Genomic DNA, 57,671 nt, shown 5'->3' with positions numbered 1-57,671 from the left:
GACAGAGCCGGAGGTCGGCAAATTAATCGGAGTGGAAGCGCTCACCATTGTCCCAGCGCCATTCACTAGCGCTGCTGTGGCAAACTGCGACGGTACGCCAAAACCTATTGCTATACCTGCACCATCCACATAGCTACTATCCATCCAAAAACTCGCATCACCCGGTCGAGAAACAACATCCACGGAGCTAGATGCAATATCGGTGTAAAAGCCAGAGAGAAAGTTAGGGTAGAAGCTGACACAGTTACCTGAAACATCAATGCTATTCGGCACAGCATGACGCAGCTCCTGTGCCATTCGCGCAATCACAAAACGCGCTTTGGTTTGTAAGCGCTCACGCTGCACAGTGCTCACATACCCATCCGCGCCCATCGAGATAAACCCGCTTATCGCTAGCGTCAGAATAGCCAAAACCAGCAGGGTGACCACCAGCTCGATCAGGGTAAAACCACGCCCACGCATTAATAGTTACTCCGATAGGCAATAAAGTCATATTGACCATATTCACTGGTCAACACAGACACCGTCACCCGCTTGTGTTCTGTCACCGTCGCTGATTCGATCCCAGAAAAACCACTCCCTGCGGTGTAGGCTTCATAGTAAACATCGATGAGTACGGCAAAATTCGAATATTCTGACTCAGAAGCGCCAGGCAACAGCGCCGTAATGTCTCCACGAGACGTATTCGGGCTGCAAAGTTCAGTATCCCCCCAGCACCCCAGTTCAACACCCGCCCCGTCATTGAGTAGATAGCTATCTACACTTGTAAAATTGGTCGCGCTAACGGACGAAGAGGTGCCAAAGTTGCTGGGAGAATAACAAACAAAGGTTGATTCACCGCATCGATACACTGAGGTGGGGTCTGAGCCTTTATCAAACATCCGCGCCATGACTTCGCCCATCACCGCGCTGCCGAGCGCTGAGGCTCTCGCTTGATAATAGGGAATCGCAGATTTCTCGACTTGAGGAAACAGTAATTGGCTCAACACCAACATCGCAAAAGACAACGTGACGATAGCAACAACGCTTTCTATCAAAGTGAAGCCCGATTGCTTCATATCAGAAGTTTTCACAGACATCGATGAACCCCTCCTGATTGATACAGATAGAAAGTGTGCTTTCGCCACTGAATTGATAGCGACAAATTTGACTGTTATTCGTTAACAGTGCGTCACCGCCACAAACACGGTGCTGTATGCGCTCCGCGCCCGACAATTCAACCTGTATCGGCCGCCCCAAAAGATCAAAGTACAGTGCTGCACTGCTGTCAGATAACCCTTGCGTAACGGAAAAGGTAATGCCTGTCTCTTCAGTGCTGAGAAAAACACTATTATCGTAGCAATCGAGAGAAGAAGCGCCAATCATCACCGACTCTGGTGAACCAAACCGATCACCCGTGGCAAAAACGCCACGACACTCGACAGCACGTTGCTGCTCAGTTGAAAGGGAGGAAAATTCGCGAAAGGCATCGAACTGCATAGAAGCGACTTGCAGTTGACGAAGAAAGGTAATGCCCTGATCACGGGCGACATGTGTTTCGAAGGCACCCGTTCCCGAATATCGGGAACGGGCCGTCACAGCGACAATACTGATCAGGAGAATTACCACGACGAGCTCCACGAGCGTAAAGCCGAGCTGGGTTCTCCTCATATCTTTTTATTTAGTTATTTACAGGCACTGTCTGCTACAGTCACTGAAGGAGACTCACCTTCAGCGCTTGGTGTTGTATAAGTCAAGTAACAGTCGCCTACTGAAGTTGTATCAAAGTCATTGAACGTAATACTTACAGCACCGCTTGTACCTGTACTAGTTCCGCCTGAAATTATCTGCCAATCATCAGAGAAACCTTGAATCGTTGCTGCAATACCGGCACTAGTCGCTTCTGGATATCCGTATACAACCAAAATATTTTCATTACCTACACCAGAAGAAACAGCCCCAGAGAGACCTGATTCAACGCCAGCAATCGCTGACTTCCCATAGACAATTGATGCACCGCCGTTAATGGCACCTGCCAACCCTTGTAGCGCAGAATTACGCGCGTCGCCTTGCAAATTTAGGAAACGTGGTGCTGCTGTTACTGCCAGGATCCCTAGGATTACAATCACCACCACCAATTCAATCAGTGTAAAACCGCCTTGACGTTTCATATCAAACTCCATCTAGTCTGCTAAGTTTACTACAACACGGCCAAGGGCCGGCTCATAGGTAAAATTATGTGCCCCATTCAAATTCGTCGGGGTGTTGTTGGCTGATGCCATTTGGTAGAAGGTGCAGATATTGCTGTCTTCTACCGTTGTTGCTAAGTACTTGTGTTGCGTTGCATCAAAGTCTGTTGTTGTTGCTGTCTGTGGGGGGTTTTGCATGAGCTCCGTCATGAGATCCACACAATCCGTGTCGGCAATCGCTAAAGCGGAGCCAAGCCCGTCGCTGTCTGCAAGCCCGAAGGGATAACCTGAACGAATGGTTAAATCTTCTGTCGATTCACTCTCTGCCGTCAGCTTCATGTCAGTGCCATCATAGGCCACCACATAAAAACCATTGGTATCTTGTGTTCTGCCGTTTGCTTCCCACTGTGCTCTCACAGAAAGCACCGCAGTAGCAAACCCGCCAGCCACACCTTCGATACTGGATTTTTTCGCTTCTTCCGTTACATCCAAAAAACGAGGTAGTGCAGCAACCGCCAGCAAGCCGATCACAACAATCACTATCACCAGCTCAACCAAGGAAAAACCTCTTTGCGCCTGCTTGCTACCTACTTTCATTTTAACCCCGTCTACAGTGTCAATTTCATGAATCGCTCTCAATTTCTTACGTTGCACAACTAGCAAAACAATAGATACAAGAGACGATTTAAATGATACTACTGCAACAAATTTAGTGACATTGTGTCATTAAAAACTGCATATTCCAACGCTTTTTCGTTCTTAAAACGATAAATACATCGCAACTCATTAACCCTAAGTATAGCGCTATCGACCTCGGGGTGTTCCGAAAAAACTGTCTCGACTCCGCGACTTAACAACAACCAGGTCGAAAAACAATCAATCTTACCCTTTTCATCGACGCGATAAGGCCACCCCCCTTGGCTAAACCATACCCAATCTTCTTCAATGGTGAGTTTTTCCGGTCGACCACTGACAAGCCATTGAGCTTTATAAGCATTCGCGGTATCTAGCATGGTACGCTGCGACAATTCGTATGCTGCAGAGACTGTTTTTTCTCGAATATCAATCCAACGCCACAACACCATGGCAATGACGCTGATAATAGAAAACCACCAAATAGAAAACTTTATCAGTCCCTTGGTCGGATAATAAGCCATCTATGCACCTCTAGCGATATCGAGCATATCCCACATTGGTAGGAAAATACCCAAGGCCAGCAGCAATACCATGCCTGCAACAATGGCGAGCAAAATGGGTTCGATCCTAGCTGTCAGCGTCTTCAAATCATAATCCACTTCACGATCATAAAAGTCCGCCACTTCCAACAGCAATTCATCAATCTGTCCTGTCTCTTCGCCAACAGCAATCATCTGTTGCACTAACGGTGTAAAGACACCACTATTGCTGGCCGTCACCGTCATGCTTGAACCTGCTTCTATTGCAGTTTTCATACCAATAAGGCGATTCTCGAGAAAGCGATTTCCCAACGCCTCTGCAGAAAGTTGGATAGATTGATTCAGTGGCACGCCCGCTTTAAGCATCAATGAGAAGCTACGAGAGAAACGTGACAACTGAGCGCGATTGACAATGTCACCAACAATAGGCACTTTCAGTCGCCATAGATCCCATCGCTCCCGTCCTGTGGTTGTACCTATCCACATTCGCATTCCCAACGCAAACGCAATCATGCTGGCGATCATCCAATACCAATAATTGACAAAAAAGTTGGACATGCCAATGAGGATCTTGGTCGGTAAGGGAAGATCCATACCGAACTTTGAAAACATCGAAGAAAACTGTGGGATAACTTTTAAGTTGAGCACGACAAGTGCGATAAAGATCGCACTCAACACAAAAATAGGGTACCGCATGGCAGACTTTATCCGCCGGCGGGTCTCCATTTCCTGTTCAAAATAGTTCGCAAGTTGCAAAAGTGCCTCTTCCAAACGACCTGTACTTTCTCCTACTGCAATCATTGAAACAAAAAGCTCTGAGAACACACGAGGATGAGAGCGTAGTGCAGAAGAGAAATTGCGGCCATTGGTCAGGTCGTAGTGCACCTTGTCTAAGGTCTGCGCCAATAACTTATGCGTTGTACTTTGTGATAACCCCCGAATTGCGCGCAACAAAGGTACGCCTGCCTTCGTTAAGCTATACATTTGACGACAGAAAATGACCAGTGGCTCAAGCGCGATGGGTCGGTTGAGCAAACTGCTGACATCAACATTTAATCCAGAAGCTTGCTTTTTGGCACTGACTTTCAGTGGAATCACACCTTGGCGCATTAAAGCTTCAACCGCCAAATCGAGGTTGTTAGCTTCAATCTCTCCCTTCACTTCTTTCCCAGCTGCGGAGCGCCCTCGGTATGAAAAGTGTGCCATCAATTACTCCCAGTCATACCTTGGTTGCGGCTGACTTACATCTGTCTCTTCAAGCTGAATTCCCGATGAGTGGGTCGCTAACTCATTAACGGACTGTGTTTTTTTCTCTGCTGCTTGAGTCGGCACGCTGGGCGTGACATTAGGCTGCGAATCGAGCTGATTCGTCAACACTTCACCCTCTCCCAATTGCATCACCTCTTCAAGCGTGGTTTTTCCCTGCTGTGCCAGTTCCATCGCACAATCTAACAGCGGCTTATAACCTTCACTTACGCGCGCTTTCTGGGCAAACTGCACCGCGTCATTTCCACGCAATGCATCCATCATATCGACATCCATTTCCAGAAGTTCAAAGACACCAATCCGCCCTTTATACCCCGTCAAATTACAGTTTTGGCAACCACTACCACGTTTAAATATATGATGCTTAAGGTCGGGAAAACGGCTGGCTATCCAGCTTGATTGCAACTTGTCTGGCTGCTCCTCACGAATACAATCCGGACAAATTCGACGAACAAGACGCTGAGCCAATACAGCTCTTACCGAACTCGCTACCAGATAACCAGGTGCATTCATATCTATCATACGCAGCGCACTATCAACGGCATCATTGGTGTGAAGGGTCGAAAGGACGAGGTGCCCCGTCAATGCGGCACGTAGGCCAATCTCCACCGTCTCTTCGTCACGCATCTCCCCCACTAAGATGATATCGGGGTCTTGACGTAAAAATGTTCTCAACGCTTTAGAGAAGGTAAGACCGACCTTAGGATTAACCTGCACCTGACTCACCCTTGGCAGGCGGTACTCGACAGGGTCTTCTGCCGTAATAATCTTTTTCTGCGGTTTGTTTAACTCACTGAGAGCACCGTATAGCGTGGTCGTCTTACCCGATCCGGTTGGCCCTGTGACCAAAATCATCCCATGAGGTCGACGTAACTGACGACGAAAGCGATCTAGAATGTGCGGGGGCATCCCCACTTCATCCAAACTCAAAATGCCCGCCGATTGATCAAGTAAACGCATCACCACAGCCTCACCGTACTCCGTAGGCAGTGTCGATATACGTACATCGACAGAGTGGCCTCGGGCAGTCACATTAAAACGGCCATCTTGAGGCAGCCGTTTCTCTGAAATGTCTAAGCCGCTCATCAATTTCAGACGCAACACCAAGGCTGCCGCCGCATTGACTTCATTCAACAACGTCTCATGCAAGACGCCGTCTACACGCTGACGAATGCGGAGTGTGGTTTTATCGGGTTCGATATGAATGTCAGATGCGCCAACTTGTACGGCATCTTCGAATAGAGAGTTGATGAGCTTTACAACGGTAACATCGTCATCATCAGTATCGGTCAAGGCCCCAAAACTGAGGTCAGTACTCTCATTTTGGTGCTCCGCCTGCAGTTGCTCAGCGAAAGATAAAATCTCTTTCGTACGGCGATAATAGCGGTCAAACGCTTGAATCAGGTCGCCTTCTGCTGCAATAACGAGATCGACATCATATTGACTCAACTGTGCGAGCAAGTCTTCTTGGGCTCCAAGGTCGGCAGGGTCACTCATCGCTACCCGCAGTGCATCACCATTGTAACCAACAACCAACGCCCTCAAACGACGAGCATGCACTTCAGGCAGCAGCTGCACAGCATCGACATCAACGCCAAAACGGCTAAGGTCAATTAAAGGTACCCCGAGCTGCTCGGACAAAAAGGCCAGCATCTGCTCTTCGTCAATAAAACCAAGCTGAATTAAGGTATCACCCAGTTTACGGCCTGAGCCTTTTTGGGCGCTCAGCGCGTGCTGCAGTTGCTGCTCATTGATGACGCCTTCTTCTACCAGCAGATCACCGAGACGTTTACGGAGTTTAATTGCCATGATGTTATTCCTTCGTTGTCCGCAACTGCTGCAACGCGTAAAGCCGCTGACGAACAAAGGCTTGCGTCGCATCAGAAACACCGCCCAAACGTTGCGCTTCTAAATACGCTTGTTCCGCAATTTCCGCTTTACCTTTTCTATCGGAAGCAATTGCTAACCCCAACCACCAGCGCCCATCTTCGGGGTACTGGCGTGTCAAAAAGTGATAACTTTGTAAGGCGATATCATTGTCGTTGAGCTGTTGTGCCAATGCGCCACGCATCGCTGCATACTCAGTTGATGGTGCTTTCGGCCATACCGTTAATACTGCAAGTGCTGCTTGCGTCTGGGCCTCTTTAGATAACAACTTCGCCATAGTTAAACGTAACGACTCGCTCTGTGGATTTCGTACAATCCCGACTTGCAGAACATCCAAGGCTTGTCGCGTCTCACGGCGGCCATAGTGTAACGCGGCAACCTGCGATCGAAGATCTTCACGATGCGGCGTAAAACGCAGCGCATTTTGGTACTCTTCCAGTGCTTTCTGCGTATCTCCGCGCCCGAGCGCCGTTTGGCCGCGGCTTATTGCCAGTTCAGCGAGTTGGGCTGGCGACATGTTCTCTACGGTTATATTGATGGATGCGGGCTCAACTGGCGCGGTTGTCACTGCTGGCTCTGCAGGTAACGTGATGGGCTCTGCTATCAGCTCAGCAGGCAGCGTAGCTAACGTCGCAGGAACAAGCGCGGTAGACGACGTCACCGCTGGTGTCGAAGCTGTCGACAACTGCGGCTGTAAATCACGTTCTGCTATCGGTGCTTGATCACTGGGTGTCGTCAATGCCATCGCTTTACTATCGGTTGGTAAACGTAACAATGGCGCTTTCTCTAATGAACGCCTTATCGCGTTAATACTCGGAGGTTGACGAACAACAATGGGTTCTCCTTCGTCACTGCCGGCTTTACCAACGACTTTCACCCCGACAAGAGACACAGGATCGCTATCTGGCACAGGCACAAGCTTTTCAACTTCCTCGATCTCTGCACCAATGATCACCTCTTCTGTGTCAGCTATTGCTGCAGCAGCCGACACTATATCCACTGGCTCATCAAGTAGGCTTTGTTGCAAAAGTGTCTGGTGATCATCACTAACCAGCACGGCATCGTCAGTCGCTGGTATATTAATCTCAGCAGTCACATCGACCAACGCTTGCTGCGGCGGATTATTGGCAGGCTCGACAATCGCTACTGGCGGTTGTGACGCTGGCAACACTTCAGCTTGAATAGATTTACCTCGCGCCCCTAGCCACCACGCCCCTCCAGCTACCGATGCAAGTACCACAATACTGACCACGCGTTTTGGCCAACGAGAAGGTACTGGTGTGATGTAAGCGGGCTGTAAGGCTGGCTTTTCTACACCAGGGTTATCTCGCTCAGACAATTGTTGCAGCATTTTGTTTATCGAACTCATCACTACCTCCAAGCCCAAGCGAGCATGTTGTCGACAACAGATAGCTGAGCATCTTCAGTATCTTTCACCGCGGCTACGATGGCATTACGTTCTATGTAGCGAGTTTGATTGGCAAACGCGTGGAGCATTGCCTTATGGCAGAGAATATTGATAAGGCGGGGAATGCCTCGACTTGCCTTCCAGAGCAGCCGATATCCCGCTAGCTGAAAAAGTGGTACAGCCTGACCGCTGCATTCGAGACGATGCTCTATATACGCGCGCGTTTCAGCTAAACTCAGTGGGCGCAGTTTCGCGCTAAAACCAATTCGTTGACGTAACTGGCGCAAATCGTGCTGTCCGAGACGCTGGTCGAGTTCAGGCTGCCCAATCAGGATCACCTGAATAAGCTTCTCTTGTTCTGTCTCTAAGTTAGCAAGCAAACGAATCGCTTCTAATGCTTCAGAAGACAACGCTTGAGCTTCATCAATGATCACAACGGCACGCTGCTCAGATTGGCGAAACGCAATCAATTGACGATGCAGTACATCGATAAGGTCTTCAGAATCGGCATCTAACTCATACTCACGCGCGACCGCGCGACGTAACGCTTCACCACTTTGGCTCGGCGTAGGAATGTAGGCTAAGGCATAGTGCTCAGGTAACTGTTTGATCAACATACGGCAAAGCAAAGTTTTTCCCGTTCCTACTTCACCGCTAATCTTGATAATACCCTCACCCATGTTCAACGCTGCAAGCGCAGTATTGATCGCTTCTACATGAGGAGGTAACGCATAAAACAGCGCAGTATTGGGCGTTATGGCAAACGGTAGTTGATTCAAACCAAAATGCGCTTCGTACATGATTTAACCCTCAGGGAACCAGCTATCGAGCAAGTTACGGGAACGCTCAATTTCATTTTGCCAAGTGTCCGCACCAACAACCGTCGGCTTAATCAAGATCACCAACTCAGTCTTCGTCGTTAACTTCGAAACATTGCGGAACAGATGACCCAGTGCGGGAATATCACCCAGTAACGGCACTTTCGACACTTGGTCAGTATTACTGGTTCGCATTAAACCACCGATCACGACAACATCACCGCTACGTGCATGGATGATAGAATCTGACTCGCGAATTGAACTACTGGCTAACGGCAACGTGATTGATCCTTGGCTTGCTCCCAGATCAATCTGTTTAACATCTTCTGTGACTTCAATGACAGCAGGGTGAACATGCAAAAGCACCCCGCCTTCATCATCAATCTGCGGGGTCACATCCAAGGAGATCCCAGAGAAGAAAGGCGTTAGCTCCAAATCAGAGGCAACATTGTTATTTTCTGTACTGGCGTTACTCGACACATTGGTAACGTAATACTCATCGTTACCCACTTTGATAACCGCTTTCTGATTATTCGCGGCAGTGACTCGCGGGCTAGAAAGCACATTGACATCCCCTTGCGTCTCCATAAAGCTCAGAACAGCTTCAAAGTTACCATCACCGATGGTGATGTTGGTTTGCCCTCCCAGCAAGCTACCGATGTTGTCTTGCCCTGGTAAAGATTCGCCGGATGTCGGTCGGTTAATACCAATCACAGTGCCGCCAATCGTCTTGGTGATATTGCTCCAGTTGATCCCCTGCTGGTAGCCATCACTCAACGTAACTTCTAGGATTTTTGCTTCCAGAATGACTTGGCGACGCAAACGCTCTTGCGATAAACCTAAGAACTGACGCACCTCACGCAACTGGTCTGCATGTGCGCGCACGGTAACCAAACTTGACTGTGGCGCCACCACCACCGTCTGGCCTTCACCAGCACCAATAATGGCATTGATCGATTGCTGAAGTTGAACCCAAAACGCACTTTCAGATTGTGTACTAATCAAAGTACCACCAGATTGCGTGCTCGTGCCGCTACCTGAGCCAGTGTCACTGTTCGATAACGATCCCGTGCTGACTGACGTTGTTGACGACCCCTGACGCGTTAGCTGCAAGTAGTCAACTTTGAAGGTTTCTGTCCGCAAGCCAGAAGGGTAAACTTGAATGATCTTGTTCTTGCGTTGAATATCGTAACCGTAGATATCCGCTATCACCTCCAACACCTCGTCCAGTGATACAGACTGCAAGCTCAAGCTCACGTACCCAGTGACACCGGGGTGAACAACCACACTGTATGGCGTATCTTGAACCAAGCTTCCAAAGAAAGCATGCACATCAACACCTTGCGCATTGACACTAAACCGCAGTTCCTCAGGGGTGCGCTGCGTTGACGTCACACCTTCAAATCCCAATACACTCGGCATCAGGTCAGCACTCACCTCATCAGGTAAAGTGGCCAGCGTTTGGGTATCTGTTTCAACCAATGCTTGGTTGAGCTCTTGTTGAATGTCATGCGGCGGTTGATGGCCCATTTGGCACCCCACCAAAAGCACCAATAAACTCGCTATAATCCCTACTCGCATTACGTTCCTACTGTTTAATGTCATTTGGAAACAACTCCAAATTAAAAGTCTGTTGCTCTCGACGCAAGATCACCTCACTCGGTTTAATCGCTGTCACGCGATAACCATTGACGGATCCGCCCGCTTTCACTGCTTGCCCCGCAATAACCGCTCTGCAGGTTGACATACAAATAATGCTCTCAAGTTGCGGTACAGGCACCACTACCGCAACCTCACTCTCTTGTTTAAACTCCGGCTCAGCGCTACCGCCAAGAGGCGAGGTTGGATCAGTGATTGCCGCCACTGGTAGCGCACACCAAAAGATCACCACCGCCAATCCATGCAGATAGGTTTTCAACGACTGCGGTTTCCCACTGAAAATATTGCTGGTACTAGCCACTGATAAAGACCTCTCTTGGCCCTAGTGTGTACAACACCAAACGTAATTGCGCGTTTGGATGTGCATCCACTTCATAATGAAAACTTTCCCAATAGAAGACGACTGGCATCGCTTCTAACGCAGTCAGGTATCGATAGATGTCGCTGTATCCTCCCTGCAACACCAGCTCAACAGGGTGAATATAATAGCCTGAGCCCTGGTTCGCTCTGAGCTTACGAGAAGGTAACGAGCGCATCGCTTGAAGCTTCACGTCCCCTGTTTTCTCTAGAGCTTGTTCGACCACGATGGCCATATGGCTAGGGGTAACTAACTCACTGACACGATCTTCAAGCTGTGCTCTTAAGGCCTGCTCCTGCGACACTAAACGAACAATTTTTTCGTTGAGTTCTTTATCGGGATCTTGCTGTAAACGGAACTGCGCCAGCTCCACTTGCTGCTGGCGAGTGCGAATACTTTGCTCGGTGACACGTAAATCTGTGTGAGTTTGCTGGGTAGACAGATATTGAGGTTCAAGTAACTGCAAACCACCACCGAGCAAAATGGCGGCCCAACCAAGCAAGGCGATCAGGAACTTCTCCCGGCTCGACATCGCGATAAATTTTTCAGACCACTGTTGCCACATCGATTGTCCCCTCACTCAGCGCGATTAACGGTATTGGTCTGGAGCGTGAAAACCAAACGCTCACTAGCATCTCTTTCTATGGCGAGATGACGAAACCCTCTTTCAATCAAATTAGGCTGTGTCTTAAATGCTTGTACCCAAGCTGGCACGGATTGAGGCTTAGCCGCAATGCCTTGAATATCCATCAGCGGGCCTGCTATGTGAATCGTTTGCAAAGAGACATCCCGACGATGAATCGCGGCCAAGTCAGCCATAATGCCAGCATAGCCCACAGTTAAACTGTCATCGTGACCATCTATTGCCTGCACCGCGGACTGCATGTCGGCAATGCTTTTCTCCAAGACGCGCACTTGCTGTTTCACACTCTCACTGGGTTGGCGCGCCGCAACTTGTGCTTCAAGTTCGGCCAATTGACTATCTAGCTGACTTAACGTGGCGTGCTTAGACGTCAGTTGGGTGCGATATGTCTGTTCTTGCCAAAGAAAATACCCAAAACCACCTCCCACCAACAAGGTACCCACGAGCCAACTTGCTACCACGGTATTTAGCGTGACCCACTCTTTGCTTGGTTTTAGGTCATCTGGGTAGAGATTTAAGATATCTGAAGCCGGTTTACCCGCGACCGATTGAAGCGCACCAATCGCAACCAAAACACCGATTGGCAAAGGAATATCTTCCCGGTCATGCAACGCATTCACGGACACATTCAATCGACTAGACAACTCTTCAGATAACCGCTGATTGTCCTCTCCATCACAGCAGACTTTGACCGCCGTAATAGGCTTATCGCGCAACTGAGACGAGAGATAATCCAACGAACGCTGTAGTTCTAGGGCCAAAGAATCAATAACGAGGGGATTTACCTCATCGCCAATGACAGGAGACTGAATGCCGCGCACTTGTCGCTGCAGGCAATGATGTTGTTCCGCGTAGGCTGCAAGCATTAATCCGCCATTTCCTTGACGATACAGCACCATTTCATTGCGATCTTCCGGCATAGTAAAGCCAAGCGTCACTTCTTCGACACTGATACTCTGCAAGTTCACACCCGCAGTACCGCAGAGGTCAAGTAAGCTTTTTACACGATCACGGTGGGTTATATAGGTTTGGAGTTTATGGCCAATACTACTCAATACACCACCAGCAACGATATTGGCAGGCGATTCGTTCACCAAATCTTTGATTAGAAAAGGTAAAGCAGTTGACCACTCCGCAGCGGGAATATCTGGTTTATCAATGGTTAAACTTTGATACTGCCCTTGGCCAAGGACAAGATGCACATCAGCGTCAGACAACGCGAGCTCAGTCACAACGCTGCGTAGCGCTTCAGTAAGCTGATTCTGTGTTGGTACAGCCTTAAAACCCCAGACAAAATCAGGGTCCTTGGCATGCTTGCCCTTAACGGCATAAATACCGTCAGCGAGTACCGCGATAGCGGCAGTATTTGCGGACGTATTGCCAGATGCAAACAGATTACGCCAACTTTTCACGGCCGCTCCTTATCCCTCTTACGACACAAAAACCAGGGACTCACGATGTTAAGATATTAATAATTATAAGTTAATTACAACGACTTCGTACGATTTAACAGTCTATCGCATCAGCAGTTTGAATTACCTCTCAATTAAGAGACATTTCAATCGCTTATTGCCTGTGTCTTAGTTCTGCACCAAACAATCTGCCTTGCCCCATCTCGACGCCTAAAGTGCGCAATTTCTGCCACTCTTTCTTACTTTCGACACCAACCGCCACAATCTTGGTACTGGTATCCGCGCACGACCCTAGCATACTACGGATAAAGAGTTGGTTTTCCGGCCTTTGGTCGATATCTTTCACTAAGCTACGATGCAGTTTTAAGTACTTAGGTTCAAGTTCCTTAATGTAGTGCATACTGACAATGGAACGTCCAGCGTGGTCGACCACGAGACCTGAGCCTAGGCTGTTAATCAACTTCGACACTGGCCGCAATGCGTCCAGACTGGCGACCGCACTCGCCTCAGAGATCTCAATCAACAACTTACTCCGCTGTTCACGCGGGCATTGCATAACGCTCTGCGAAAACCAACGGTAAAAATCACGCTGGGACAATGAAGTCACGCTGATGTTCACTGCCAAGGTTCCTTCGCTGCTTGGCAACATCGACAATGTTTTCTCTAGCATAAAACGATCCAACTTAGTGATGTAGCCGACTTCCTTCATCACAGGGACAAATCGCGATGCCTTGATCAATACCCCATTTTCGTCACGGATCCGCGCCAATAGCTCACGGTGCACCGTTTCATCATGTGTCATCACGGGCTGTTGATAGATAACCGGACCTTCACCATCAAAAATGCGATCAAACAACGTACGCCAACGCACATTGCCTCGACCTTCATCCAACTGACTCTCTTTGCGAAATGCAAACCAGCTATTGGTGCCTTGGAGCTGGGCACTTTTTAACGCGCGATCCGCTTCATCCATCACACGTCCCCGCGGTTCACCAGAGGCAAAATAACTTACACCGATATGACACCAGTCATCGACATCTAAAGGGGCTGGAGGGTCAAGCTTTTCTAACGCTTTAAGTAGTTGATTAATAAAACCGGAGACTTCACTTTCTACCGGGTTTGCTAGCATTAATGCAAACTCAGCATCGTAATAACGAGAGAACACAGCATCAGGAAAACGTTGCATGAAATTGCCAATCACTAAAGCGATATCCTTGATAAACTCATCCGCGACCTGCTCGCCATTATCGCTAATTAATTCATCGTAATCCGCGATTTGGAGTAGGACGACAACGCCGGTGTTATCGCTTTCATTCAATAGTGAGTTGAGACGGCTATCATACAAGACGCGATTGGCCGCCCCGGTAAGCTGGTCAAGAAAAGTATGGGTACGAATGAAGGTGTCGAAACGACTACGCTCTTGGCGGGCATCTTTCAGCTCCGCAATCACCTGGTCGAGCGCCAAACTCGCGGTCGCAGGCCACTCCGCCTCATCACCCTGACTGTATTCATCCATTCGACCCGCCAGAATCATGCGGCCGCGGGTCTCCAACACTTCCGACCCATGCAGCTGCTTTTTTAGCCACTGCACGCCGAAAATCACCCCAATACCGATGATCGCGATCGCCAAAGTGATCGCACTCATTGCGCCTAACGAGTAGCTGGTATAGGTGAAGGCGGGAACCGAAGTGATGCTGACTCGCAATTCAGGGTTAAGCGTCAGGTCATAATATAAACGATGTCGTTCTGTTGTCGACGCGGTGAACTTAATCTGCTCATAGTGAAAAACACTGCCTGCCGAGTTAGAAATATCAAATTCAATGATATCGCCTGCCTTCAGCATCTTTGGCAGCCAATCTTGAATATTTCGAACGCCGTCCGGATCAGACAATTCTTCGTCAATCACCTGAACCATGCCGTCAAAGTAATTCTTTACTGCAGTATCAGCAAGGTAACGAAAGCTCATTGACCCACCGATAAACAGCACCAAAATCGCGGCAAACACGACCACAGTGACAAAGGCAACCAAACGGTTGCTGAGTTTCATCCCTGATGCTTTTCTCATATTTCCTCATGAAATCTTTTGGCGCTCTTGCCGACTTTGCGCGGTCGAATACGCATAACGTCCGTTATGAATCTTATCGCATTTAGGTATCAATAGTTCGCGTAAAGTATGGCATTTTCAGGCAGTTATTTCATCTTGTTTTCAGTTTCACCCCATTTATTGTAAGTCAGAGCCATCACTTGAGTTATCGCTTATTTCACGCCACCATAGTGGTGTCATTTTTTAGGAGCGTGGAATGGATTGGATCACTTGTACAAAAACCTTTGTTACCGTTGTTGAACAAGGCACGCTTGCTAAAGCCGCGTCCCAGTTGAATACGACCAGTTCAGCACTCTCAAAGCGCCTTTCTTGGCTTGAGCAGCAACTTGATGTACAACTCCTAAAACGCACCACCCGCAGCCTGACACTCACTGACGCTGGCGAGCTTTTTTTTCATAAAAGCCAAGGATTGTTGCACGATTGGCAGCAGTTGGTAGATGAAACCACATCGACCTATGGTGAAGTGAGCGGCGTATTTCGTATCGGGGCCCCATTAACGATAGGGAGTCGCTTCTTAGTGAACTACCTTGCCGAGTTTATGGCGCGCTACCCTAAGCTCAAAGTCGAACTCCATACGATTTCGCCCGGAGACCTACCTGATCTCAATTTGGATATCTTCATAAGCCGTGAGCTACAAGATTTCAACTCGTCCAGCTACATCGCCAAAAAGCTCTATGACTTTCAACCGGGCTTTTTTGCCTCCCCTCTGTATTTGGAAAATCACGACCCCATTTTGAAACCCGATGACTTACTTGAACACAACTGTTTATTGTTTGGTGGGCCAGACTTTGAACAGCCTCATGAGTTTGAGGACGGTACGCGACTTAAACTGAAGGGAAATTTTTCCAGTCGCAACCCAGAAGCGCTTATTGGTGCCGCCGTAGCAGGAATGGGAATACTGCTGTCTGGCGCGAATAATGTGCGCCGAGAACTTGAGAAGGGTCTACTTGTTCCTGTGATTCCGACTTTAAAAAAACCGATGCAAACAGCGTATGCTTACTACCCAAAACTTGACTATAACCATACGAAAACACATCTTTTTCTGGCATTTATTCAAGAAAAAAGTCAATTCACTTAGTCATCATTCGCTATCAGGTATAAAAAAACCCGGCATAGCCGGGTTTAATCGAGCGATTTCCAGCAAGTTTTTAGAACGGGATATCGTCGTCAAAGTCAACCGGTGGCTCATTGTACTGAGGCGCGGCTTGTTGAGGCGCTGACTGTTGTGGTGCTGGCGCAGATTGTTGCTGCTGTTGAGGCGCGAAACCTTGATTTTGAGGTTGGCCACCCATTGGCTGCTGAGGTTGACCCCAGCCACCTTGCTGCTGTCCGCCCATAGGTGCGCCTTGACCACCGCCTTGGCGACCACCTAGCATTTGCATCACGCCATTAAAGCCCTGTACAACCACCTCAGTGGTATAACGGTCTTGGCCACTTTGATCTTGCCACTTACGTGTTTGTAGTTGGCCTTCGATATAGACTTGAGAGCCTTTACGCAAGTACTCACCTGCAACTTCTGCAAGTTTGCCAAATAGCGCAACACGGTGCCATTCGGTTTTCTCACGCTGCTCGCCTGTATTCTTGTCACGCCATGACTCAGAAGTTGCGACTGTGATGTTCGCTACTGCACCACCATTCGGCATGTAGCGAATTTCTGGATCGTTACCTAGGTTACCTACCAAGATAACTTTGTTAATACCACGACTGGCCATAGTAAGCTCCGGTTGTTGTCACAGCCACTCGGCTGCCTTACTCAAATTTGATAATCGCCCAGTGTAACACGTCTACACTTTACGCTCATAGTGATCAAAACACCGATTACTGCGTATTTTTGTGACACTCACTGTGCATGAGGTTGCAAACGCTTTACTGTATTTATATACAGTTTATGCTTTTCTGCTATCTGGCGCTATGCCATAATGTTTTTTCCTTCATCGATAAAAAGCTCAACAATGGATAAGATAGACGTACGCGGTGCCCGCACCCATAATTTAAAAAACATCAACTTATCGATCCCTCGCGACAAGCTTATTGTTGTCACGGGTTTGTCAGGCTCCGGTAAGTCCTCTTTGGCATTTGATACCCTGTATGCCGAAGGCCAACGCCGCTACGTTGAGTCGCTTTCTGCTTACGCTCGTCAATTTTTATCCTTGATGGAAAAGCCCGACGTTGACCATATCGAAGGGCTTTCTCCTGCGATTTCTATCGAACAAAAATCCACGTCGCATAATCCTCGTTCTACCGTCGGCACCATTACAGAAGTGTATGACTATTTACGTTTGCTGTATGCACGAGTTGGAGAGCCGCGCTGTCCCACACATGATGTGCCGCTCGCTGCACAAACCATCAGCCAAATGGTCGATAAAGTGCTCAGCCTCGCTGAAGGCACGAAACTCATGCTCCTCGCCCCCATCGTAAAAGAGCGAAAAGGTGAGCATGTTAAGACGTTTGCCAACTTAGCTGCCCAAGGCTTTATTCGCGCTCGTGTTGATGGTGAAGTTTGCGATCTTTCCGATCCTCCAACCCTAGAGCTACACAAGAAGCACACCATTGAAGTCGTCATTGATCGTTTTAAGGTACGCGATGATCTCCAGCTTCGTTTAGCAGAGTCTTTTGAGACCGCATTGGAGCTCACTGGTGGTACCGCCGTGATTGCTGGCATGGATAGTCAATTCGATGAAGAGCTCGTCTTTTCTGCTAACTTTGCCTGCCCGCATTGCGGCTACAGCATGCAGGAACTAGAGCCTCGCTTATTCTCGTTCAACAATCCAGCAGGGGCTTGTCCAACGTGCGATGGACTGGGCGTTCAACAATATTTTGACGCTGATCGCGTCGTTCAAAACCCAGAGCTCAGCCTCGCTGGCGGCGCGATTCGTGGTTGGGATCAACGCAACTATTACTATTTCCAGATGCTAAAATCGCTCGCAGAGCACTACGATTTTGACGTCAATGCGCCCTTCAATAGTTTAAGCAAACAAGTGCAAAATGTCGTACTAAAAGGGTCAGGGCGTACTGAAATCGATTTTAAGTACATTAATGATCGAGGTGATATCACACTACGCCGCCATGTTTTTGAAGGGATTCTCAATAACATGGAGCGCCGTTATCGCGATACCGAATCGAACTCCGTCCGTGAAGAGCTCTCCAAGTTTATCTCTACGAAAGCCTGTGCTAGTTGTTCAGGTACTCGACTGCGCGAAGAAGCACGTCACGTCTTTGTCGATGACACACGCTTGCCCGATATCTGCGATATGAGCATCAAAGGGGCACTCGATTTCTTTGAGACTCTCGAACTTGAAGGACAACGTGCTCAAATTGCCGACAAGATCCTTAAGGAGATTCGCGATCGATTACATTTCTTAGTCAATGTCGGACTGAACTACCTTAATTTATCTCGTAGTGCCGACACTCTGTCAGGCGGTGAAGCTCAGCGCATTCGTTTAGCCAGCCAGATCGGTGCTGGCCTTGTTGGCGTAATGTATGTACTCGATGAACCTTCAATTGGTCTGCATCAACGCGACAATGAGCGCCTACTAAAAACCCTGATTCACTTGCGCGATCTGGGGAACACCGTGCTTGTGGTTGAGCATGATGAAGACGCTATTCGTGCAGCTGACTATATTATCGATATCGGCCCAGGGGCTGGGGTGCATGGCGGGCAAGTCGTTGCTGAGGGTGATTATGAAACAATTATCAAGTCCGACGCCTCTCTGACAGCACAATACCTGAACGGCAAAAAACAAATCGCTGTCCCTGAATCACGTACTCCATTGGATAAAGACAAGGTCATTCGATTGACTGGTGCAAGTGGTAATAACCTTAACGGGGTCGATGTTGAGATCCCTGTCGGGCTGTTAACTTGTGTAACTGGTGTGTCAGGGTCGGGGAAATCCACGTTAATCAATGACACTTTCTATAAGATTGCCCACCAACGTCTTAATGGTGCTACAACTGGTGAGCCCGCTCCTTACAAAGACATTGAGCACCTCGAGCATTGCGACAAGGTCATCGACATTGATCAAAGCCCAATAGGCAGAACACCTCGCTCAAACCCAGCAACATACACAGGTATCTTTACCCCTATTCGCGAACTCTTTGCTGGGACACAAGAAGCCCGCTCTCGTGGTTACAAACCCGGCCGCTTCAGCTTCAACGTCAAAGGAGGTCGTTGTGAAGCCTGTCAGGGCGATGGTGTGATAAAAGTCGAGATGCACTTCTTACCAGATGTTTATGTGCCATGCGATTCGTGCAAAGGAAAGCGCTACAACCGCGAGACCCTTGAAGTCAAGTACAAGGGAAAATCGATTCATGAAGTGCTTGAAATGACAGTGGAAGACGCGCGTGAATTCTTTGATCCAGTTCCAGCAATCGCACGAAAACTACAAACATTAATGGATGTTGGGCTATCTTATATCCGCCTTGGCCAAGCCGCGACAACACTGTCAGGCGGTGAAGCTCAGCGCGTTAAACTGGCAAAAGAGCTCTCGAAACGTGATACAGGCAAAACCCTGTACATTCTTGATGAGCCAACAACCGGTCTGCACTTCCATGACATCCAGCAATTGCTCACTGTTCTTCATCGTCTGCGTGATCACGGCAATACCATCGTTGTGATTGAACACAATCTAGATGTGATCAAAACGGCTGACTGGATAGTTGATTTAGGTCCTGAAGGGGGAAGCGGCGGCGGCCAGATTATCGCCACAGGTACACCAGAGCAAGTTGCTGAGGTCGAAGGATCGCATACTGCTCGCTTCCTTAAACCCATGCTGTAAAGGTAAAAGTGTGCTTCAAACACAAGGAACGCGTTTGGAAACAACGCAAGTGGCGCGTAAGCCGCTAACAAGATGGTTTCTGGGTTCTCTCGGCGCCATCTATCTCATCGCCATGCATCTGTTCATGCACAACCCGGGGGGAGCCGGTCTCTCCCTCCCCTTTAATCAAGCGATATGGATACCCCTCAGTTTCGCGATTGGTGCTGGATTACTTGAGATTTGCCGGCAAGGCTTCTGGCGCTATTCCAAGCTCACGATTGTGTTGTTAATAAGTTGCATATTGTTGACGCTCCCCATCTTTTATCCGCAATCCGTTCCACATCTCGCCGTCCCAAGACTCATTGGCATTTGGGCTGGATGGTTGCTATTTGTCTCTTTACAGCAGTTCTCTTTCACTCAAAAACAGCGACAACGCCTGCTGTGGTTTGTGCTCATCGCAGTATTAATGGAAGCGATATTTGGTTGGATACAATATCTGCTGCTAGAGCCTGGCAATTATATTGGTTACAACACATTCAAAAACAAGCCTTATGGTATTTTCCAGCAAATCAATGTCATGGCCTCTTTCATGGCGACAGGGTTGGTGCTGTCAGCCTATTTACTGGCTCGAGAGCCCATGTATCGGGGCAAATGGAACTGGAAGCACTTACCATTACTTGTCACACCAATTCTGACCATTCCACTGATTGCGGTCATCGACTCTCGCACAGGTAAACTAGGCGCGACCGTCTCAGCATTGCTTATCTTGCCATTTCTCTATCACTATGCTGCACGTAAACAGATGCGCTTATGGGGGTTAATGGTTCTACTTGGCCTTGCCCTTTCATGGAACTGGACACAGTCACCTGAGTTCACACCTAAACTTGATGCGCCAGGTCGTATAGAAGAAAGGGCTGGCATTTATCCCCACACGCTATACATGATAAAGCAAGCGCCAGTGATCGGCTCTGGGTATGGAAACTTCGAATCCGCCTACACTCAATCTGCTGCTTTTCAGTTTGCTCAAGAGATCTCTGCACATACTCCATCTGCGGCACTAGATCACCCGCACAACGAGCTACTGTATTGGACCGCTGAAGGTGGCATTGTGCCACTCATCGCTCTACTCATCGCAGCGGGTGCGGTGTTTATTCGCGTATTGAAGACAAAGAAAGGCACGCGCTTAGCGATTATTGGGTTGTTTTTCCCCATCACGCTACATAGCCAGTTGGAGTATCCTTTTTATCATGCATTGGTCCACTTCATTACGTTCATTCTGTTGATCTATTGGGTAGATCAACTCACGGCCAAGTACAAGAAAAAACCGCTCTACCGTGTTCAGCTACTTCGCATTAATGCGCTTTTAATCCCAGCCCTTGCAACCGTGTTTATTGCTTCTGGATTACAGTCAGGTTACTGGCTCAATAAGTTTGAGCAAAAGATACCTCGGGAGCCCGAGTTATTAATGAAGGTGACTAACCCTGTACTTTGGCAATCACGTTTTGATTGGAACTTATTTACTACAGAGCTTGAATTTGGGGTCGCAACCAATAACCCTGACATGATTCAAAGTTACATCCATTGGGCCCATAAAACGGCGGAAACCATGCCTCGCCCTTCTCTTTACCAAAACATGGCTATCGCTTACCACGCGCTCGGCGAAGTTGAGAAAGGCCAACAAATTCTTGATGAAGCGAGATATCTCTTTCCCAACCACCCGTTAACAGAGCCGACAGTCACAATTACCAGTTCGAGCTCCACGCCAGCGGTCAGTGAAACGAACTAAAGAAAACCCCGGGCTAGCCGGGGTTGTCATTATCTCAAGACTTCTTCTAGCGCTTTTAAGCACAAAGCGACATTCTCCCGTCTTGCACCATAACCCATTAAGCCAATACGCCAAGCCTTACCAGCAAGGTCACCTAAACCTGCACCTATCTCAAGGTTAAACTCTTCTAATAGGCGGGTTCTAACCTCTCCATCATCAATACCATTAGGAATATTGACAGCGTTTAGCTGTGGCAGTCTTGCTGATTCATCAACAACAAAACTGATACCAAGGGTTTCTAAGCCTTCTTTTAGCATCAAATGTGCCTCGCGATGGCGTTGCCACGCATTTTCAAGCCCCTCATTTTTTAGAAGCACCAGAGATTCATGCAATGCATAGAGACTATTGACCGGAGCGGTATGGTGATAACTCCGTTTTCCTTCTCCACTCCAATACCCCAAGACAAGGCTTTGATCTAAAAACCAACTTCGCACGGGCGTATTTCTCGCTTCTATCTTAGCGATAGCTTGAGCTGAAAACGTGAGAGGTGACAAGCCGGGCACACAAGATAGACATTTCTGACTACCAGAGTACACCGCGTCAAGTTGCCATTTATCAACATAAAGTGGCACCCCACCCAATGACGTCACTGTATCAACAATCGACAAACAGCCATGTGCTTTTGCTAACTTGCCAAGTGCTTCGGCATCACTTAGTGCGCCCGTCGATGTTTCAGCATGCACAAACGCTAATGCAATTGCATCTGGATGAGCAATCAAGGCAGCTTCTACCTTTTCAATCGTGACGGGACGTCCCCATTCGTCATCAACAACGACGGCCTCACCACCGCAACGTACAACATTCTCTCGCATTCGTTCACCAAACACACCATTTCGGCAAACAATGACTTTTTCACCTGGCTGTATCAAGTTCACAAAGCACGCTTCCATCCCAGCACTTCCTGGCGCGGATACCGCGATTGTGAAAGGGTTCTCAGTCTGAAATACATATTGAAGAAGGGACTTGAGCTCATCCATCATGCCAATAAATAGAGGGTCAAGATGCCCCAAAGTCGGCCGACTAAGCGCTTGCAAAACCTGAGGATAAATATCTGATGGTCCAGGCCCCATCAAAGTACGTTTGGGCGGGTAGAAGCTTGATAAAGTCATGAATAACTCCGAGCACATACTATTGAAATAATGAAAGTATTCTAGATGAAAATAAGAAAAACAATTGGACTAAAGTCATTTAGAGCAGGAAAAGGCATTTAATTATTGACAATTTTGCACAAAGTCCTTATTTATAGGGTTGCTTTTGTGATCTCAATAACAAAAGCCAGAAGAGGTGCATTAATCAGGTAGTGTTTGCGTGGGGCCCCAGCTCCAACACGTAGGCATCAGGGGATTAAATGCCGAGATACTCGTGTACTGGGATGCAAAAGTATCGGCCTTAAAGGTTGAATCCTTTGGGTTGTCACTAAATATTTAGTGGAGAGCTTCTGGGAAAGTATACTATTCTACTTATCCTATCTGCTTCTCCAAGTATGTTACACATCACAACAGGGAGATGCAGTTGTGGATCTATCTTCATTTACCGTCGCTAAATTTGGCGGAACCAGTGTCGCAGACTTCGATGCGATGCAGCGTAGCGCAAACATCGTTATCAAAAACCCTGAGACAAAGCTTGTTGTGATCAGTGCGTGTTCTGGCGTAACAAACCACCTGGTTGAGCTTGCTAATGGCGTAGCTGATAACAACCGCCGCGCCGAGATCATCGCAACGATTCGTGATATCCACTACAGCATCATAGAAAAAGTCAGTGAGCAAGCCTCACTAACAGACAGCATTAATACCATCCTAACGTTAGTAACAAAAACCGCAGAACAAGCCGCTGTCGCTGCCTCTGACGAGCTGACAGATACGCTCGTATCTTGTGGAGAGTTAATGTCGACATTCCTCTTCACACAAGTCATCAATGATCTTGGTCATCACTGTACACGTTTTGATATTCGCCAAGTCATGAAAACGGACAGTCAATTTGGCAAAGCTATTCCTGATATTCAAAAACTAAAAACACATGCAGTAACATTAAACCGGGCCTGCCAAGAGGCAATTGTGGTCACACAAGGATTCATTGGCTCTGATGAAAATGGTAAAACGACCACTTTAGGCCGTGGTGGCAGTGATTACAGTGCAGCGCTGATAGCAGAAGCAGTCGAAGCTAAAACGCTTGAGATTTGGACAGACGTCCCCGGGATCTATACTACAGACCCGCGTATAGCTAGCCGTGCCCAGCCTATTCCTGAGATAAGCTTTAGTGAAGCCTCTGAGATGGCTAACTTCGGTGCAAAAATCCTACACCCAGACACGCTAATTCCAGCAATTCGTCAACATATTCCCGTATTTGTTGGTTCATCAAAGGCTCCAGAAGAAGGCGGGACTTGGGTAAAAGAAGAAGTCGACAGTACGCCGCTTTTCCGTGCGCTAACGCTACGAAACAATCAAACCATGGTGACACTACAAAGTCTAAATATGTACCATGCCTACGGTTTCTTGGCAGAAGTTTTCAGTATTTTAGCTAAGTATCGTATCTCCGTTGATCTGATTACAACCTCAGAAGTGAGTGTCTCTCTGACTTTAGACACAACAAGTACAAGTGGTGCCGCACCAGATCTTCCAGAAGCAGCACACAAAGAATTGAGTGAGTTGTGCAACGTTACCGTTGATAAGGGATTGTCACTCGTCGCGGTGATCGGCAACAAAATGGGGCAGACAAAAGGTACAAGCCGTCAAATTTTCAATACGTTAGAAGACTACAACTTGAGAATGATCTGTTACGGAGCCAGTCAGCATAATCTCTGTTTTTTAATCAAGCAAGATGACGCTCACCAGATTATTAAAGACTTGCACCGAGACTTGCTAGAGCCAGAATACTAAAATTTATCTACTAAGTTAAAATCCAAAGAGCACCGACTAAGGTGCTCTTTTTAATGCGAGTAATACCAATCTAAGTAAAAATATGATCTAATTGAGGCTGTTACTTCTTCGTGAAAAAAGACGCTATGGACAGCCTCGATACCATTGATTTCAAAAAGCTTGCTAGCCAACAAAAATCTATTCAGATGAAGATGCGATTGCTCGCATTGGCACACTTTAAAGATGGTCACTCTCGAACCCAAATTGCTAAGTTCCTTAAGGTAAGCAGAACGAGTGTGAATAAGTGGGTACAAACATTCCTTGAAGAAGGGCTTGAAGGGCTGCAAGAGAAACCAAGAACGGGTCGCCCAGCATTCCTCAATACTCAGCAACGTGAACAGCTAAGCCTGTTTATAAAGGCACGTGCCGAAGATTCATCTGGGGGGAGGTTAACAGGTACTGATATTCATGCTTATATCGTGAAAGAGTTTGGTAAACACTACCACCCAGACTCTATCTACTATTTGCTTAGTCACATGGGCTTCTCTTGGATAACATCACGCTCCAAGCACCCTCGTCAATCCCAGCAAATCCAAGACGATTTTAAAAAAATTCAAAATTGAAACGATCCTTAAGATCCCCGGTCACATGGGGCTTGATAACGTCGATGTCTGGTTTCAAGATGAAGCAAGATTTGGTCAGCAAAACACGACAACTCGACTTTGGGCTAAACGTGGATCAAGACCAAGAGCAGTTAAACAGCAGCAGTTTGAATATGCGTATTTGTTTGGCTCAGTATGTCCCGCTAGAGGTATTGGCGAGGCGCTGGTCGTTCCTTGGGTTAACAAGGACATTATGGTTGAGCACCTTAAGCAGATCTCCGCGGTGACCGAAAAAGGTCGTCACGCAGTGATCATTATGGATGGTGCTGGCTGGCATACAAATGACATTGCAGAACAGTTCAGTAATGTCAGTATCATCAAGCTCCCGCCATATTCACCAGAGCTAAATCCTATAGAACAAGTGTGGAGTTGGCTCAGACAACACTATCTTGCCAATCAGAGTTTTACCGACTACGAAGATATTGTGTCGAAAGTATGCACTGCATGGAATCGATTCTTGAAGCGTGCAGATAGAGTGACCAAAATGTGCACCAGAGACTGGATTAAACTGACCAGTTAATTTTCCAGATTGGTATTAATTTTCCAGATTGGTATTAGGCCTAATTGTAAAGTGCAGAAAAGAAAGCTTCCCAATTAAACTGCGACATGAACGGTAATGATGTTGCAAGGACAGCGTACAGCGAAAGCTATCGCTCTCTTTCAAGACATGGCGGAGGAACTGGCTGGCGCAACTGCTGGGCTCATTCACCTGAAAGGCGAACATATCTCACAGACGTAAAAAAGCCCCGTCTTTCGACGAGGCTTCTTAAGAAGTGGCGGAGCGGACGGGACTCGAACCCGCGACCCCCGGCGTGACAGGCCGGTATTCTAACCAACTGAACTACCGCTCCACACGGTGCTTTGATTGAAGTCTTACACTTTCTGCTTCAAACAAGCGATGTTCAAAGCCTGGCGATGTCCTACTCTCACATGGGGAGACCCCACACTACCATCGGCGCTATTGCGTTTCACTACTGAGTTCGGCATGGAATCAGGTGGGTCCACAATGCTATGGTCGCCAAGCAAAATTTGTTCAAACTAGGAAAGCTGATTCGTCTTGCTCTCAACACACTCAAGCGCGATTAAGTCCGATAAAACACCTTGGGTGTTGTATGGTTAAGCCTCACGGGCAATTAGTACAGGTTAGCTCAACGCCTCACAACGCTTACACACCCTGCCTATCAACGTCATAGTCTACGACAACCCTTTAGGACAGTTAAACTGCCAGGGAGAACTCATCTCAAGGCTCGCTTCCCGCTTAGATGCTTTCAGCGGTTATCGATTCCGAACTTAGCTACCGGGCAATGCGTCTGGCGACACAACCCGAACACCAGAGGTTCGTCCACTCCGGTCCTCTCGTACTAGGAGCAGCCCCTTTCAATTCTCCAACGCCCACGGCAGATAGGGACCGAACTGTCTCACGACGTTCTAAACCCAGCTCGCGTACCACTTTAAATGGCGAACAGCCATACCCTTGGGACCGACTTCAGCCCCAGGATGTGATGAGCCGACATCGAGGTGCCAAACACCGCCGTCGATATGAACTCTTGGGCGGTATCAGCCTGTTATCCCCGGAGTACCTTTTATCCGTTGAGCGATGGCCCTTCCATTCAGAACCACCGGATCACTATGACCTGCTTTCGCACCTGCTCGACTTGTCAGTCTCGCAGTCAAGCGGGCTTATGCCATTGCACTAACCTCACGATGTCCGACCGTGATTAGCCCACCTTCGTGCTCCTCCGTTACGCTTTGGGAGGAGACCGCCCCAGTCAAACTACCCACCAGGCACTGTCCTCACCCCAGATAATGGGGCCAAGTTAGAACATCAAACATACAAGGGTGGTATTTCAAGGATGACTCCACGCTATCTGGCGACAACGCTTCAAAGTCTCCCACCTATCCTACACATGTAGGCTCAATGTTCAGTGCCAAGCTGTAGTAAAGGTTCACGGGGTCTTTCCGTCTAGCCGCGGGTACACAGCATCTTCACTGCGATTTCAATTTCACTGAGTCTCGGGTGGAGACAGCGTGGCCATCATTACGCCATTCGTGCAGGTCGGAACTTACCCGACAAGGAATTTCGCTACCTTAGGACCGTTATAGTTACGGCCGCCGTTTACCGGGGCTTCGATCAAGAGCTTCGACCGAAGTCTAACCCCATCAATTAACCTTCCGGCACCGGGCAGGCGTCACACCGTATACGTCATCTTTCGATTTTGCACAGTGCTGTGTTTTTAATAAACAGTTGCAGCCACCTGGTATCTGCGACTCCCGTTAGCTCCATCCGCGAGGGACTTCACCGACAGGAGCGTACCTTCTCCCGAAGTTACGGTACCATTTTGCCTAGTTCCTTCACCCGAGTTCTCTCAAGCGCCTTGGTATTCTCTACCCGACCACCTGTGTCGGTTTGGGGTACGATTCCTTACAATCTGAAGCTTAGAAGCTTTTCCCGGAAGCATGGCATCAATGACTTCACTGCCGTAGCAGCTCGACGTCGTATCTCAGTCTTAGGTGTCCGGATTTGCCTAAACACCCAACCTACATACTTGAACCTGGACAACCGTCGCCAGGCCCACCTAGCCTTCTCCGTCCCTCCATCGCAATTGTAAGAAGTACGGGAATATTAACCCGTTTCCCATCGACTACGCTCTTCAGCCTCGCCTTAGGGGGTCGACTTACCCTGCCCCGATTAACGTTGGACAGGAACCCTTGGTCTTCCGGCGAGGGGGTTTTTCACCCCCCTTTATCGTTACTCATGTCAGCATTCGCACTTCTGATACCTCCAGCATGCCTTACAGCACACCTTCAACAGCTTACAGAACGCTCCCCTACCCAATACACATAAGTGCATTGCCGCAGCTTCGGTTTACTACTTAGCCCCGTTACATCTTCCGCGCAGGCCGACTCGACCAGTGAGCTATTACGCTTTCTTTAAATGATGGCTGCTTCTAAGCCAACATCCTGGCTGTCTGAGCCTTCCCACATCGTTTCCCACTTAGTAGTAATTTGGGACCTTAGCTGGCGGTCTGGGTTGTTTCCCTCTCCACGACGGACGTTAGCACCCGCCGTGTGTCTCCCGGATAGTACTTACTGGTATTCGGAGTTTGCAAAGGGTTGGTAAGTCGGGATGACCCCCTAGCCTTAACAGTGCTCTACCCCCAGTAGTATTCGTCCGAGGCGCTACCTAAATAGCTTTCGGGGAGAACCAGCTATCTCCAGGTTTGATTGGCCTTTCACCCCCAGCCACAAGTCATCCGCTAATTTTTCAACATTAGTCGGTTCGGTCCTCCAGTAAGTGTTACCTCACCTTCAACCTGCCCATGGCTAGATCACCTGGTTTCGGGTCTACACCCTGCAACTGTACGCCCAGTTAAGACTCGGTTTCCCTACGGCTCCCCTATTCGGTTAACCTTGCTACAGAATGTAAGTCGCTGACCCATTATACAAAAGGTACGCAGTCACCCCGAAGGGCTCCCACTGCTTGTACGTACACGGTTTCAGGTTCTATTTCACTCCCTCACAGGGTTCTTTTCGCCTTTCCCTCACGGTACTGGTTCACTATCGGTCAGTCAGGAGTATTTAGCCTTGGAGGATGGTCCCCCCCTATTCAGACAACGTTTCACGTGCGCCGTCCTACTCGATTTCACTGATAAGGGATTGTCGGTTACGGGGCTATCACCCTGTATCGCGGCACTTTCCAGAGCCTTCACCTAATCCCAAACCAGCTTAAGGGCTACTCCGATTTCGCTCGCCGCTACTTTCGGAATCTCTGTTGATGTCTTTTCCTTCGGGTACTTAGATGTTTCAGTTCCCCGAGTTCGCCTCATAACGCTATGTATTCACGTTATGATGACCGCTTATGCGGCCGGGTTTCCCATTCGGAAATCCATGAGTATAGTGACTCTTACCGTCTTCTCATGGCTTATCGCAGGTTAGCACGTCCTTCATCGCCTCTGACTGCCAAGGCATCCACCGTGTACGCTTAGTCACTTAACCATACAACCCCAAGGCGTCTTTATTTCACTTTACAAAAGTGAAGACACATAGGCGTATGGCAAACAACCAAGGTTTACATGTTTTCGCCGGACTCAATACAAGACACTTGAATGTGTTTGTTGTATTTACTTGCGTAAATACATTTTGAGAACTTGTTCATTTTTCAATCGAACGATTCAATCTATCGATTGAATTTACTAGTCAGCTTTCCAGTTTGTTAAAGAGCATGTGTGTCTTTCAACACCACTATCTTAAGCTTCTGCTTCAGCAAAAGATTGAGATAGTGGCGTCCCATAGGGGAGTCGAACCCTGTTACCGCCGTGAAAGGGCGGTGTCCTAGGCCTCTAGACGAATGGGACACATCGTGTTCTACATTATTACCAAGCAATCTGTGTGGACACTGCATTTAACAGCAGTCTTATCGTTAAGGAGGTGATCCAGCCCCAGGTTCCCCTAGGGCTACCTTGTTACGACTTCACCCCAGTCATGAACCACACCGTGGTAAACGCCCTCCCGAAGGTTAAGCTATCTACTTCTGGTGCAGCCCACTCCCATGGTGTGACGGGCGGTGTGTACAAGGCCCGGGAACGTATTCACCGTAGCATTCTGATCTACGATTACTAGCGATTCCGACTTCATGGAGTCGAGTTGCAGACTCCAATCCGGACTACGACGCACTTTTGGGATTCGCTCACTTTCGCAAGTTGGCCGCCCTCTGTATGCGCCATTGTAGCACGTGTGTAGCCCTACTCGTAAGGGCCATGATGACTTGACGTCGTCCCCACCTTCCTCCGGTTTATCACCGGCAGTCTCCCTGGAGTTCCCACCCGAAGTGCTGGCAAACAAGGATAAGGGTTGCGCTCGTTGCGGGACTTAACCCAACATTTCACAACACGAGCTGACGACAGCCATGCAGCACCTGTCTTACAGTTCCCGAAGGCACACTCGAATCTCTTCAAGCTTCTGTAGATGTCAAGAGTAGGTAAGGTTCTTCGCGTTGCATCGAATTAAACCACATGCTCCACCGCTTGTGCGGGCCCCCGTCAATTCATTTGAGTTTTAATCTTGCGACCGTACTCCCCAGGCGGTCTACTTAACGCGTTAGCTCCGAAAGCCAGTGTTCAAGACACCAACCTCCAAGTAGACATCGTTTACGGCGTGGACTACCAGGGTATCTAATCCTGTTTGCTCCCCACGCTTTCGCATCTGAGCGTCAGTCTTTGTCCAGGGGGCCGCCTTCGCCACCGGTATTCCTTCAGATCTCTACGCATTTCACCGCTACACCTGAAATTCTACCCCCCTCTACAAGACTCTAGCCTGCCAGTTTCAAATGCGGTTCCGAGGTTGAGCCCCGGGCTTTCACATCTGACTTAACAGACCGCCTGCATGCGCTTTACGCCCAGTAATTCCGATTAACGCTCGCACCCTCCGTATTACCGCGGCTGCTGGCACGGAGTTAGCCGGTGCTTCTTCTGCAGCTAACGTCAAATCTAGCAGGTATTAACTACTAAACCTTCCTCACTGCTGAAAGTACTTTACAACCCGAAGGCCTTCTTCATACACGCGGCATGGCTGCATCAGGGTTTCCCCCATTGTGCAATATTCCCCACTGCTGCCTCCCGTAGGAGTCTGGACCGTGTCTCAGTTCCAGTGTGGCTGATCATCCTCTCAAACCAGCTAGGGATCGTCGCCTAGGTGAGCCGTTACCTCACCTACTAGCTAATCCCAACTGGGCCCATCCTAACGCGAGAAGCCCGAAGGTCCTCCTCTTTGCTCCGTAGAGATTATGCGGTATTAGCCATCGTTTCCAATGGTTATCCCCCTCGTTAGGGCAGGTTCCCAGCCATTACTCACCCGTCCGCCGCTCGACGCCCTTAACGTCACCCGAAGGCTCTGTTAAGTCGTTTCCGCTCGACTTGCATGTGTTAGGCCTGCCGCCAGCGTTCAATCTGAGCCATGATCAAACTCTTCAATTAAAGTTTTGTTGGTCTTTCGACCGGCTCAATGAATACTGATATTACTTATTGCTAAGTAATGAATTGACTGTGCTAAGACCGAAGTCTTAATTTGGTCACTAGTATCATTGATAAATCTTTAGACTATCTATTCAACGAGTGCCCACACAGATTGCATGGTCATATTGTTAAAGAACGTGTTGTCTTACTTGGTAACTCAGCGAAGAACGCTGTGTTTTCCGTGACAACGGAGGCGCATTATAGGGAAGATATTTTCCTTGGCAAGTCTTTTCTAGCAAAAGTACATCTTTTATTTTAAAAGGTTAAAATACCAACAAACCACGCGTTCTAGCGTGGTTTGTTGTCTATTGCTAAACCAATATCTAATACTCTAATACTCTAATACTCTAATACTCTAATACTCTAATACTCTAATACTCTAATACTCTAATACTCTAATAGTCTCGCCAAGAGCCTTCTATCCAAGCAATGCTTCCGCCCGTGAAAGGCTTCAATGCATCTCTTAGGTTATCTCTATTGTACAAGGCGTGAAGGGAACCATTAAAAATGGCATATGTACCCGGAGCATCTAAAACATATCCACCCGATGGCTTAAAGGATCCATTGTTGAACAACGACACCTGGTTATAGGGTATGCCTTTCTGTCCGGCAACACCATTGTGAGCTTCAGCAGCTCCAAACAACGCACCTTTCAAGTTAATATCGCTGACACTTTCCCACGCTGATTGTGTAGGTGCAAACCCTAAATCATCATCCACAAAATGATACAGTAGGCCTTTAAAAGAAAGAGCACTATCAACAGCAAAAATTCCATTGTGAATAATTAATGCGACACTTTTTCTCTCCGGTAAGCTATCGATTGCATCCTGGAGGTTTGTCGTATCGCTAATCTCGCAACCACCATAAACCCAAATGACACGATTACCATCGTTAATTGCATTCGAAATCTTTGCTCCGCAGTTAGCTATCAAAGTAGAAGCAACAGGAAGATCTTCAACTTTAGACGGTTTATCTGAAGGTAACCCAGTACCAATCCTAAAAACGTTGTCATCATACATAACATCTAGCCATTGGCTACGCTCAACGTTAAACGTGTCTTTAAATGGCGTCATCAGTGGATCATGCTTAAAGTCATTACCTATGGTTCCATTCGCTACAAGCTCGGCAGCATTCTGAGTTAGACCAAGCGTTATACCCGTCGTTTGATGTGTCGATTTACACGTTTGCGATGACGATGTTGGAAAAGTCGAGTAAGGCGTATTTAATCCAGTGCCAATACCTTGATTAGTAATCGCACCTAATATATCTAATCCCGTTTTGAACCTGACTAATTCACACTTCCACTCGTTCTCAGCCGTACTTTTTGAAGCAGGGTCTGCCAACATGGCAACTGAACCGGATAAATATAAGTTGGATGCTGATTTAATAACACCGGTTGAAGAACTGCTCACACCAGACACGATTAGTTGCCTCGCAACCTGGCGATTACCTGCTTTCGATGTAATCGAGAGCTTAGTGCTTCCAGAAACAATAAGACTATCAAGATCATCTAAATTACAGTCAGCCACAGTCATCGTTGGCTTGGCGTTATCTAAGTTGGCATGCGTAAAGGCGCATTCCAAGCCCCCTTCTGCAGCCCAATGATCTTTTCTCGCCTCTACTTCGTTCTGTGCACGTTTTGTCTGATAAAAAACATTTTTCGCTGAGCCAAGCGAAAATAACAGAGCGCCAACTAAAAGCATCCCTGTTATTAATAAACTCATTGCACCGCGTTGTTTCTTCATGTTGCCCCCCATAACTACCTATGACGAACAACGATAGAATTATTATTGAGTTATTCGTCAGTCAAATTCACTATACCGGGAGACCATGGTTGCCATACTAATTGTGTTAGTATTGGCCCATCGATCAGTCCATTCCACTTCCACTGTAATGGTCTTCGCCGCAGCGGAAACATTTGCGGGGGGAATGAATATAGAATTTGCGATCGTAGTCGTGCGATCAAATGTATATTCCGAACCCGATACAGAAATATTTGATTCTGGGTAAGTATTGGCCGCCATTGAGGCACCATCAAAGTACAACGTATTGGTTGCCGAACTGTTTGAAGAACGAGTGCGATACAGTTCGAGTTGACTCTCTGCTAATGCAAGGGCCTCTAACGAGTTCAAAGCATAATCTGCTTTTTGGTCGACAAAGGTTTGTAGACGAATCAACCCTAAAATGCCGACACTCAGAACAATAAGTGAAATAAGGCTTTCCAATAAGCTAAAGCCTTTCTGTTTATTAGAAATCATTCCACGATCCTTTTACCCAATCGTATGCCCGTTGCCCTTCCTCACCATTCTTTTCGGAGTTATATGACAAGCTATAGCTACCATGAATTACAACCTGCCCTCCCGGCGAATCGAAAACTGCTCCGCCTTCTGGATAAAAAGCCCCGCCATCCATATAAACTGTCGTGCCACTACTCAAAGCCAAATAGTCTTTATACTGAGCATGACTCTTCATAATTTCCCAGGTTGATGCTAAAGAGGATGCATCATTAAAAGGAGGCTTGGTCACATCAACAAGATGGTAGATTGCACCATGGAACTCGCTCACCCCCCAGGAACCAAACAATCCATTTTCGATGACTAAGGTTTTTGGTGTATGATCACCCGTCATGATTCCTGTGCCACCGATATCACAGTGTCCTTGAATCCAAACTTTATTATCAGAAGATTCACTAAATGCTTCTTCAATGATTTCCTTGCAATTACTTGATGGTGTAGATGATCTTACTTCATACCCCGATCTCACATCCGCGATATCTGCTTTTGACGCTTTAAAAAAACTCTCGAAGGGATCTAAATTAGGATCTTTCAAAAAATCATTCTTAAATTCACTTCCAGACGAACCTGGGGGAGTCGATGTAGTGTCAGAAGCAGTAGTTAACGTCGTTTTATAATCACTGTGACAGCTACCTGAAAAATCCTCGTAAGGCCCATCTGTTTTCGGATTCTCAACAGTAAATCTATTGGTCGTCACGCTGGGGTTATAAGAGACTTGCGATTTATACACAACTGCTAGGCATTTATAGTCACCTGCAGGGTGAGGGCCTGATACATCAGGAAAAATGTCAACATCCCCATTAAAAACCAGATCTGCCGCGGTTTGAATAGCCCCCTTCATAACTCGACTGCCTGTCACGATCTTACGTTGATTAGTAGACTCATTTCTAATGCCCGCTACCTTACTATCAACCGTATAGTCATCGAGACCAACAGTTACATTGATACTCAGATCAGATGACAAGCTATTGCAATCGGAGATCAAAGTAGCGTCACTTGGTGGTTTGTTGCTTGAATTTGCTGTGGCAAATACGCACTCTAAACCTCCCTCCGCTCCCCAATGCGCCTTCCTAGCTTCAATTTCATTTTGCGCTCGCTTTACTTGATAAAAAACTGTTTTGGCAGAACCTAATGAAAAAAGTAAGGCACCTATCAGTAACATGCCTGTAATCATCAAGCTCATCATTCCACGTTGACGTGACTTCATCGCCAGTTCCTTAATACAATCGACTTTTCTTTTTCGTAGCTTTCACTGATGGAAGGCATAGTCGCTTTCAAATACACCGTCAGCTTCTGACTGGTCCCATTAGCAGAAGAAATAACTTCTTCAGAGACAGTAAAAGAGTTTACTTCGATAATATCTTTATTTAGCAAAGAGTCGGACCCTCCTGACTGGCTATAACAAAAGTCTTCGAGTGTACTTGCCGATCCTGAAGTCGCTCCGGGCGTTTCATTGAGAAGACAGATTTTCAACCATGCATTGACGCCAGCGCTTCGAGGCTTTAGTGAAAAACCCATTGTTCTCCAAGCTGTACTCGTTTTTGCATAAACAAAATCAACCGCATTACCACTGCGATGTATACCAACTACATTAGAGGCACCTGATAACTTTATCGACTTTTCACGCGTTGAGTAACCAGCCCTTGCCATTTCTTCCGTCACAACACGCAACGCATCATTCACTTCTTGTCTTAAGACAAGTTGTTGAGTACGACCATAAGCAGCCTTATGACCAGATATATATACAGAACCTACAGCCCCAATTGCTATCAAGCTGATTGCGCTAGCGATTGTGAGCTCAACTAATGACATCCCTCGCTGTTTCTTAGCACTCAACATAGCCATACTCCTCTTCTGCTGAGCACTGCCTAATTCGCCCAGAGAGCGATTTTGCTTGAACACTCACCGTCTTTGTTGGCTTGACGTAGCTAGTCACATCCATAGCACTACTAAAAACACCTCGTACCGAGTCTAATTCAGTCTCGAGACGCGACACTTTAATAAACGTGCCTTTATAATTTTCTCCGGTCACTACCGAAATGGCCTCATTATTTGCAGCAGATACAGTGGTAGCAGTGGATGTTTTCGGAAGCAAGGCCAATACCCAAGAACCATCTTTATAAGCGGTATCGACTGCAGCGCTATTACTATGAATAAATTTGATCTTCATTGTCTCATTACGCATGACAGTTTCAGATTTTGCCTGCAAGAAAAAACCATGTACTTCATCTGCCAAGCGAATCGTGGCACTCTTTTGACGCATCTCTGTATATGAGGGAGCAGCAACTGCGGCAAGCACTGCTATAACTGCAACGACAGCGATTAGCTCAATGAGAGTGAAGCCTGCGACGCCAACAATACTTCTTTGACAATATTGCGAGCATTTGAATTTGAGAGTGTGAGGCATTTCCGAAAAACCTACTTCTGACCTGCTAAAGAGGCGAATTACTGAGAATACAAAGATACCATTTGTATTCTTTCTAGTTGTTTTTGAAGCAAAATGGTTCGAGTCAACTCGAGCAAAGTAGTAACAGGTGAAAGTGATGAAACAAAAAGGCGTGACGTTGATCGAATTAATGATAGTGGTAGCAGTTATTGGAGTTCTGTCTGCTATCGTTTACCCTTCCTATAAAGGGCATGTGCAGAAAAGTCATCGCGCTCAAGCTAAGACTAATCTCACAATGATGCAGTTTTGGGCTGAAGAGAAAGTTAGAGCGAAATCATTAACAGACACAACGATTACATCTACAGAATGCCCCTCTTGCAACATTGATACAAATAGATATACCTACAGTATCGTCTCCCATGCAACATTTACTTATGTGATTACAGCATCTATTGCTGCTGGAGGCCCTCAGGTTGGCGATGATTGTGGCAACCTAATCTTGAAAGGAAATGGCGCGACGGATGCTGACGAAAGTAACTGTTGGTAGCTATATTTGAAGGGAAATTCGATACAAGAGATAAACGCAAAAAGGCCATCCTCTCGGATGGCCTTTTCACTTAATTCAAAGCCTGGCGATGTCCTACTCTCACATGGGGAGACCCCACACTACCATCGGCGCTATTGCGTTTCACTACTGAGTTCGGCATGGGATCAGGTGGGTCCACAATGCTATGGTCGCCAAGCAAAATTTTTTCAAACTAAGAAAGCTGATTCGTTTTGTTCTCAACACACTCAAGTGCGATTAAGTCCGATAAAACACCTTGGGTGTTGTATGGTTAAGCCTCACGGGCAATTAGTACAGGTTAGCTCAACGCCTCACAACGCTTACACACCCTGCCTATCAACGTCGTAGTCTACGACAACCCTTTAGGACAGTTAAACTGCCAGGGAGAACTCATCTCAAGGCTCGCTTCCCGCTTAGATGCTTTCAGCGGTTATCGATTCCGAACTTAGCTACCGGGCAATGCGTCTGGCGACACAACCCGAACACCAGAGGTTCGTCCACTCCGGTCCTCTCGTACTAGGAGCAGCCCCTTTCAATTCTCCAACGCCCACGGCAGATAGGGACCGAACTGTCTCACGACGTTCTAAACCCAGCTCGCGTACCACTTTAAATGGCGAACAGCCATACCCTTGGGACCGACTTCAGCCCCAGGATGTGATGAGCCGACATCGAGGTGCCAAACACCGCCGTCGATATGAACTCTTGGGCGGTATCAGCCTGTTATCCCCGGAGTACCTTTTATCCGTTGAGCGATGGCCCTTCCATTCAGAACCACCGGATCACTATGACCTGCTTCGCACCTGCTCGACTTGTCAGTCTCGCAGTCAAGCGGGCTTATGCCATTGCACTAACCTCACGATGTCCGACCGTGATTAGCCCACCTTCGTGCTCCTCCGTTACGCTTTGGGAGGAGACCGCCCCAGTCAAACTACCCACCAGGCACTGTCCTCACCCCAGATAATGGGGCCAAGTTAGAACATCAAACATACAAGGGTGGTATTTCAAGGATGACTCCACGCTATCTGGCGACAGCGCTTCAAAGTCTCCCACCTATCCTACACATGTAGGCTCAATGTTCAGTGCCAAGCTGTAGTAAAGGTTCACGGGGTCTTTCCGTCTAGCCGCGGGTACACAGCATCTTCACTGCGATTTCAATTTCACTGAGTCTCGGGTGGAGACAGCGTGGCCATCATTACGCCATTCGTGCAGGTCGGAACTTACCCGACAAGGAATTTCGCTACCTTAGGACCGTTATAGTTACGGCCGCCGTTTACCGGGGCTTCGATCAAGAGCTTCGACCGAAGTCTAACCCCATCAATTAACCTTCCGGCACCGGGCAGGCGTCACACCGTATACGTCATCTTTCGATTTTGCACAGTGCTGTGTTTTTAATAAACAGTTGCAGCCACCTGGTATCTGCGACTCCCGTTAGCTCAATCCGCAAGGGACTTCACCGACAGGAGCGTACCTTCTCCCGAAGTTACGGTACCATTTTGCCTAGTTCCTTCACCCGAGTTCTCTCAAGCGCCTTGGTATTCTCTACCCGACCACCTGTGTCGGTTTGGGGTACGATTCCTTACAATCTGAAGCTTAGAAGCTTTTCCCGGAAGCATGGCATCAATGACTTCACTGCCGTAGCAGCTCGACGTCGTATCTCAGTCTTAGGTGTCCGGATTTGCCTAAACACCCAACCTACATACTTGAACCTGGACAACCGTCGCCAGGCCCACCTAGCCTTCTCCGTCCCTCCATCGCAATTGTAAGAAGTACGGGAATATTAACCCGTTTCCCATCGACTACGCTCTTCAGCCTCGCCTTAGGGGTCGACTTACCCTGCCCCGATTAACGTTGGACAGGAACCCTTGGTCTTCCGGCGAGGGGGTTTTTCACCCCCTTTATCGTTACTCATGTCAGCATTCGCACTTCTGATACCTCCAGCATGCCTTACAGCACACCTTCAACAGCTTACAGAACGCTCCCCTACCCAATACACATAAGTGCATTGCCGCAGCTTCGGTTTACTACTTAGCCCCGTTACATCTTCCGCGCAGGCCGACTCGACCAGTGAGCTATTACGCTTTCTTTAAATGATGGCTGCTTCTAAGCCAACATCCTGGCTGTCTGAGCCTTCCCACATCGTTTCCCACTTAGTAGTAATTTGGGACCTTAGCTGGCGGTCTGGGTTGTTTCCCTCTCCACGACGGACGTTAGCACCCGCCGTGTGTCTCCCGGATAGTACTTACTGGTATTCGGAGTTTGCAAAGGGTTGGTAAGTCGGGATGACCCCCTAGCCTTAACAGTGCTCTACCCCAGTAGTATTCGTCCGAGGCGCTACCTAAATAGCTTTCGGGGAGAACCAGCTATCTCCAGGTTTGATTGGCCTTTCACCCCCAGCCACAAGTCATCCGCTAATTTTTCAACATTAGTCGGTTCGGTCCTCCAGTAAGTGTTACCTCACCTTCAACCTGCCCATGGCTAGATCACCTGGTTTCTGGGTCTACACCCTGCAACTGTACGCCCAGTTAAGACTCGGTTTCCCTACGGCTCCCCTATTCGGTTAACCTTGCTACAGAATGTAAGTCGCTGACCCATTATACAAAAGGTACGCAGTCACCCCGAAGGGCTCCCACTGCTTGTACGTACACGGTTTCAGGTTCTATTTCACTCCCCTCACAGGGGTTCTTTTCGCCTTTCCCTCACGGTACTGGTTCACTATCGGTCAGTCAGGAGTATTTAGCCTTGGAGGATGGTCCCCCCCTATTCAGACAACGTTTCACGTGCGCCGTCCTACTCGATTTCACTGATAAGGGATTGTCGGTTACGGGGCTATCACCCTGTATCGCGGCACTTTCCAGAGCCTTCACCTAATCCCAAACCAGCTTAAGGGCTACTCCGATTTCGCTCGCCGCTACTTTCGGAATCTCTGTTGATGTCTTTTCCTTCGGGTACTTAGATGTTTCAGTTCCCCGAGTTCGCCTCATAACGCTATGTATTCACGTTATGATGACCGCTTATGCGGCCGGGTTTCCCATTCGGAAATCCATGAGTATAGTGACTCTTACCGTCTTCTCATGGCTTATCGCAGGTTAGCACGTCCTTCATCGCCTCTGACTGCCAAGGCATCCACCGTGTACGCTTAGTCACTTAACCATACAACCCCAAGGCGTCTTTATTTCACTTTAGAAAGTGAAGACACATAGGCGTATGGCAAACAACCAAGGTTTACATGTTTTCGCCGGACTCAATACAAGACACTTGAATGTGTTTGTTGTATTTACTTGCGTAAATACGATTTGAGAACTTGTTCATTTTTCAATCGAACGATTCAATCTATCGATTGAATTTACTAGTCAGCTTTCCAGTTTGTTAAAGAGCATGTGAATCTATCAAAGACCACTTTTTAAATATTCTCTGCGAGAAAACACTTAAAGAGTGGTGGAGCTAAGCAGGATCGAACTGCTGACCTCCTGCGTGCAAAGCAGGCGCTCTCCCAGCTGAGCTATAGCCCCACAATAAGTTTCTTAGTTACCACTTCGCTTAGCCCAGTCAAGTTTGAAGCGAGAAGCGCAGTGTGCGATAGCACATGAGCATCGCAGCTATCAAAGATGACGCCGGATAAGTAGAAGTGGTGGGTCTGAGTGGACTTGAACCACCGACCTCACCCTTATCAGGGGTGCGCTCTAACCACCTGAGCTACAGACCCACTAAGAGTACTCTAGGTTTGGGCACCTAAAGTCTTATTCTTTCACATTACGACCAAGCAATCTGTGTGGACACTGCATTTAACAGCAGTCTTATCGTTAAGGAGGTGATCCAGCCCCAGGTTCCCCTAGGGCTACCTTGTTACGACTTCACCCCAGTCATGAACCACACCGTGGTAAACGCCCTCCCGAAGGTTAAGCTATCTACTTCTGGTGCAGCCCACTCCCATGGTGTGACGGGCGGTGTGTACAAGGCCCGGGAACGTATTCACCGTAGCATTCTGATCTACGATTACTAGCGATTCCGACTTCATGGAGTCGAGTTGCAGACTCCAATCCGGACTACGACGCACTTTTGGGATTCGCTCACTTTCGCAAGTTGGCCGCCCTCTGTATGCGCCATTGTAGCACGTGTGTAGCCCTACTCGTAAGGGCCATGATGACTTGACGTCGTCCCCACCTTCCTCCGGTTTATCACCGGCAGTCTCCCTGGAGTTCCCACCCGAAGTGCTGGCAAACAAGGATAAGGGTTGCGCTCGTTGCGGGACTTAACCCAACATTTCACAACACGAGCTGACGACAGCCATGCAGCACCTGTCTTACAGTTCCCGAAGGCACACTCGAATCTCTTCAAGCTTCTGTAGATGTCAAGAGTAGGTAAGGTTCTTCGCGTTGCATCGAATTAAACCACATGCTCCACCGCTTGTGCGGGCCCCCGTCAATTCATTTGAGTTTTAATCTTGCGACCGTACTCCCCAGGCGGTCTACTTAACGCGTTAGCTCCGAAAGCCAGAATTCAAGATTCCAACCTCCAAGTAGACATCGTTTACGGCGTGGACTACCAGGGTATCTAATCCTGTTTGCTCCCCACGCTTTCGCATCTGAGCGTCAGTCTTTGTCCAGGGGGCCGCCTTCGCCACCGGTATTCCTTCAGATCTCTACGCATTTCACCGCTACACCTGAAATTCTACCCCCCTCTACAAGACTCTAGCCTGCCAGTTTCAAATGCGGTTCCGAGGTTAAGCCCCGGGCTTTCACATCTGACTTAACAGACCGCCTGCATGCGCTTTACGCCCAGTAATTCCGATTAACGCTCGCACCCTCCGTATTACCGCGGCTGCTGGCACGGAGTTAGCCGGTGCTTCTTCTGCAGCTAACGTCAAATCTAGCAGGTATTAACTACTAAACCTTCCTCACTGCTGAAAGTACTTTACAACCCGAAGGCCTTCTTCATACACGCGGCATGGCTGCATCAGGGTTTCCCCCATTGTGCAATATTCCCCACTGCTGCCTCCCGTAGGAGTCTGGACCGTGTCTCAGTTCCAGTGTGGCTGATCATCCTCTCAAACCAGCTAGGGATCGTCGCCTAGGTGAGCCGTTACCTCACCTACTAGCTAATCCCAACTGGGCCCATCCTAACGCGAGAAGCCCGAAGGTCCTCCTCTTTGCTCCGTAGAGATTATGCGGTATTAGCCATCGTTTCCAATGGTTATCCCCCTCGTTAGGGCAGGTTCCCAGCCATTACTCACCCGTCCGCCGCTCGACGCCCTTAACGTCACCCGAAGGCTCAGTTAAGTCGTTTCCGCTCGACTTGCATGTGTTAGGCCTGCCGCCAGCGTTCAATCTGAGCCATGATCAAACTCTTCAATTAAAGTTTTTTTGGTCTTTCGACCGGCTCAATGAATACTGATATTACTTATTGCTAAGTAATGAATTGACTGTGCTAAGACCGAAGTCTTAATTTGGTCACTAGTATCATTGATAAATCTTTAGACTATCTATTCAACGAGTGCCCACACAGATTGCATGGTCATATTGTTAAAGAACGTTGACTGGTAACGCTGTTACCGTGTCAGGGCTGCGTATACTACGCTTTCCTGATTTGATGTCAACAAGTAATTTTAGTTATTTTCAAAACCACTTTTTGACATCCCTCTTTCGAGGCTAACTCGGTGGGCGACATTGCTTTTCAGCGCCGTACTCCGTGTCAGTGAGGCGGCATTATAGAGATCAATTTCTGGCTGACAACCCCTTTTTTCGCTTTTTTTTCAAAATACATTTCGTTTGTTGCTTTTACCGCCACATTGCGTAGACATGCTGCAATATGGCCCACTTAAAATATTAAAAGCTCGCCGCAGCGAGCTCTATCAGCCGTTAAACGTGACTTAGTAGTGCCATGGGAACTTAGAAAAATCTTTCGCCCTTCTCTCTAGAAAAGCATCTCTCCCCTCTTGGGCTTCTTCTGTTCCATAAGCAAGACGCGTTGCTTCACCCGCAAAAAGCTGTTGCCCTACCAAGCCGTCATCAGGCAAGTTAAAGCCGTATTTAAGCATGCGCATCGCTGTCGGTGATTTGCTATTGATCGCTTCAGCCCATTTCAATGCTTCTTCTTCAAGCTGATAATGATCCACCACCTTGTTCACCATGCCCATTTCAAATGCATCTTGCGCACTGTAATCAAAGCCACAAAAGAAAATCTCTCTCGCTCGCTTTTGCCCAATCATCTTTGCCAAGTATGCACTGCCATACCCAGAGTCAAACGAGGCAACATCTGGATCTGTTTGTTTAAAGACAGCATGCTCTCTTGATGCAAGAGTGAGATCACACACCACATGAAGGCTGTGACCACCACCCGCTGCCCATCCGGGTACAACTGCAATCACTACTTTCGGCATAAAACGAATTAGACGTTGGACTTCCAGTATATGCAAACGACCCATACGAGCGACATCGGCAGTATTTGCTTCCTCACCTTCATATTTATAACCATCTTTACCGCGAATTCGTTGATCTCCGCCAGACGAGAACGACCACTGTCCTTTCTTTGAAGGGCCATTGCCGGTAATCAACACGCACCCTACATCTGACCATTGTCTCGCATGATCAAGTGCCGTATACAACTCATCAACGGTTTTAGGGCGAAAGGCGTTAAGGCAATCTGGACGATCAAAAGCAATACGCACAGTACCCTGTGTTTTACTGCGGTGGTAAGTAATGTCTTCAAACTCAAACCCTGGGACTTCGTCCCACAATTTTGGATCGAATATCGGCGTCATCTGCTCTGTCATCATCATCTCTCGCCTAGCTAAATGGAGTTGTAAGGCTAGGGAGATATCAGGCTGGCGTCAATGACATAACGCAATTGACTTTTTAGTTGAGTGTGTTGTGTATAGTGGGAGGTCATAGTGAGTCGCTTTTACCAGCCTCTTAACAGGAAGACGATATGTAGAGACTCACAAGATCATAGGACAAGAAAACAGAGATAAGAACGGAAGGCTATTCCGCTTTCGAAGCGGTTACAAACTCACGAATAAAGCGGCGAATCTCACGCGCTGCAGTGGTATCGAGGTGATTGCAGAGTTCAACGAATTCATCTCGTTCTTCGCCATTTATACGAATAATAAGCTGGCTATCTTTTTTTACTGCTTTTTTCTTTTTCTTTTTTTCTTCAGACATGCCGTTTCCTGTTGTTAGTCACGCCAAATACTGCCATCCATTTGGATTTTGCCATCAGATTGTAACACACATATAGGCAATATTTGGCAATAAGAAATACTTAACTGCAACTGAAAAAGCCGTATTAATAGAGTGGTAATTGATTTTTGTCAGGTGATTATGTGACAGAGGTCTGCTATACTGCGTCACGTTTTTGTTGACTGAATTTGACACTAAAGACTAATAAGCCTCTCAGATATGTTAAATAGTTCGTTTTTTCTACAATCATACTCTCCTGTGTAGCGACACATTTGTGGTTTTATGTAAGCCACTGTGGGCTTACATAAAACTATAAATGTCGGGAAGCTCACTTTGACTCGCAGGATTGCCACATCATCTTACCCGGTTGAGGCGTCAGCTTATCAAAGCGCTCCCATTATTCATCCGGAGACAACCCCTAATGAAAAAAACCAAAATCGTATGTACGATTGGTCCTAAAACCGAATCAGTTGAAATGCTAACTAAGCTAGCAGAATCAGGCATGAACGTTATGCGCCTGAACTTCTCGCACGGCGACTTTGCAGAGCATGGCCAACGCATCGCAAACCTACGCGAAGTGATGGCAAACACTGGTAAAAACTTGGCGGTTCTACTGGATACTAAAGGTCCTGAGATTCGTACCATCAAACTAGAGAATGGCGATGATGTCGCTCTTGTTGCTGGCCAAGAATTCACGTTCACTACTGACACTTCTGTAATCGGCAACAAAGATAAAGTTGCTGTTACTTACCCAGGTTTCGCTGCTGACCTAACTGTTGGCAACACTATCCTTGTCGACGATGGTCTGATCGAGATGGAAGTGATTGCAACAACTGAAACCGACGTTAAGTGTAAAGTACTCAATAACGGTGACCTAGGTGAGAACAAAGGTGTTAACCTACCTGGCGTTTCTGTTCAACTTCCTGCGCTTTCTGAAAAAGATAAAGCTGACCTCGTGTTCGGTTGTGAGCAAGGCGTAGATTTCGTTGCAGCATCTTTCATCCGTAAAGCTTCTGACGTTAAAGAGATCCGTGATCTTCTAAACGCTAACGGCGGCGAAGCAATCAAGATCATCTCTAAGATTGAAAACCAAGAAGGTGTAGATAACTTCGACGAGATCCTAGAGCTATCTGACGGTATCATGGTTGCTCGTGGTGACCTAGGTGTTGAAATCCCAGTTGAAGAAGTCATCTTTGCTCAGAAGATGATGATCGAGAAGTGTAACCGTGCACGTAAGACGGTTATCACTGCAACTCAGATGCTTGACTCTATGATCAAGAACCCACGCCCTACTCGTGCAGAAGCGGGTGACGTTGCCAACGCAATCATGGACGGTACAGATGCAGTAATGCTTTCTGGTGAGTCAGCGAAAGGTAAATACCCAGTAGAAGCAGTAACGATCATGGCGCAAATCTGTGAGCGTACTGACGCTGCAATGAAAGCAGAACTAGGCGCTCGCCTTGACAGCTCTCGTCTACGTATTACTGAAGCGGTATGTAAAGGCGCAGTAGACACTTCTGAGAAGCTAAATGCACCACTTATCGTTGTTGCGACTCAAGCAGGCAAAACTGCACGCTCTGTTCGTAAGTACTTCCCAACAGCTAACATCCTTGTTGTAACGACTAACAAGAAAACTGCTGCACAAACAGCACTGGTTAAAGGTGCTACTGCTGTTGTTGTTGACGAAATCGAAAACACTGACGCGTTCTACACTCGCGGTAAAGAGCTTGCGCTAGAAACTGGCCTAGGTGCTAAAGGTGATATCGTCGTAATGGTATCTGGTGCGCTTGTCCCTTCAGGCACTACCAACACTTCATCTGTACACGTACTTTAATTCTGATAGGGGCTTCAATGCCCCTTCATACGTGTTATCAATAGATTTAACGACAAAGCCCAGCAAATGCTGGGCTTTTCTTTTATGCTGTTGTTTACACTAGGCTTTTAGTGCACGCTCACCTCGAGCAATGCCCACAACGCCACTGCGAGCGACTTCAATGATATCAGTCACTTCCGCTAGAGCTTCTAGAAACGCGTCTAATTTTTCCGTTGTACCTGCGAGTTGCACTGTATATTGTGACGCAGTGACATCCACAATCTGACCTCTGAAAATATCTGCAGTCCGTTTCACTTCGGCGCGAGCAAAACCGCTGGCCTTTGCTTTAACCAACATCAACTCACGTTCAATATGTGCCGCTTCAGTAACATTACTGACTTTTAAAATATCGACGAGTTTATGCAGCTGTTTCTCTATCTGCTCTCCGGCTGCGTCATCAACCACAGTCGTTGTGATATTCAGCCTCGATAGCGTAGGGTCATCCGTGGGAGCGACAGTCAATGACTCAATGTTATATCCACGTTGAGAAAACAGACCCACTACACGAGACAAAGCACCCGGTTCGTTCTCTAGTAGAACTGAAACAATACTCCTTTGCATATTAAGTTCTCTCCGTTTTACTCAACCACATTTCATTCATTGCACCGCCTCGCACCAGCATTGGGTAGACGTGCTCTGTCTCATCGACACTGATATCGACAAACACTAAGCGATCTTTCAACGCTAACGCTGCTGCTAACTGCTCTTCTAACTTATTAGGATCATCGATACGAACACCAACATGCCCATACGCCTCCGCGATAGCAGCAAAGTCAGGTACAGAGTCCATGTAGGAATGTGAATGGCGTCCTTGATAAATCATATCTTGCCATTGCTTCACCATGCCGAGGAAGCGATTATTCAGATTGATGATCTTCACTGGAATGTCGTACTGCAGCGCAGTCGACAGCTCTTGAATATTCATCTGAATACTGCCGTCTCCTGTCACACACACAACTTCAGCATCAGGCAGAGCAAACTTCACGCCCATCGCTGCTGGCAACCCAAAGCCCATCGTGCCAAGTCCACCCGAGTTTATCCAGCGGCGAGGCTTGTTAAATGGGTAATAAAGGGCAGCAAACATTTGGTGCTGACCAACATCAGAAGTGACGTAGGCATCACCATTCGTTAGTTTATGCAACACTTCAATGGCTTGTTGCGGTTTAATGCGCTCATTATCTGTCGCATATTTCAAGCACTCTTTTGCACGCCAAGTCGCGATTTCATCCCACCACTTACCAATGGCTTCGGCATCATTAATCTGCTCTTTCTCTTCGAGCATCTTCAGCATGGTCGACAACACCACTTCTGCGCTACCCACAATCGGGATATCCGCATTCACCGTTTTAGAGATCGAAGACGGATCAATATCGATGTGCAAAATCGTCGCATCAGGACAATACTTGGCGAGGTTATTCGTCGTGCGGTCATCAAAACGCACCCCAATACCAAAAATCAAATCTGCATGGTGCATCGCCATGTTCGCTTCATAGGTACCATGCATACCTAACATACCCAAGGCATTTTTGTGCGTCCCTGGAAACGCCCCAAGTCCCATCAAAGTGCTGACCACAGGTACATTTAGTCGCTCTGCGATAGCCATGAGTTCTTCTTCACACTCTGACATAACCGCGCCACCACCAACATACAGTACAGGGCGCTTCGCTTCTAACAACGCCTTTAAACCGCGCTTAACTTGACCTTTATGCCCTTGTACCGTCGGATTATAAGAGCGCATCGCGATATCCGCAGGATACTCATACTCATATTTCTCAGCAGGATTGAGCATGTCTTTTGGAATGTCGACAACCACAGGTCCAGGTCGCCCCGTAGACGCAAGGTAAAATGCTTTTTTGATGATAGTTGGGATATCACGTGGATCTTTGACGAGGAAACTATGCTTTACGACTGGGCGGGAGATCCCCACCATGTCACACTCTTGGAAGGCATCATTACCAATTAAGTTCGACATTACCTGACCAGATAGGACCACCATAGGAATAGAATCCATATAAGCAGTCGCGATACCTGTAATCGCATTTGTCGCGCCGGGTCCCGACGTTACCAGTACGACACCGACTTCGCCTGTTGCACGTGCATAGCCATCTGCCATATGCACTGCCGCTTGTTCATGTCGAACAAGAACGTGTTCTATATCGCTTTTTTCATGCAGAGCATCGTAAATATCAAGAACTGAGCCACCAGGGTAGCCAAAGATGTGCTTAACGCCTTGATCGATCATTGACCGAACGATCATATCGGCGCCGGATAACATGTCCATATTGCCTCCAGGTTGTACATAGTTAGGGCTTATTCGTAGCCTAATAATTAGAAAGGTCTGGCTTTCACTCTATGTGACTACACGAGTCATAACTCGCGTAGCGACCTGAAACAAATGTAACGCGTCTTTATGAAATGTGTCTATGCCGTTAACGAAATCAAGTTTTTAATCCAACATTGACTAAATTAGTAATCATTACGACTAAACACCTTCAATCAAGCAGTAGATAGCATCTGTAATTTTCAGTTAAGCAGGAGATCACGACATGAAACCTGCAGGCTCACGACTGACTTCTTCATAAAAAAACGCCCGTTGATGCATAAATGCAACACAACGGGCGTTTTTTTGCAAAATGGTGAAGCGTGATTAAGCTATACGCTATCGGCAGTTATGCTTCTGCATACATGCTCTCGATTTGGTTTTGATAACGCTCGTTAATCACTTTTCGACGCAGCTTCATGGTTGGCGTTAACTCACCTTCATCCATCGAGAACGGGTTCGGCAGCAATGTAAATTTTTTCACCTGCTCAAAACGAGCAAGATCTTTTTGAAGTTCATTCACACGTGCTTCAATCATTTCCACTATCTGGTTATGCTTGAGCAGTTCAAGACGATCTTGGTATTTGATGTTCAACTCACGAGCGTACTCTTCTAGATTGTCCATACAAGGGACAATCAACGCAGAGACAAACTTACGCGTATCCGCTATCACTGCTACTTGCTCAATGAAATGATCTTTACCAATGGCCCCTTCAATAACTTGAGGAGCGATGTACTTGCCCCCAGACGTTTTCATCAACTCTTTGATGCGGTCTGTGATGAAGAGGTTGCCATTCTCATCCAGCTTGCCACAGTCGCCCGTTTTTAAGAAACCATCTTCAGTAAAGTTCTTCGCTGTCTCTTCCGGCATATTATAGTAGCCACGCATGACCATCGGCCCTTTCACCAAGATCTCATCTTGCTCACCGATGCGGACTTCTGCTCCTGGCATTGTCATCCCGATAGAATCAGGGTCAAAGCAGCTATCATCCCAACAAGAAACGGTTGCCGTCGTTTCTGTCATACCGTAGCCAAGCTTCACATTGATACCAAGCGCATGGAAAAAACGGCCAATGGTTGGATCTAACTTCGCTCCACCGCAAGGCATCATCTTGATTTCACCGCCTAATGCAGCACGAATCTTCGACAGAACGAGCTTATCTGCTAGCTTGTGACTTTTTGCCAATATCCATGAAGGGGTTTCGCCATTGCGATGACACTCAGCCATCTTCGCGCCCATATTAACCGCCCATGTAAAAAGCGCTTTGCGTATGAATGGGGCTTTCGAGACTTTTTCATGAATAGCCGCAAAGATTTTTTCGTAGAAGCGTGGCACGGCACACATGACATGTGGCTTAACTTCGACCAAGGCTTCTTTAATCTGATTCACATCACTGAGGTAACAGTTCACACCACCACGGTGTAATACATAAAAGGTCCATGCACGTTCAAACACGTGAGAAAGCGGTAAGAAAGATAACGAACGTTCTCCGGCGTTAAACGCAAGCTTTTCATCATGTGTTTCGATTTGAGAGGCAATGTTGGCGTAATCCAACATCACCCCTTTAGGTACACCCGTCGTGCCTGAGGTGTAAATCAAGGTCAACAAGTCTTCCATCTGCTTACTGTTTAATCGCGCCTCTACTTGCGCTGCTGAATCGCTCGTGCCTTTTGCTAGGAAAGCATCAAAGCTAAACACTTTGTCGCTCTCAGGCAACGTCAGCGCGTCTGACATCGATACAACAGCCACAACACTCGGGCAATCTGCAAGCAGAGCCATTGCCGCATCCAACTGCGCTTGTGCGCCGACAAAAATCAGTTTTGCACCAGCATCATTTAACACGTGCTTAGCTTGCACAGGCGTATTAGTTGGGTAGATGGGTACCGTCACCGCTCGGTTATAGAGCGTCGCCACATCAACTTGCGTCCAGCGCGGCATGTTATCAGCGTAGATCGCCACCTTGTCTTGCACATCCACACCAAACGCAGCCATTGCTGACGCGATAGCATCCAGTTGCTCCCCTAATTCACGCCAAGTGATGTCCTGCCACTGACCTTCAACCTTATGACGCATCGCGACGTTGTCGCTTAGCGTAGCAATCTGACTTTGGATACGATTAACAATATGGTACTTCATCTTTACCGTCACACAGTTAAGTTTGGCTTACAGGTGTAAGCTTATTGATGAGGCAAATGGTACTACCCGGGGATAAAAAGGCAATAAAAAGCACCAAACTGACCGGGAATTGTTGCGGAGGTCTCACTAACCTTCCCCCGCCAATACAGGCTTTAAACCCCAATGTAATCTTCAGGCTACATTTGTAAGCAGATATAAAAAAACAGCGTACTCTCGTACGCTGTTTTTAAAGTATTCACTTTAATTTTGAATGTTGTGCTCTTAGCTATAGCGCTTAGTAGCTACTATCACCACAGATCATCATCAGCATGTCGCGCATCCAGATATGACCTTTGTCTTTCTGAGAAGACTCATGCCAGCTCAAATAACCACTAATCGCAGCGTTATCAAATGGCAATGGTAAAATGTTCAGATCCAAGTTCTCTGCAACAGAGCTTGCTAGCCAACGAGGTGCAACGGCAATCAAATCAGATTGTCCCACCACGTACATAATGTTGCTCAAACTCGCGCCTTGGTATGACTCATTAAAGTTTTGGCCTTGGTAGACCTTGTCAGCAAAACCTTTCACACCCGGAATGCTCTTCAGCATTGCGTGTTTTTCTTCCGCAAATTGCGCAGCGGTAATGCTGTCTTTTAAGCGTGGGTGGTTGTTCGATGCAACCACGACCAGCTCATCACTAAATAACTCAGTAGAGCAAAAACCAGCTTCATCAAAACGAATGTAGTCAATGACGAAGTCGATATCTTGGTAGCGCATTTTTGTCGCTAGCTCAGAGTCCATTTCAGCTTCTAGTTGAACACGCAGGTTAGGTGCATGATCAGCGACTTTACCTAATATCGCAGGACCAAAACGCATATCTGAAGGACTACAAATAGCAATTTTGAAAGTACGATTTGAGGTTTCTGGAGAAAAGACAGAAGACGGCAGTTCATTTTTCACTAACTGGAGCGCTTGGCGAATCGGGCCAAATAGCTGTTTAGCGCGCTGTGTAGGTTGAATTCCGCGGCCATGACGCATGAACAATTCATCATTAAACATCACTTTCAAACGCGTCACAGCATTACTCACTGCTGGCTGCGACATACCTAAATTGTGTGCTGCACGGGTGATGTTTTGTTCTTGCATTACTGCATCAAAAACCGTTAGCAGATTTAAATCCACACTGCGTAGGGTTGACTCCATTTGATAGCCTTCTCTCGGAAGTACAGAAGATCCTCTACGTGTCATAATCTTGCCTCTTAAAAAATAATAACAATGACTAAACAGGGCGACTCCATCGCCTGATACTCAAAAATATCGTTGTAACTTACCGAAATAAGATTGACGTTCTTAATATGCTCATTCCGACAACACACTATTTGTAATCCAACAAATTGATGAAACCAATATCAGTATTGAACGGAAAATGTTAGCGGATATAACTAATTACATATTAGCGATATTAATATTTTAAAAACATCATCTTAGCACGACATAAAACAATCTAAATAGAACGAAAATTAATCTAAAATTATATAAATCAACGCCGAAACATTCAGTATTGTAATTATTAGGGTGGTTTATCAGTGCAAATAATTGTTCTGATAGATATATCAATGAGATAAGATGAGTGATGATTTGGTAGGCAGATCACATCGAAATGAATGCAATCAAAACCTAGACAATGCTTGATGAGTCATGTTTCATGAAATGAGTGAATAACAAATAAGAATTGATCTCGCCAAGATATTAAAACCCACACCTAAAAGATAAATATAAGTGTGGATTTTTCAGCTTCTTATGGATTATTTAAACACTCAGTTATAAAGATGTTAGCGACGCCCTCTTTTTCAAGCGCGTTTTAGGGGTATCGAACTCACTGACAAGGTCTTCTACAGCCTCAGGATATTCAACGGCTGACCATAAGTTATCCCAAAGGAGACTGTAGTCGTCCCAATCACCTTTTAACACCCAATCCACAATGTGGTTTGCGACATTTGGAAATCGCACTGCACCAACACTTGGTTGGTCGAGCCATGTCCTTAAGGCGTTGAGGTTAAGTGTGTTCATCACTTTTGCCAGTCCCATCATCTCCAGTGTCATCACGTTGGACTCTTGCTCAAATTGACCTTGAAGTGGTTTTAAGAGTAGTTTTTTACCGATCCCTATCGCTTCGGAAGGTAGCTCAAATCCCCCGTTGGCAATCACCCCAGAACAGCTTAACAATGCACGGTGAAAGCCGTCTCTTGATAACGGGTGGCAATGCACATTCTGTTTTTCTTCAAACTCTGTATGTAATGGATGATAAAAATCAAAAGTCTGTTCGGAAAAGTGCGACAGGAGCGTGATGACTTCATCGGGCGATTCAAAAGGTAAATAGACTAACACTCGACCATTGTCACTCACCTTGTCCATCGCCATTGCGGGAATTATCGGAGGCAGTATTGGCTGCTCAAAATGATACCAATGCAAGCCAAGTTGTTGTTGAGTTGGTGCAAAATAATGAATGATGCCCTTATCCAGTACATTTTGCCCTTGAATCGGTACTTGATGCAGAAAGGAACACTGATGACTAACGCCGACAGAGGGCACTTTTTGACGTTTAGCTGCCCATGCAGAAACAGGTTCAAAATCATTCAACACCAGATCATAGCCACTAAGATCGAGTTGTTGTACTTCCCTAGCCACAGCAAATAAGTTGTTACTTAGCGCCGTTTTAACATGGTTGATATGGCCGTTCTCTGTAATGAAAGTGAATCCTCGACGCACTTGATAATCGCCGAAAACCTCCATATCAAAATATTGGTCAGCAGGGCGACCACTGAAGAGAAAATCGACCTCGACACCAACACCTCGTTCCCTGAAAGCTCGCGCCATCTCACGTGCACGAGATGTATGGCCATTCCCGGTACCTTGCACACCAAACAGTATCTTCATAGCATCTCCGTTGCGAACTGAAACGCTGACAAGCCAAGTACGATCCCAGCAATAATGTCAGAAAAATAATGGACACCTAACATGACGCGAGACAGCCCCACTAAGCTCGCCCACACCCAGACATACGGTGCAAACGATGGGTAGAAGTAACTTACTAATGCTGCCATGATAAATGCGGCCGCAGTGTGACCCGAAGGCAAGCTGTAGCGATCAGAAGGTTTTATAAAGGAAGGCAGTTCTGTAGGACGGTCGCGCTTTACACTGTTCTTCAGCAAAAAGTAGATAGGCAGTTCAATAGCAAAGGCCATCAAGCCAAGTGATAAGAACTCAGCGCCTTTTTGTTGATCAAACATGACAACGAGCAACGCGATCACGACATACAGGTGACCATCCCCGGTGCGTGAGATTGCTCGGCTAATTTTTGCTGTCACCAAATTAAACCGATGACATAAACAAAGGGTCGAAAACGCGTAGTCAAAGCGTTGTATTGGCGCCAGGATCATCATCTCCATATCTCCCGCTCAGTTCCATTTGGAAAGCGTAGGAAAGGGATATGACAGCGAGGTGACGTTACGCAGTACAATTTATGAACGCGAACTCACAATCACTCACACTTATTGAACCAACAATGATCCAGCGCACACTAATGAGCCTGTTTGATAACACCAAGATACTGATAAGAAGCGAAAGTGCGGGATTAATGTATTTACAGTGATAATTTCATTCATGCAAGCAATGGCGGGCACAAAAAAAGGTGTTCTCTCACCTATTCATCTTGCATGCCACGTTAATTCCGACTACTATGCTCGGCAATATCGAACTATCATCCCGCCAAACCTAGAAATTAAAGACGCAACCCCCACCTTCATTAACATTTCGTTTCATTTACTCTTGCTATGAAATACTTTCATTTCAGCATTTACTTCTCGCAATCTATTGTGCGGATTTATTAAGTTTCGCCATAACTGTTTTCGTTAGTATGAGTTGGTATTCTCAGGATGAATCTTCAAATAATCATTCTCAGAAAATTGGATTAAGCCCGATTCTGGTCGCTTATTTAGAGTGCATTGCTTTATGTCACTCATCTGATTCATAAAGGTTGCCAATGAAAAAAGTTATGCTGTATTCAGCACTACTCATGTTGGGATTAGTGTGTTCACAAATATTCCCAATGCTATTTGCTGGGTATACTTCACTCCAACCCCTTATCATGATGCTCACCATGATTGCCCTCTCATACATCATGATAAATGTTGGTCGTGAGTTCGAACTCGATAAGTCAAATCTAAAACAGTATGGCTGGGATTATGTCGTCGCGATGACCACTGCGACATTCCCTTGGATTGCTGTCGTGCTGTACTTCGTCTTTGTGGTAATGCCGCCAGAACTATGGAGCAATCTTGATGCATGGAAAGAGTCGTTAGTCATAGGGCGATTTGCGGCACCCACGTCAGCTGGTGTGCTTTTCTCTATGCTTGCCGCTGCTGGTCTAGGGGCAACGTGGATGTTCAAGAAAGCCCGAGTACTAGCCATCTTCGATGACCTAGATACCGTACTGCTGATGATTCCGCTCAGCATTGTCATTGTCGGTTGGAACCCTGCTCTTGGCGTGGCTCTCATCCTGATGTTTGGCATGCTCTTACTGGCCTACAAATACCTGCACGCATGGGATCTTCCCGCGAGTGCGAAGCACATTATGATCTACTCAACGATCATCGCAGTTGCATGCAAAGCCTTTTATATAATGACTGGTGCACACTTTGAGGTATTGCTTCCGGCGTTCGTATTAGGCTGCATGTTAAAATCTCAGCATGAAACTGCGCTAGATCAACGTTTCTCGACCGTTCTTGCGGCAATATTTATGGTGTTGGTAGGCTTAAGTCTACCGCAGATTTTCGGAGCAACAGGATCACCAGAAGTGACAGAGAGCGTCACAGGATCCCTCCCCCCAATGCCTATGGGAGAAGTGTTGTTCCACGTGATGATAATCACGATTATTTCAAACGTCGGCAAAATGTTCCCGCTATGTTGTTACCGCAACGTAGCGACAGTAAAAGAGCGTTTAGCCCTGTGTATTGGCATGTGGCCACGCGGTGAAGTAGGCGCCGGCGTTTTGATGATCAGCATCGGCTACGGGTTTGGCGGACCTATCGTGACAATTGGGATGCTGTCACTGGCTCTAAACCTCATTCTGACTGGCTGGTTTATTACTCTTGCTCGCAACCTAATTGTGAGTAGTGCTGAGGAGGTACAAAATGAAAAAGTTAGAGCTTAAATTGCTTGCTGGTTTAATGGCTATTTTTCTAGTCTCAATGCTGGTAAGCCGCTAACTCAAGGCCTTGGTTTCGACCATAGAGAAAAAGCACGCAATGAAAGCGTGCTTTTTTGCATGAACATTCTTTCACTTAACACCCTCCAACATTTAGTAAACACCTTCAAGCACCTTAATAGCACAACAAACTACACATCAAGCTAAATCGCAGAACTAAACACCAACAAAGAAAATAAAAAACCACTAAAATCGCATAACTAAAAAACACCCCTCAAGAACCACCATCAAGCACAACCTAGAAAAGAAAAACAAAATCAGATACTTAAAATATTATTTCGGTTAATTCACCCACAAAGCTTGACGTTGCGCACAGTAATTTGATATTCATTGTTATCAGAATTTAATGTTTATTGGTTTTTTATGAAAAACACGCGTCTACTCCTCAGCCTCCTCCTTATCGCGAACTATCGCGCGGGATGCTAGTGGACGAAATATAAACCACATCAAACAGCAAAAACCCGCGCCAAAGCGCGGGTTTTTTGTATGACTCGCAGGCGCATTACTAACGTCAGCCAAAAGGAAAGAGCAATGAGCGATCAAGTTATCATTTTCGACACCACACTTCGCGATGGTGAGCAGGCGCTATCAGCCAGTTTAACCGTGAAAGAAAAACTGCAGATCGCTTATGCTCTTGAACGCTTGGGAGTAGACGTGATTGAGGCGGGCTTCCCTGTTTCATCACCGGGTGATTTCGAATCAGTTCAGACTATTGCCAAACATATTAAGAACAGCCGAGTTTGTGCCCTATCGCGTGCAGTCGCCAAAGATATTGATGTTGCCGGTGAGTCGTTGAAAGTCGCCGAAGCGTTTCGCATCCACACTTTTATCTCTACCTCAACGATCCATGTGCAAGATAAACTTCGCCGCAGCTACGACGATGTGATTCAAATGGGTGTTGACGCAGTCAAACGCGCACGTCGATACACAGACGATGTCGAGTTCTCCTGTGAAGACGCAGGTCGTACACCTATCGACAATTTATGCCGCATGGTAGAAGCCGCCATCAATGCTGGCGCGACAACCGTCAATATTCCAGACACAGTGGGATACACCATTCCTAGCGAATTCGGCGGCATTATTTCCCAGCTTTTCAACCGTGTCCCTAATATCGATAAAGCCGTTATCTCCGTTCACTGTCATGATGACTTGGGCATGTCAGTTGCAAACTCAATCGCCGCTGTACAAGCGGGTGCACGCCAAATTGAAGGCACCATTAACGGTATAGGTGAACGTGCGGGTAACTGCGCACTAGAAGAGATCGCCATGATCATCAAAACACGCCAACAGTTCTTAGGCGTAAACACTGGCATCAATCACGAAGAAATTCACCGCACCAGCAAGCTAGTCAGTCAACTATGCAACATGCCAATTCAAGACAATAAAGCCATTGTCGGTGGTAACGCATTTAGCCACTCATCAGGCATCCACCAAGATGGCATGCTAAAGAATAAGAACACTTATGAGATCATGACGCCTGAGTCGATAGGCTTAAAACAGCAAGCGTTGAATCTTACCTCGCGCTCGGGCCGTGCGGCCGTGAAGAGTCATATGGATTCGATGGGTTATAAAGAAGAAGAGTACAACCTAGACGCCCTGTATGCCGACTTCTTGAAGCTAGCCGATCGCAAGGGACAAGTTTTTGATTACGACCTTGAATCACTGATGCACTTCTCAAATCTTCGTGAAGAAGATGATTTTTATAAATTGAACTACCTAAGTGTGCAATCGGGTAGCGTCATGGCCACCACCAGTATCAAAATTCAATGTGGTGATGAAGAAAAATGTGAGGCGGCAGTCGGTAACGGTCCAGTGGATGCGTTATACCAGTGTATCTACCGCGTAACTGGCTACGATATTGTACTAGATAAGTTTGACCTAACCGCAAAAGGTGAGGGTGAAGACGGCCTTGGACAAGCCGACATTATTGCAAACTACAAAGGTAGAAAGTACCACGGAACCGGTGTCTCTACCGATATTGTTGAGGCATCAGGCCAAGCGCTATTGCACGTCATCAACAGCATTCACCGTGCAGATCGTATCGCCGCAATTAAAGAACAAACCAAAATTAAATCGGAGACAGTTTAACCATGGCAGGGAAATACAACATCGCAGTACTACCGGGTGACGGCATTGGCCCAGAAGTAATGGCGCAAGCCCACAAAGTATTAGATGCAGTGGCCGAAAAATTTGACATCACGTTTGACAAGCATGAGTTTGATGTCGGTGGTATTGCAATCGACAACCATGGCTCTCCACTTCCAGACGCAACCTTAAAAGGTTGTGAAGCAGCCGATGCCGTTCTGTTTGGCTCAGTCGGTGGCCCCAAATGGGAGCACCTACCACCGAACGAGCAGCCTGAGCGTGGCGCTTTGCTGCCATTGCGGAAACATTTCCAACTCTTTTGTAACCTGCGCCCTGCGCAAATCCACGCAGGATTAGAAAACTTCTCGCCACTACGAGCAGATATCTCAGCCAATGGCTTCGATATTGTCGTAGTGCGTGAACTGACAGGCGGTATCTACTTTGGGCAACCCAAAGGGCGTGAAGGTGAAGGCGCAAATGAAAAAGCGTTTGATACCGAAGTGTATCACCGCTTTGAAATTGAACGTATCGCACGTATCGCTTTTGAGTCTGCGCGTTTACGTAGTAAGAAAGTGTGTTCTATCG

The 57,671-nt window shown here is 47.2% G+C and carries 40 protein-coding genes, 4 tRNA genes, 6 rRNA genes, 1 pseudogene and 1 riboswitch (2 of these 52 only partly in view); of the genes and pseudogenes, 11 read left to right on the top strand and 40 right to left on the bottom strand.

Going from position 1 to position 57,671, the window contains the following annotated elements; translation table 11 throughout:
• From TSUB_RS01960 to csrD, 15 genes and pseudogenes are all read right to left on the bottom strand, one after another.
• Positions 1–462: the 5' portion of a type II secretion system protein gene (locus tag TSUB_RS01960; protein ID WP_087016712.1), read on the bottom strand. The gene continues 279 nt to the left of window position 1, outside the view; 462 of the gene's 741 nt are visible here — the first part of the coding sequence; it begins with the start codon at positions 460–462; its stop codon lies beyond the left edge, outside the window.
• Positions 462–1,079, bottom strand: a complete 618-nt coding sequence (locus TSUB_RS01955) for a prepilin-type N-terminal cleavage/methylation domain-containing protein (RefSeq protein ID WP_087016714.1) — start codon at positions 1,077–1,079, stop codon at positions 462–464. The genes TSUB_RS01960 and TSUB_RS01955 overlap by 1 nt, the downstream gene beginning before the upstream one ends.
• Positions 1,060–1,650, bottom strand: coding sequence for a prepilin-type N-terminal cleavage/methylation domain-containing protein (locus TSUB_RS01950; protein ID WP_087016716.1), 591 nt, complete (start codon positions 1,648–1,650; stop codon positions 1,060–1,062). Before TSUB_RS01950 ends, TSUB_RS01955 begins: the two co-directional genes overlap by 20 nt.
• 14 nt (positions 1,651–1,664) lie before the next feature.
• Complete coding sequence (locus tag TSUB_RS01945) at positions 1,665–2,150, bottom strand: type II secretion system protein (RefSeq protein WP_087016765.1); 486 nt, start codon at positions 2,148–2,150, stop codon at positions 1,665–1,667.
• Positions 2,151–2,162: 12 nt separating this feature from the next.
• Positions 2,163–2,765, bottom strand: coding sequence for a prepilin-type N-terminal cleavage/methylation domain-containing protein (locus TSUB_RS01940; protein ID WP_087016718.1), 603 nt, complete (start codon positions 2,763–2,765; stop codon positions 2,163–2,165).
• Between the two features lie 98 nt (positions 2,766–2,863).
• Positions 2,864–3,325: a hypothetical protein gene (locus TSUB_RS01935; protein ID WP_087016720.1), complete on the bottom strand. Its 462-nt coding sequence runs from the start codon at positions 3,323–3,325 to the stop codon at positions 2,864–2,866.
• Positions 3,326–4,549, bottom strand: coding sequence for a type II secretion system F family protein (locus TSUB_RS01930; RefSeq protein ID WP_087016722.1), 1,224 nt, complete (start codon positions 4,547–4,549; stop codon positions 3,326–3,328).
• Between the two features lie 171 nt (positions 4,550–4,720).
• A pseudogene (locus TSUB_RS01925) lies at positions 4,721–6,418 on the bottom strand (GspE/PulE family protein); the annotation flags it as partial.
• Between the two features lie 4 nt (positions 6,419–6,422).
• Positions 6,423–7,865, bottom strand: a complete 1,443-nt coding sequence (locus TSUB_RS01920; protein WP_087016726.1) for a tetratricopeptide repeat protein — start codon at positions 7,863–7,865, stop codon at positions 6,423–6,425.
• Positions 7,866–7,867: 2 nt separating this feature from the next.
• A complete protein-coding gene (locus TSUB_RS01915; RefSeq protein WP_087016729.1) occupies positions 7,868–8,704 on the bottom strand; it encodes an ExeA family protein in 837 nt (278 codons plus the stop codon).
• 3 nt (positions 8,705–8,707) lie between these two features.
• Positions 8,708–10,303 carry a pilus (MSHA type) biogenesis protein MshL gene (mshL, locus tag TSUB_RS01910; protein ID WP_087016731.1) on the bottom strand — a complete coding sequence of 532 codons (1,596 nt, stop codon included), beginning with the start codon at positions 10,301–10,303 and terminating at the stop codon, positions 8,708–8,710.
• Positions 10,304–10,310: 7 nt separating this feature from the next.
• Entirely contained in the window at positions 10,311–10,682 is a 372-nt protein-coding gene (locus TSUB_RS01905) for a hypothetical protein (protein ID WP_087016733.1), read from the bottom strand.
• Complete coding sequence (locus tag TSUB_RS01900; protein ID WP_087016735.1) at positions 10,675–11,304, bottom strand: hypothetical protein; 630 nt, start codon at positions 11,302–11,304, stop codon at positions 10,675–10,677. Before TSUB_RS01900 ends, TSUB_RS01905 begins: the two co-directional genes overlap by 8 nt.
• Positions 11,305–11,315: 11 nt before the next feature.
• Positions 11,316–12,794: a hypothetical protein gene (locus TSUB_RS01895; RefSeq protein ID WP_087016737.1), complete on the bottom strand. Its 1,479-nt coding sequence runs from the start codon at positions 12,792–12,794 to the stop codon at positions 11,316–11,318.
• Between the two features lie 154 nt (positions 12,795–12,948).
• Entirely contained in the window at positions 12,949–14,859 is a 1,911-nt protein-coding gene (gene csrD / locus TSUB_RS01890; RefSeq protein ID WP_087016739.1) for an RNase E specificity factor CsrD, read from the bottom strand.
• Between the two features lie 235 nt (positions 14,860–15,094).
• Here csrD and TSUB_RS01885 point away from each other — a divergent pair, with 235 nt between their 5' ends.
• Complete coding sequence (locus TSUB_RS01885) at positions 15,095–15,976, top strand: LysR family transcriptional regulator (RefSeq protein WP_087016741.1); 882 nt, start codon at positions 15,095–15,097, stop codon at positions 15,974–15,976.
• A gap of 70 nt (positions 15,977–16,046) precedes the next feature.
• On the opposite strand, the gene TSUB_RS01880 is transcribed toward TSUB_RS01885, so the two are convergent.
• Positions 16,047–16,610: a single-stranded DNA-binding protein gene (locus tag TSUB_RS01880; RefSeq protein WP_087016744.1), complete on the bottom strand. Its 564-nt coding sequence runs from the start codon at positions 16,608–16,610 to the stop codon at positions 16,047–16,049.
• Positions 16,611–16,850: 240 nt separating this feature from the next.
• Between TSUB_RS01880 and uvrA the strand changes: the two genes are divergently transcribed.
• Entirely contained in the window at positions 16,851–19,673 is a 2,823-nt protein-coding gene (uvrA, locus tag TSUB_RS01875) for an excinuclease ABC subunit UvrA (protein ID WP_087016746.1), read from the top strand.
• A gap of 34 nt (positions 19,674–19,707) precedes the next feature.
• Entirely contained in the window at positions 19,708–21,438 is a 1,731-nt protein-coding gene (locus tag TSUB_RS01870) for a PglL family O-oligosaccharyltransferase (protein ID WP_246616389.1), read from the top strand.
• Positions 21,439–21,467: 29 nt separating this feature from the next.
• Here TSUB_RS01870 and TSUB_RS01865 read toward each other — a convergent pair whose 3' ends face one another.
• Positions 21,468–22,586: a pyridoxal-phosphate-dependent aminotransferase family protein gene (locus TSUB_RS01865; protein WP_087016748.1), complete on the bottom strand. Its 1,119-nt coding sequence runs from the start codon at positions 22,584–22,586 to the stop codon at positions 21,468–21,470.
• A 162-nt stretch (positions 22,587–22,748) separates the two neighbouring features.
• Positions 22,749–22,923, top strand: a riboswitch (Lysine riboswitch).
• Between the two features lie 68 nt (positions 22,924–22,991).
• Between TSUB_RS01865 and lysC the strand changes: the two genes are divergently transcribed.
• The 3 genes from lysC to TSUB_RS25175 all read left to right on the top strand — a co-directional run bounded on the left by lysC (position 22,992) and on the right by TSUB_RS25175 (position 25,733).
• A complete protein-coding gene (gene lysC / locus TSUB_RS01860; protein WP_087016750.1) occupies positions 22,992–24,353 on the top strand; it encodes a lysine-sensitive aspartokinase 3 in 1,362 nt (453 codons plus the stop codon).
• A 125-nt stretch (positions 24,354–24,478) separates the two neighbouring features.
• Positions 24,479–25,514, top strand: a protein-coding gene (locus TSUB_RS01855; RefSeq protein ID WP_221274585.1) for an IS630 family transposase whose coding sequence is annotated in 2 segments (ribosomal slippage) — positions 24,479–24,937 and positions 24,939–25,514 — 1,035 coding nt in all. Because the reading frame shifts where the segments join, the coding sequence is not laid out codon by codon here.
• 96 nt (positions 25,515–25,610) lie between these two features.
• Positions 25,611–25,733, top strand: a complete 123-nt coding sequence (locus TSUB_RS25175; RefSeq protein ID WP_281422920.1) for a hypothetical protein — start codon at positions 25,611–25,613, stop codon at positions 25,731–25,733.
• Between the two features lie 35 nt (positions 25,734–25,768).
• Here the strand turns inward: TSUB_RS25175 and TSUB_RS01850 are convergent.
• The 10 genes from TSUB_RS01850 to TSUB_RS01805 form a co-directional block, all read right to left on the bottom strand.
• Positions 25,769–25,845 (bottom strand) — tRNA-Asp (locus tag TSUB_RS01850).
• A 56-nt stretch (positions 25,846–25,901) separates the two neighbouring features.
• Positions 25,902–26,017, bottom strand: a 5S ribosomal RNA gene (rrf, locus tag TSUB_RS01845).
• An 89-nt stretch (positions 26,018–26,106) separates the two neighbouring features.
• Positions 26,107–28,990 (bottom strand): 23S ribosomal RNA (locus TSUB_RS01840).
• Between the two features lie 284 nt (positions 28,991–29,274).
• A tRNA-Glu gene (locus tag TSUB_RS01835) sits at positions 29,275–29,349 on the bottom strand.
• Between the two features lie 66 nt (positions 29,350–29,415).
• Positions 29,416–30,966 (bottom strand): 16S ribosomal RNA (locus TSUB_RS01830).
• Together the 16S, 23S and 5S rRNA genes with 2 tRNA genes alongside form the textbook arrangement of a ribosomal RNA operon.
• A gap of 434 nt (positions 30,967–31,400) precedes the next feature.
• On the bottom strand, positions 31,401–32,750 hold the full coding sequence (locus TSUB_RS01825; RefSeq protein ID WP_159064988.1) for a hypothetical protein: 1,350 nt from the start codon (positions 32,748–32,750) through the stop codon (positions 31,401–31,403).
• A 57-nt stretch (positions 32,751–32,807) separates the two neighbouring features.
• Positions 32,808–33,263 (bottom strand): type IV pilus modification PilV family protein, encoded by a 456-nt coding sequence (locus TSUB_RS01820; protein ID WP_246616388.1) that lies wholly within the window; start codon positions 33,261–33,263, stop codon positions 32,808–32,810.
• Entirely contained in the window at positions 33,253–34,506 is a 1,254-nt protein-coding gene (locus TSUB_RS01815) for a hypothetical protein (protein WP_087024277.1), read from the bottom strand. Before TSUB_RS01815 ends, TSUB_RS01820 begins: the two co-directional genes overlap by 11 nt.
• A complete protein-coding gene (locus tag TSUB_RS01810) occupies positions 34,503–35,138 on the bottom strand; it encodes a PilW family protein (RefSeq protein WP_087024279.1) in 636 nt (211 codons plus the stop codon). Before TSUB_RS01810 ends, TSUB_RS01815 begins: the two co-directional genes overlap by 4 nt.
• The gene (locus TSUB_RS01805; RefSeq protein WP_087024281.1) at positions 35,125–35,706 is read right to left on the bottom strand and encodes a prepilin-type N-terminal cleavage/methylation domain-containing protein; all 582 of its coding nucleotides are present in this window, start codon (positions 35,704–35,706) and stop codon (positions 35,125–35,127) included. Before TSUB_RS01805 ends, TSUB_RS01810 begins: the two co-directional genes overlap by 14 nt.
• 136 nt (positions 35,707–35,842) lie before the next feature.
• Here TSUB_RS01805 and TSUB_RS25170 point away from each other — a divergent pair, with 136 nt between their 5' ends.
• On the top strand, positions 35,843–36,232 hold the full coding sequence (locus TSUB_RS25170) for a type IV pilin protein (protein ID WP_281422919.1): 390 nt from the start codon (positions 35,843–35,845) through the stop codon (positions 36,230–36,232).
• A gap of 80 nt (positions 36,233–36,312) precedes the next feature.
• On the opposite strand, the gene rrf (TSUB_RS01795) is transcribed toward TSUB_RS25170, so the two are convergent.
• The 7 genes from rrf (TSUB_RS01795) to TSUB_RS01765 all read right to left on the bottom strand — a co-directional run bounded on the left by rrf (TSUB_RS01795) (position 36,313) and on the right by TSUB_RS01765 (position 43,407).
• Positions 36,313–36,428 (bottom strand): 5S ribosomal RNA (gene rrf, locus TSUB_RS01795).
• Positions 36,429–36,517: 89 nt separating this feature from the next.
• Positions 36,518–39,400: ribosomal RNA gene (locus TSUB_RS01790) — 23S ribosomal RNA — on the bottom strand.
• Positions 39,401–39,683: 283 nt separating this feature from the next.
• A tRNA-Ala gene (locus TSUB_RS01785) sits at positions 39,684–39,759 on the bottom strand.
• Positions 39,760–39,876: 117 nt separating this feature from the next.
• Positions 39,877–39,953 (bottom strand) — tRNA-Ile (locus TSUB_RS01780).
• A 98-nt stretch (positions 39,954–40,051) separates the two neighbouring features.
• Positions 40,052–41,602: ribosomal RNA gene (locus TSUB_RS01775) — 16S ribosomal RNA — on the bottom strand.
• Positions 41,603–42,116: 514 nt separating this feature from the next.
• Positions 42,117–43,019, bottom strand: coding sequence for a 1,4-dihydroxy-2-naphthoyl-CoA synthase (locus TSUB_RS01770; protein WP_087018060.1), 903 nt, complete (start codon positions 43,017–43,019; stop codon positions 42,117–42,119).
• Between the two features lie 208 nt (positions 43,020–43,227).
• A complete protein-coding gene (locus TSUB_RS01765) occupies positions 43,228–43,407 on the bottom strand; it encodes a hypothetical protein (protein ID WP_087018048.1) in 180 nt (59 codons plus the stop codon).
• A 439-nt stretch (positions 43,408–43,846) separates the two neighbouring features.
• On the opposite strand from TSUB_RS01765, the gene pykF reads away from it, so the two are divergent.
• The gene (pykF, locus tag TSUB_RS01760; RefSeq protein ID WP_087018050.1) at positions 43,847–45,259 is read left to right on the top strand and encodes a pyruvate kinase PykF; all 1,413 of its coding nucleotides are present in this window, start codon (positions 43,847–43,849) and stop codon (positions 45,257–45,259) included.
• Positions 45,260–45,358: 99 nt separating this feature from the next.
• Here the strand turns inward: pykF and ilvN are convergent, their stop codons facing one another.
• The 6 genes from ilvN to TSUB_RS01730 form a co-directional block, all read right to left on the bottom strand.
• The gene (gene ilvN, locus TSUB_RS01755) at positions 45,359–45,859 is read right to left on the bottom strand and encodes an acetolactate synthase small subunit (RefSeq protein ID WP_087018052.1); all 501 of its coding nucleotides are present in this window, start codon (positions 45,857–45,859) and stop codon (positions 45,359–45,361) included.
• Position 45,860: 1 nt separating this feature from the next.
• A complete protein-coding gene (locus TSUB_RS01750; protein WP_087018054.1) occupies positions 45,861–47,579 on the bottom strand; it encodes an acetolactate synthase 3 large subunit in 1,719 nt (572 codons plus the stop codon).
• A 388-nt stretch (positions 47,580–47,967) separates the two neighbouring features.
• Positions 47,968–49,755: an AMP-dependent synthetase/ligase gene (locus TSUB_RS01745; RefSeq protein WP_087018056.1), complete on the bottom strand. Its 1,788-nt coding sequence runs from the start codon at positions 49,753–49,755 to the stop codon at positions 47,968–47,970.
• A 274-nt stretch (positions 49,756–50,029) separates the two neighbouring features.
• The gene (leuO, locus tag TSUB_RS01740; protein WP_087018058.1) at positions 50,030–50,983 is read right to left on the bottom strand and encodes a transcriptional regulator LeuO; all 954 of its coding nucleotides are present in this window, start codon (positions 50,981–50,983) and stop codon (positions 50,030–50,032) included.
• A 573-nt stretch (positions 50,984–51,556) separates the two neighbouring features.
• Positions 51,557–52,672: an MJ1255/VC2487 family glycosyltransferase gene (locus TSUB_RS01735; protein ID WP_087025297.1), complete on the bottom strand. Its 1,116-nt coding sequence runs from the start codon at positions 52,670–52,672 to the stop codon at positions 51,557–51,559.
• Positions 52,669–53,178 (bottom strand): phosphatase PAP2 family protein, encoded by a 510-nt coding sequence (locus TSUB_RS01730; RefSeq protein WP_087025331.1) that lies wholly within the window; start codon positions 53,176–53,178, stop codon positions 52,669–52,671. Before TSUB_RS01730 ends, TSUB_RS01735 begins: the two co-directional genes overlap by 4 nt.
• 599 nt (positions 53,179–53,777) lie before the next feature.
• Here TSUB_RS01730 and TSUB_RS01725 point away from each other — a divergent pair.
• The 3 genes from TSUB_RS01725 to leuB all read left to right on the top strand — a co-directional run.
• A complete protein-coding gene (locus tag TSUB_RS01725; RefSeq protein WP_087025300.1) occupies positions 53,778–54,947 on the top strand; it encodes a cation:proton antiporter in 1,170 nt (389 codons plus the stop codon).
• Between the two features lie 585 nt (positions 54,948–55,532).
• On the top strand, positions 55,533–57,089 hold the full coding sequence (gene leuA / locus TSUB_RS01720) for a 2-isopropylmalate synthase (RefSeq protein ID WP_087025303.1): 1,557 nt from the start codon (positions 55,533–55,535) through the stop codon (positions 57,087–57,089).
• Between the two features lie 2 nt (positions 57,090–57,091).
• Positions 57,092–57,671 carry the 5' portion of a 3-isopropylmalate dehydrogenase gene (gene leuB / locus TSUB_RS01715; protein WP_087025306.1) on the top strand. Its footprint extends 506 nt past the window's final position, so 580 of the gene's 1,086 nt are visible here — the first part of the coding sequence; its start codon is at positions 57,092–57,094; the stop codon falls past the right edge of the window.

Origin of the sequence: Thaumasiovibrio subtropicus, assembly GCF_019703835.1 — a bacterium.
GTDB classification, from domain to species: Bacteria; Pseudomonadota; Gammaproteobacteria; order Enterobacterales; family Vibrionaceae; genus Thaumasiovibrio; species Thaumasiovibrio subtropicus.
Note: the sequence above shows the minus strand (reverse complement) of the source record. Positions and strands in the feature narration are given on the sequence as shown.

Excerpts from the sequence above, each read along its gene's own strand:
- TSUB_RS01770 (WP_087018060.1), bottom strand. The coding sequence starts at position 43,019 with ATGACAGAGCAGATGACGCCGATATTCGATCCAAAATTGTGGGACGAA.
- TSUB_RS01915 (WP_087016729.1), bottom strand. The coding sequence starts at position 8,704 with ATGTACGAAGCGCATTTTGGTTTGAATCAACTACCGTTTGCCATAACG.
- TSUB_RS01820 (WP_246616388.1), bottom strand. The coding sequence starts at position 33,263 with ATGATTTCTAATAAACAGAAAGGCTTTAGCTTATTGGAAAGCCTTATT.
- TSUB_RS01865 (WP_087016748.1), bottom strand. The coding sequence starts at position 22,586 with ATGACTTTATCAAGCTTCTACCCGCCCAAACGTACTTTGATGGGGCCT.
- ilvN (WP_087018052.1), bottom strand. The coding sequence starts at position 45,859 with ATGCAAAGGAGTATTGTTTCAGTTCTACTAGAGAACGAACCGGGTGCT.
- TSUB_RS01945 (WP_087016765.1), bottom strand. The coding sequence starts at position 2,150 with ATGAAACGTCAAGGCGGTTTTACACTGATTGAATTGGTGGTGGTGATT.
- TSUB_RS01735 (WP_087025297.1), bottom strand. The coding sequence starts at position 52,672 with ATGAAGATACTGTTTGGTGTGCAAGGTACCGGGAATGGCCATACATCT.
- TSUB_RS01750 (WP_087018054.1), bottom strand. The coding sequence starts at position 47,579 with ATGGACATGTTATCCGGCGCCGATATGATCGTTCGGTCAATGATCGAT.
- TSUB_RS01935 (WP_087016720.1), bottom strand. The coding sequence starts at position 3,325 with ATGGCTTATTATCCGACCAAGGGACTGATAAAGTTTTCTATTTGGTGG.
- TSUB_RS01825 (WP_159064988.1), bottom strand. The coding sequence starts at position 32,750 with ATGAAGAAACAACGCGGTGCAATGAGTTTATTAATAACAGGGATGCTT.
- TSUB_RS01805 (WP_087024281.1), bottom strand. The coding sequence starts at position 35,706 with ATGCCTCACACTCTCAAATTCAAATGCTCGCAATATTGTCAAAGAAGT.
- TSUB_RS01810 (WP_087024279.1), bottom strand. The coding sequence starts at position 35,138 with ATGTTGAGTGCTAAGAAACAGCGAGGGATGTCATTAGTTGAGCTCACA.
- TSUB_RS01765 (WP_087018048.1), bottom strand. The coding sequence starts at position 43,407 with ATGTCTGAAGAAAAAAAGAAAAAGAAAAAAGCAGTAAAAAAAGATAGC.
- TSUB_RS01955 (WP_087016714.1), bottom strand. The coding sequence starts at position 1,079 with ATGTCTGTGAAAACTTCTGATATGAAGCAATCGGGCTTCACTTTGATA.
- TSUB_RS01930 (WP_087016722.1), bottom strand. The coding sequence starts at position 4,549 with ATGGCACACTTTTCATACCGAGGGCGCTCCGCAGCTGGGAAAGAAGTG.
- TSUB_RS01950 (WP_087016716.1), bottom strand. The coding sequence starts at position 1,650 with ATGAGGAGAACCCAGCTCGGCTTTACGCTCGTGGAGCTCGTCGTGGTA.
- uvrA (WP_087016746.1), top strand. The coding sequence starts at position 16,851 with ATGGATAAGATAGACGTACGCGGTGCCCGCACCCATAATTTAAAAAAC.
- pykF (WP_087018050.1), top strand. The coding sequence starts at position 43,847 with ATGAAAAAAACCAAAATCGTATGTACGATTGGTCCTAAAACCGAATCA.
- TSUB_RS25175 (WP_281422920.1), top strand. The coding sequence starts at position 25,611 with ATGATGTTGCAAGGACAGCGTACAGCGAAAGCTATCGCTCTCTTTCAA.
- TSUB_RS01900 (WP_087016735.1), bottom strand. The coding sequence starts at position 11,304 with ATGTGGCAACAGTGGTCTGAAAAATTTATCGCGATGTCGAGCCGGGAG.
- TSUB_RS01730 (WP_087025331.1), bottom strand. The coding sequence starts at position 53,178 with ATGATGATCCTGGCGCCAATACAACGCTTTGACTACGCGTTTTCGACC.
- TSUB_RS01745 (WP_087018056.1), bottom strand. The coding sequence starts at position 49,755 with ATGAAGTACCATATTGTTAATCGTATCCAAAGTCAGATTGCTACGCTA.
- mshL (WP_087016731.1), bottom strand. The coding sequence starts at position 10,303 with ATGCGAGTAGGGATTATAGCGAGTTTATTGGTGCTTTTGGTGGGGTGC.
- csrD (WP_087016739.1), bottom strand. The coding sequence starts at position 14,859 with ATGAGAAAAGCATCAGGGATGAAACTCAGCAACCGTTTGGTTGCCTTT.
- TSUB_RS01725 (WP_087025300.1), top strand. The coding sequence starts at position 53,778 with ATGAAAAAAGTTATGCTGTATTCAGCACTACTCATGTTGGGATTAGTG.
- leuA (WP_087025303.1), top strand. The coding sequence starts at position 55,533 with ATGAGCGATCAAGTTATCATTTTCGACACCACACTTCGCGATGGTGAG.
- leuO (WP_087018058.1), bottom strand. The coding sequence starts at position 50,983 with ATGACACGTAGAGGATCTTCTGTACTTCCGAGAGAAGGCTATCAAATG.
- TSUB_RS01920 (WP_087016726.1), bottom strand. The coding sequence starts at position 7,865 with ATGAGTTCGATAAACAAAATGCTGCAACAATTGTCTGAGCGAGATAAC.
- TSUB_RS01940 (WP_087016718.1), bottom strand. The coding sequence starts at position 2,765 with ATGAAAGTAGGTAGCAAGCAGGCGCAAAGAGGTTTTTCCTTGGTTGAG.
- TSUB_RS01815 (WP_087024277.1), bottom strand. The coding sequence starts at position 34,506 with ATGAAGTCACGTCAACGTGGAATGATGAGCTTGATGATTACAGGCATG.
- TSUB_RS01885 (WP_087016741.1), top strand. The coding sequence starts at position 15,095 with ATGGATTGGATCACTTGTACAAAAACCTTTGTTACCGTTGTTGAACAA.
- TSUB_RS01880 (WP_087016744.1), bottom strand. The coding sequence starts at position 16,610 with ATGGCCAGTCGTGGTATTAACAAAGTTATCTTGGTAGGTAACCTAGGT.
- TSUB_RS25170 (WP_281422919.1), top strand. The coding sequence starts at position 35,843 with ATGAAACAAAAAGGCGTGACGTTGATCGAATTAATGATAGTGGTAGCA.